Raw genomic sequence first — 57,671 nt, 5'->3', positions numbered from 1 at the left:
TAAAAGCTAAAAAAAGCAGAGATCGGTTTTTCCATTACTTTATTATTCAAAAAGAAGATTCTGTACTGATGTCTCAAAGAACAGAAGGGGATGTATGGGCCAATCTGTTTGAATTTCCAATGATTGAAACTACTACCGACTTGAATGTAGCAGAATTGGTACAAATGAAAGAGTACCAAGAAGCTTTTGGAAATATACAGCCTATTCAGATTAAAGGACAAATAAAACATATTTTGAGCCATCAGAATATTTTTGCCAAATTTTATACCTTAAATATCGATAATATGGAATTGGGCAAAAAAAGCCATTGGAATTATTGTTTATTAGAAAATTTAGATAAATTAGCTAAACATAAACTGATTAGTTCCTTTGTGGAACATTATTTTTAGTGCTCACTAAATCCTAAATTATTGTATGTCAGGAGTAAATAAAGTTATTTTAGTAGGTCATCTTGGAAAAGATCCAGAAATCCGCTATTTAGAAGGAAATGTAAGTGTTGCTAGTTTTCCATTGGCTACATCAGAGACTTTCAACAAGGATGGTAGACGTGTAGAACAAACAGAATGGCACAATATTGTGTTGTGGCGTGGTTTGGCAGATGTCGCAGTAAAGTACCTGAGCAAAGGAAAACTTGTATATATTGAAGGCAAACTTAGGACAAGATCGTACGAAGATAAAGAAGGTGTACGACGTTATACCACAGAAATAGTAGCCGAAAGCTTCAATCTGCTGGGGCGAAGATCTGATTTTGAACCGCAAAGCCCGCAACAAACTGGCAGTACTGGAGTGCCTTCAAGTACAGAAACCAAAGAGCAAACTGTAGATTTTACTGAAAACGACGAGGACAACGACGGTCTACCTTTTTAATCTGCCTAATTAAATAACGTAGCATTTCATTTATTTTTTAAAATTGCTGTATCTTTGACACATGTTGCAAGATAAGATAACGCAGTATACGGAAGAGATTAAGGCTTTCTCGCCAAACTCAGCCCAAGATGTTGAAAATTTCAGACTCAAATTCCTTGTATCCAAAGGAATCGTAAAGGAATTGTTCGAAGAATTTAAAACGGTAACCCCTGATGAAAAAAGGGTGTTGGGAAAAGTATTGAATGAATTCAAACAGCTGGCTGAAACATCTTTTAAAGAAGCTTCAGAAAAATTTGCTGGACAGGCAGATAGTAAGTCCACAAAAAGTGAAGATGATTTAACTTTGCCAGGACAAGGATTCTCAATTGGTTCGAGACATCCTCTATCCCTAGTGAGAAAAGAAATAGTAGAAATATTTAAAAAATTAGGGTTTATCGTCGCGGAAGGTAATGAAATAGAAGATGATTGGCACAATTTCTCTGCATTGAATTTTGCACCAGAACATCCTGCAAGAGACATGCAAGATACTTTCTTCATCAAAAAACAAGATGGAAATGACGTGGTATTAAGAACGCATACATCTTCCGTGCAAGTTAGATTGATGGAAGCTGGTCAACCTCCTTTCCGTGCAATTATGCCAGGAAGAGTCTACCGGAATGAAGCAATATCTGCAAGAGCACATTGTTTCTTCCATCAAATTGAAGGACTATATATTGACGAAAATGTGTCGTTCGCTGACCTAAAGCAAACATTATATCACTTCGTGAAAGAATTGTACGGTGAAGATACTAAAGTAAGGTTCCGTCCTTCATACTTCCCGTTCACCGAACCATCCGCAGAAATGGATATATCTTGTACAATATGTAAAGGTGCAGGTTGTCAGATGTGCAAATACTCAGGATGGGTAGAAATCTTAGGTTGCGGTATGGTCGATCCTAATGTCTTGGAAAACTGTGGTATCGATAGCAAGAAATACTCTGGATATGCATTCGGAATGGGAATCGAACGTATTACAAACCTGAAATACGAAATCAGAGACCTACGCCTATTCTCAGAAAATGACGCGAGATTCTTGTCGCAATTCGAAACAGAAATTATTTAAATAACCTGTAGGTTAAAAATTCACCCAAAAACAAAACTTGTTTTTGGGTGAATAATAAATTATAAACTGAATCCCCAATTCAATCATTTAAATGGAAGATAAAGTAGTTATAGCAATAAAGAAATCTGCAAGAGATCTATTTAGAAAATATGGCTATAATAAAACTAGCGTAAATGAGCTAGCAAAAAACGCTTCCATCGCCAAAGCAACTTTTTACAAGCATTTCGCCAGTAAAGAACTTATCCTCCATGCGGTACTAATGGACTATATCCAAGATAATGTCTATGATATCTTAAACAAGAATGTCAATGAAAAGGATATGGCTTTGTTTTTGGCAAATACTATTTTGAGAGTGAGTCGGGTAACTTACACGGTGTGTAATGAATTTGTAGGCTGGGAGTTTATCCGAGAATCAGTTAACGCGCAGGAATACCTCAAATTGCTGTCCGATGACCTTGAATTCCTCCTTTTGCGTTCTTTTATGCAAAATGAAACAATCGCTAACATCATCCCTGAAGTGCGTTTGACTTTCCTAATTAAAACTAGTAAAAACATAGTTTTCTCCTTCGCATTCACAGCAGTCTCTGAAGCAGACGTCCGAAAAAACTTTATCTCGTTCCAAAAAGAAATGTTACCTTATTTGGTAGAAGCGACATTGTTATAGTAGGTAGATTTTAAATGGTTTTCAGTAGAATAATCCATCTAATATCACAAATCTCAAATCTCGTATCTCATATCTAAAATTTCCGTATTTTTGCGGGAATATGGGAAGAAGAATACCTCAGGATAAGAAGTTTATTTCAAACGTTGAAATAATTGATATTGCCGAAGAAGGCAAAGGCGTAGCTAAGCACGATAATTTGGTGCTTTTCATAGAGCGTGCCGTGCCAGGTGATATAGTGGATGTGGAGCTCCAACGCAAAAAAAAGAATTTTGCCGAAGGCAAAATTGCTGAGGTCAAAAAACCTTCAGAATACAGAATAGATCCTTTCTGTTCTCATTTCGGAGTATGTGGTGGCTGTAAATGGCAACATATGACCTATGATTCCCAGTTGAAGTTCAAAGAACAGTATGTCGGAAATGCACTTTCAAGAATTGGAAAAGTTGATGTCTCCGCTATGGAACCCATCTTAGGATCGGAACAAACAGAATATTATAGAAATAAATTAGAATATACATTTTCAAATAAACGTTGGTTGACGAGTTTGGATGAAATCGAACCAACCGACTCAATGGATGCATTGGGTTTCCATGTTCCGGGTAGGTTTGACAAAATTCTTACCGTAGACCACTGCTACTTACAACAAGACCCTTCTAATGATATTAGAAACACCGTCTTTCAGTTCGCAAAAGATAATTTTATGTCTTTTTATGACCTGAGAGAACATCAAGGTGCACTAAGAAACCTGATAATTAGAACTTCTTCAACCGGCGAGCTCATGGTCATCGTTGTTTTCGCTTACCCAGAGGAAGGACAGATTGATATGCTGATGTCCTTTATAAAGGATGAATTCCCTCAAATTACCTCCTTATTATATATAGTCAATCAGAAAAGAAACGACACTATCTTTGATCAAGATATCCATGTGTATGCTGGTCGTGATTTTATTTATGAGGAAATGGAAGGTTTGAAATTCAAGGTGGGGCCTAAATCTTTCTATCAAACAAATTCTAGACAAGCTTACGAATTATATAAAATTACTAGAGAGTTTGCAGATTTAAAAGGTGATGAATTGGTTTATGATTTATATACCGGTGCAGGTACCATTGCAAATTTTGTTGCCAGATCAGCTAAGGAAGTGGTGGGTGTAGAATATGTGCCATCAGCAATCGAAGATGCTAAGATCAATTCTGAAACTAATGGTATTCAAAACACCAAATTTTATGCTGGCGATATGAAAGATGTTTTGACTTCAGATTTCATAGCAGAACATGGCAAGCCAGATGTTGTAATAACTGACCCTCCAAGAGCGGGAATGCACCCAGATGTTGTAAACCGAATTTTGGAAATGGAAAGTGAAAAAGTAGTCTATGTAAGTTGTAATGCAGCTACTCAGGCACGTGATTTGGAGAGTCTAACAACAAAGTATGAGATAGTTCGAATAAAACCTGTCGACATGTTCCCGCATACTCAGCATGTTGAAAACGTCGTATTATTAAAATTGAAGAAATAAAATGGATTTACAAGATCTATTAAATAAAGGACCGGAAGAGGAAGGAAACCCATCCAAACCTAAGAGCCCCTTGGTTAGCTTAAAAAGCGACATGGATTTTTACAAAGAATCAATCCAAGAGGTTTCTGCAGAAATGATGGCAGAAGGATATACACTCTACCCAATATTTGTTGCACATCAATTAAAGGTTGATCTAGGTGAAATGATATTAGACAGGGACGAACTCAACACCCAATGGACTATTCAAGCAAGTTCTTTGGAAGAGTTTGTCGACCGTGGAATTATCAAAGAGGACAAAAAAGAATACTTTATCAAGAATTTCAAACCTGCAAATGACTTCATGTGCTTGTTTGTGGTGGTTCCTGAAGGAGCAAACTTTGTTTTTTATCCCTATAATTCATAGTGATTTAAAACTTTTTAACATTTGCTAGTCAAAAGTATTATTACCTTTAAAATTGGATGTATAGTAAATTAAAATATATTGCCCTACTATGTTCTTTCTTTTTCTTAGCAATAGCTGCAAATGCTCAAGAACAAGATAACATGGTCTCTGGTTTAGTACTGGAGAAGGGGACTAGCACAAGGATTAGTGATGCAAATGTTGTGAATTTGCGAACGAAACAAAACGTAAGGACAAACTCATACGGTGTATTTACCGTTGAAGTAAACGTAGGTGATACGCTCTCCATTTCAAAAGTGGGGTACGGGCCTATTAAAACAAGAATCAACACCCTCGAAGATATTTTAGTAGATATTACTGCCGGAACTCAAATCGAAACTGTAGTCGTAACGCGGAGCACAAAAGAATCCGAAATGCGCCAGATGATGGAAGATTATGGAAGTAAAGGTGTTTATAATGGTGGTCATAATAAATTCGGAACTTATATATCAAGCCCCGCAACAGCATTGTATAACCTTTTTGGTAAAGAAGCTAAGAATGCAAAAAGGTTTGAACAATATATGAATGTCGAACTCGAACAAACCAAAGTCGACCGAATATTTAATAAAACCCTTGTTTCAAGTTTAACCAAACTCCATGGAGAAGAGTTACAAGCATTTATGGACCTTTATAGACCATCTTATTCAACAGCTCAAAAATGGGGTCAATATGACGTAATGAATTATATTAATTCTTCATTTAAGACTTGGAATGCTCAGGGACGCCCAAAACCACAAAAACTACCAAAGCTAGATATTCCAGTTCAAGAAAAATAAACTATTGATTATTAAGGTTTTGTCATTTGAAATTTTGTTAAAATTGCATTTTGGCATTGGCTTTGCAAATAGGAAATCTATTAGTTCAACAATAAATTAATTAGTACAAAAGATAAATTATTTGATTATGAAAATGAATAAAAGACTAGCGGTATACGGATTGACAGTAGCTACTTCAGCTATGTTGTTTGCTAGCTGTTCAACCATTCAAAATAGTAGTAACACAACTAAAGGTGCTGTCATAGGTACAGCTTCAGGTGGTGCAATTGGTGCACTTATAGGTGGTAAAGCAGGTAACACTGCAGTAGGTGCAATCGCTGGTGCCGTAATTGGTGGTGCTGCAGGTACTTTGATCGGTAAGAAAATGGATAAACAAGCTAAAGAAATCGAAAACACTGTAGCTGGCGCCGAAGTGGAGCAAGTAGGTGAAGGTATCTTGGTGAAGTTTGATTCAGGTATCTTATTTGATTTCAATAGCACAGCATTGAAACCTTCAGCAAAAGAAAATATTGCTAAATTAGTTGAAACATTGAACAAAGAACCAAATACTGATATCTTAGTATTAGGACATACAGACAATGTAGGTACTTTACAAGCAAACCAAAAAGTTTCTGACGGCCGTGCCGCATCTGTGAAATCATTTGCAGTATCTCAAGGTCTTGCTGGTAGCCGTATCAAAACTGAAGGTAAAAACTATTCGGAGCCAATCGCATCAAATGATACTGATGCTGGTAGAGCTGAAAACCGTCGCGTAGAAATCGTAATTGTTGCTAACAAAAAAATGCAACAAGAAGCTAAACAAGAAGCTGCTCAATAAGACAATTAAAAAAAATATATATAAGGTGCTAATTCACATTAGCGCCTTTTTTTTGTTAAAATTTAAGACAACTGCTGACAAACTGTCATTTGTTTAATAGATAATTACTAACTTTGTAGTCTTTGAAATTTGACTATGTTAGAGTTAACACATACAACAAAAACACATGATGAATCTCGCCAAGGTGAGGCTTTAGATATGGTACCTACAGGACAGTCAACCGGCCGTAAACTATATATTGAAAGTTATGGCTGCCAAATGAACTTTTCTGATAGCGAAATTGTAGCCTCCATCTTGATTGAGAAAGGTTTTGAGACAACGAAGGATTATAAAGATGCTGATGTTGTATTTATAAATACGTGTTCAATCCGTGAAAATGCTGAACAACGCGTAAGAAACAGATTAAAAGAATTTGAATCTGCAAAAGCAAAAAATCCAGGAATGGTGGTAGGTGTTTTGGGATGTATGGCCGAACGACTAAAAGCTAAATTCTTGGAAGAAGAAAAATTAGTGGACGTCGTGGTGGGACCCGATGCATACCGTGATCTTCCTAATTTAATTGATAAAGTAGATGAAGGCGGAAGAGCTGTCAATGTATTGCTGTCAAGAGAAGAAACTTATGCAGATATAAGCCCTGTACGCTTAAATTCAAATGGAATTTCTGCATTTATTTCTATCATGAGAGGATGTGACAATATGTGTTCATTCTGTGTGGTGCCATTTACCCGAGGAAGAGAAAGAAGCAGAGATGCTGAGTCAATCGTGAAAGAAGCGCAGGACCTTTTCAATGCAGGATATAAAGAAGTTACTCTGCTAGGACAAAATGTTGACTCCTATAAATATACTCCAACCGTAAAAGAAGGAGAAGAAACAAAACCTACCATTAATTTTGCACAATTGCTAGAGCTAGTGGCTCAAGTAAGCCCAGAATTAAGAATTAGATTCTCTACATCACACCCTAAAGATATTACTGATGAGGTATTGCATACAATGGCTCGTTATGAAAATATCTGTAAATATATCCACCTTCCTGTTCAGTCCGGTAACTCTAGAGTATTAGACTTGATGAATAGAACCTATGACAGAGAATGGTATATGGAAAGGGTAGATGCCATCAGACGTATTATCCCTGAATGTGGAATTTCAACAGATGTAATTACAGGATTCTGTACTGAAACTGAAGATGAACATCAAGAAACATTGTCTATGATGGACTATGTCAAATATGATTTTGCTTATATGTTTGCGTATTCTGAACGTCCAGGCACTTTGGCAGCAAAACGTTATGAAGATGATATTCCTGAAGAAGTCAAAAAACGTAGGTTAACGGAAGTAGTCGATAAACAGCGAGAACATAGCCTATATAGGATCGAAAAATTTGTAGGAAAAGTTCATAAAGTGCTGATTGAAGGTACTTCTAAAAGATCAGACAAAGATTTCTGTGGACGTAATGACCAAAATACAATGGTCGTATTTCCAGTAGATCAAAGATACAAGGTTGGAGATTATGTAAATGTACTTGGCGAAACCTGTACATCAGCTACCTTAATAGGTAGAATTGTTGATTAACACTAATCTAAACACTAAATATTAAGAATGGATCATCAAGATATTAAGAGCAGGTTTGGGATAATTGGAAACTCTCCATTGCTCAACCGGGCTATCGATATTGCACGTCAGGTAGCACCAACCGATATATCGGTTTTGATTCAAGGTGAGAGTGGATCAGGTAAAGAAGTTTTTTCACATATTATCCATCAATTGAGTGGTCGTAAACATGGACCTTTTATCGCTGTAAACTGTGGCGCAATCCCAGAAGGAACAATCGACTCAGAATTATTCGGACACGAAAAAGGTTCTTTTACCGGAGCACATGAAGCCAGAAAAGGATATTTCGAAGTGGTCGATGGCGGTACAATCTTCCTGGATGAAGTGGGTGAACTGCCATTAGGTACTCAAGCAAGATTGTTGAGGGTATTGGAATCAGGCGAATATATCCGCGTTGGTTCATCTAAAGTCCAAAAAACAAATGTTAGAGTGGTAGCTGCAACAAATGTCGATGTATATGAAGCAGTAAAGAAAGGTAAATTCCGTGAAGATCTTTATTATAGATTGAATACCGTACCATTGCGAATTCCATCACTCAGAGAAAGAAAAGAAGATATTGTACTATTGTTCAGAAAATTCGTAGTTGACTTTTCCGACAAATATCGTTCCCCAGGAATTCAATTGACTGAAGACGCGCAAGAATTATTGAAAAATTACTCTTGGCCAGGAAATGTCAGACAATTGAAAAATATTGCGGAACAGATTGCCGTTCTTGAAAAAGAAAGATTGGTAAATGCACACATCCTTAGCCATTACTTGCCGGTTGAAAATCAAAGTACATTGCCAATGGCTTTAAAAGATCAGTCTAAAGAGAATATCTCGGAACGCGATCTTTTATATAAAGTGCTTTTTGACATGAAAAAGGATATGGTTGATTTAAAAAAATTAGTCGTAGAATTAATGCAGAAAGGTTTCAATCAAGGAACAATGGACCAAAATTCTCCGTATATTAATCAATTATATCAAGAAATAAGGCCTACTTCACCATCATTAGCGGCTGAGGATTACGGATTGAATCCAAATCCAACAATTACGATCCATAACCCTAATCAGGCTAATGGAAATAATAATGATTATTTGTATGATACCCAAGATGTAGAAGAGGTTGAAGAATCATTATCTTTACTTGACAAGGAGTCTGACCTGATCAAGAAAGCCCTGAAAAAGCATAAAGGAAAACGGAAAGCAGCGGCTCAGGAACTAGGAATATCAGAACGAACTCTTTATAGAAAGATTAAAGATTTGAATTTAGATTAATATGTCCAAATTAATGAAAACTGGCAATCTGATAAAATTGATGATCATTGCCATGGTTATACTTACTGTTCAGGGTTGTGGCGTGAAATATAGTCTAAGCGGCGGAACTATTCCTGAGAACATGAAAACATACTCAGTTGAGATCTTTGAGAATATTTCTCCTTTCGTGTCTCCTACATTGAGCCAAACATTTACTGAAGGCCTGAAAGAACGAATCCGTACACAATCTAGGCTCAGCCAGATCAATCAAGACGGAGATGCCATGTTTTCAGGCGTTATTACAAATTATGCCATCACTCCAGCAGCAGTAGAAGCTGGAACCGATATGGCAGCATTAAATCGATTGTCAATCACAGTAAAAGTGAAGTATGTCAATAGAAAAGATGAAACAGGGGAAAGTGATTTTGAAGAAAACTTTACTCAGTTCAAAGAATTCCGTGGTGAAATCAGTTCCCAAGAAAATCAATTGAATACGGAAATCGTGAAAATGCTGACTGAGGATGTGTTTAACCGTGCATTTAATAACTGGTAAAATTAGAGCCTTTGAATAATATGGATCAAGTAAATGTATTTAGAAAAGCACTCGAGAACCCAATGGAAGTAAATGTTGCTGAATTTGAGCAACTTCTTTCAAAATACCCCTATTCTCAGCCTATTATTTATGCATTTGAACGCAAGAAATTTCTGGAAGGACATCCTGTAGATAAACAAAAGACTCTTATTTATTCAAATAACCCTTTTTGGCTAAGAGATTATCTCCAAAAACCCGTAGAAGAAATTCCTGAATTGGAAGTGGATTCAGACGATTACATAGCTTACGAAGATGTTGAAGAAGAAAAGGTAGTAGCTGATGAAACCGAAGTAGAAACCGAAGATTTAGAAAATGATAACCCTGAGCTGCTAGAAACTTTCGTAGAAGAGGATAAGCCACTCGGTAATATCGAGGATATTCCAGAAGAAAAAGATCAGCAGAACATCTTGGAAACAGAGCCTGTTTTTGACATCCCATCTGGTTACAATATTGAAAAAGAGTTCGCAGATGATGATGAAGATGTTGAAGAAGATGAAGACTTTGAAATTGAACATGAAAATCAAATAGATATCAATACCCCCGCAGTTCAAGAAAATCAAAGAACGGCAGAAGAAGACATCAGTTTATATAATGATGAGTTGATGCCTTATAGTTTCAGATGGTGGTTATATAAAACTAGATTAGAACATGCTGATACATATCAGCCGTTTTCTTCTCCTGTTCTTCCTAAACAACATAAAGGTCAATTTGACCCTAAGAAATTAGATGATGCAATTTTAGATCAGCAGATTCGAGAGAATATCTTTCACCTGCAGAATCCAGAGGATAAACTCAGCGATCAGCATAAAAAAGAAACGGTTGAATTTAAATCTACAGAACGCGTAGACGAGGTCATTGAAAAGTTTATACGTGAAGAACCACAAATACAACCTCCAAAAGCTGAATCGATAAATACAGAAAATAAAGCTAGAAGTAGCTCTGAAGATCAATTGCAAGTCGTAACAGAAACTTTGGCAAATATCTATGAGTCACAGGGCATGTATGAAAAAGCAATCTCGGTTTTTAGAAAATTAATTTCAGATAATCCAGAAAAAAAATCGTACTTTGCGACCCGAATTAAAGAGATTGAACAAAAGTTATAATTGAAATATAAAAATGGACATTTTATTTATTATCCTAATTATCCTAGCTAGTTTATTATTAGCATTTTTCGTATTGATTCAAAATCCTAAAGGAGGAGGTCTTTCTTCAGGCTTTTCAGGAGGTGCTAATTTAATTGGGGTACAACGTACAGGTGATATTTTGGAAAAAGGAACTTGGATTTTCGCAATCGCATTAATGGTTTTCTGTATTGCAATCAACATCATTGGTCCATCATCATCGAACAGAGGTGGCCTAGGTGATCAAATTGAAACCCCAGTGACGGCTCCAAACTTGAACCTTAATCCTACTGCAACCCCAGCAACTGGTAACCCTGCAGCTACTCAAACACCGGCAACACAAATTCCTGCCGCAACTGACACAACTAAATAAGTAGTCTAAGACTTTAAAAGATATAACCCCTCCTAGCAATAGGTGGGGTTTTTTGTTAAATGCATCACTGGAATGCCATCATGACATTAAGATGATGGATTGTTGACATGAAAAATGACAGTTAGTGCAAAAATGGCAAAATATTTTGCTTAATTTCAATTGGCATAGTTAGTGATGCTTTTGAGTTACGATAATCGAAAAAAACAAATTGATATACAATTATGGCATTAAGTATTAAACCTATCGGAGACAGAGTAGTTGTAGAACCTGCTCCAGCAGAAGAAAAAACAGCATCAGGAATCTATATCCCTGACACAGCGAAAGAAAAACCTTCCCAAGGAATTATTGTGGCTGTAGGTTCTGGAAAACCCGAAGAACCATTGACTGTAAAAGTTGGTGATAAAATAATTTACGGTAAATATTCAGGCACTGAACTTTCTTATGAAGGAAAAGAGTATTTAATTATGCGTGAGGCTGATATTTACGCAGTTTTATAAATTAATCTAAACTTTATTATTTTTTAATATGACCATTAAAGGCAAAAAGCTTTAATAAGGGTCTGATATTCAAATTTTAAACAATGGCAAAACAAGTAAAATATAATGTTGAGGCGCGTGACGCCCTTAAAAAAGGTGTTGACACTCTTGCGAATGCTGTAAAAGTTACTTTAGGACCTAAAGGACGTAATGTAATTATCGAGAAAAAATTTGGCTCCCCTGCAATTACTAAAGATGGTGTTTCGGTTGCTAAAGAAATCGAACTGAAAGATGCTTTGGAAAATATGGGGGCTCAAATGGTTAAAGAAGTTGCTTCTAAAACAGCAGATCAAGCTGGTGACGGGACAACAACTGCCACAGTATTGGCACAAGCAATCGTAGCGCCAGGTATCAAATCTGTTGCAGCTGGTGCGAACCCAATGGATTTGAAACGCGGTATTGACAAAGCCGTAGCCGCGGTAGTGGAAAACTTGAGATCCCAATCCCAAGTAGTAGGTGCAGATAACAATAAGATCAAACAGGTTGCTTCAATCTCTGCTAATAATGACGAGGTAATCGGTTCATTGATCGCTGAAGCTATGGAAAAGGTAGGCAACGACGGTGTAATAACCGTAGAAGAAGCTAAAGGCACTGAGACAGAAGTCAAAACTGTGGAAGGTATGCAATTCGATCGGGGCTATTTATCTCCATATTTCGTAACCAATTCAGATAAAATGGAAGCGGATTTAGAAAATCCTTACATTTTAATATATGACAAGAAAATCAGCAACATGAAAGAATTGCTGCCTATCTTGGAAAAACAAGTGCAAACTGGAAAACCTCTATTGATCATTGCTGAAGACCTTGATGGTGAAGCATTAGCTACATTAGTAGTTAACAAAATACGTGGTTCTCTGAAAGTGGCTGCTGTAAAAGCTCCAGGATTCGGTGACCGTCGTAAAGCAATGTTGGAAGATATCGCAATCTTAACAGGTGGAACTGTAATCTCCGAAGAAAGGGGTTTCAAACTTGAAAATGCAGAATTAGATTATTTAGGCCAAGCTGAGAAGGTAGTAGTTGACAAAGACAATACTACAATTATCAACGGTGCTGGTAACGTTGAAGATATCAAAGCCCGTGTTGCTCAAATTCGTTCCCAAATCGAAACAACAACTTCTGATTACGACCGCGAAAAATTACAAGAGCGTTTAGCAAAATTATCAGGTGGTGTTGCTGTACTTTACGTAGGTGCTGCTTCTGAAGTTGAAATGAAAGAGAAAAAAGACCGTGTTGATGATGCTCTTCATGCTACTCGCGCTGCGGTAGAAGAAGGAATCGTTGCTGGTGGTGGTGTTGCTTTCATTCGCTCTGTAGAGGCTTTAGTTAACCTTAAAGGTGAAAACGAAGATGAACAAATCGGTATCGATATCATCAAACGTGCTATCGAAGAACCATTGCGCCAAATCTGTGATAACGCAGGTATCGAAGGTGCAGTGATCGTTCAAAAAGTGAAAGAAGGAACTGCAGACTATGGTTACAATGCTCGTACTGACAAGTTTGAAAACTTGATCGCAGCAGGTGTTATCGACCCAACTAAGGTTTCACGTGTAGCATTGGAAAATGCCGCTTCAGTAGCTTCAATGTTGTTGACTACAGAATGTGTCCTTGCTGACGAACCAGAAGAAAATCAAGTAGGTGCTGGTGGCCCTCCAATGGGTGGCGGCATGGGCGGAATGATGTAATATCACCCCCCCACAGATATATAAAAGAGCTATCCTTTAGGATAGCTCTTTTTTTATTATCAACATGATACCAAACCCCGCTAGGGGTTTTCTCGCCGTGGCAGGTGTCCCCACCTGCCACTGAAAAAATGCCAATGGCCTTAACTTTTCTTAACTTAATGAGATTGCCCACTAGGGGTGTGACTATCATCCAAACAATTTTCTAAACCCAAATTTTGTATCTTAGAAAAGCTATTTTGTATTTATGGATGCTTACAATATCATTGTATTAATAATAATTTTTGTTGGAGGTATTACCCTGGGCCTTTTTGTTTGGAAAAAAGTCGGCAATAAAAAAATCATAAACCCAGAAATTCCAGATGTGGCACTAATTAAAAATGTTCTACATGAAAAAGTTTCATTCTTCAATAAACTAGACCTACAGCAACAAGAAACTTTTATAAATAGAGTTTCTTATTTTTTGCATACCACCAAGATTTCTCCAGAAAAAGGAGCAGTCGTAAATGATGAACATAAAATATTGATTGCTGCCAGCGCAACAATTCCACTGTTCCACTTTCAGAATTGGTCATATGAGAATCTGGATGAAGTACTAGTCTATCCAGGCACGTTCAATGAAAAATACAATACTGAAGAAGATAAAAGAAATATCTTGGGAATGGTAGGAGATGGTGCAATGCACAGGAAAATGATTATTTCGCTCCCTGCATTGATGTCTGGATTTAATCATGATGGCGATTACAACACCGCTATACATGAATTTGTACATCTAATCGATAAAGCCGATGGAGAAGTAGATGGAGTCCCAGAATATCTGATCCCCAAAGAGTTAATCCAACCCTGGCTCGAAGAAATGGAATCTACAATTGCCGCAATAAGAAGAGATAAATCCGATATCAGAGATTATGCCGCTACCAATCCAGCGGAATTTTTAGCAGTCGTCTCAGAATATTTCTTTCAAAAACCTAAAATGCTCAAGGAAGATCATCCCGAGCTTTATGATATGTTGAATGAAATCTATAACGGAAACAAAGATGAATTAAAATAAACCATATAGCTAATGGTCTGTTAATCATTATAAAAACTAATTGACATGGAATATAGAAATATTGGAGATAGCGAAATAAATGCTTCTGTCATAGCATTTGGTGCTTGGGCAGCAGGAGGTTGGATGTGGGGTTCAACTGACCGTAAAGATGCTGTTGAAGCAATAGTTGCCGCTTATGAAGTTGGTGTTACTACAATCGATACCGCACCTATTTATGGACAAGGAGCAAGTGAAGAAATCGTAGGTGAAGCATTAAAAGATATCCCAAGGGACAAAACCCAAATCCTAACAAAATATGGGATGCGCTGGGATTTGGAAAAAGGTGATTTCGCTTTCCATAGCAAGAAAAACAATGGCGAAGAAATTGAAATCTATAAGTATGCTGGGAAAGAAAGCATCATATACGAATGTGAACAGAGTTTAAAAAGATTGGGGACAGATTACATCGACCTTTATCAAATCCATTGGCCAGATTCGACAACACCATTAGACGAAACCTTTGAGGCTGTAGTCCAATTGATGGAGCAAGGTAAAGTAAGATATGCAGGTGTTTGTAATTACAATGCCCAACTAATGGCAGAAGCTGAAAAAACTGTACCGCTTGTTTCTAACCAGATCCCATTTAGTATGGTCAACAGGGGAGTAGAAGAAGAAACAATACCATACTGTATTAAACACAACAAGGCAGTACTTGCATATAGTCCTCTAGAACGTGGCTTGTTGACAGGAAAGATAAAACCGGGATATGAGTTCCAAGAAGGGGATCATAGGGCATCACATCCACACTTTCAACCTGACTTTATCGAAAGAACCAATGTGCTCCTTGAAAGAATCAAACCCTTAGCAGATGACAAAGCTGTAACCCTGGCTCAATTGGTGCTGAGATGGACAATTGAAAGACCCGGCATAACCATTGCCCTTGCAGGAGCAAGAAATGCTCACCAGTCAGTCCAAAACGCAAAAGCAATGGACTTCAACATCAGCCAAGAAGAAATAGATTTTATTAATGCCGTCGTAGACGCCTTTTAGAATCTTTAGATATGAGATGTGAGATATGAGACACCTTTCCAATGTCTTATGTCTTATGTCTTATGTCTATCGATTTATATCTAGCTTACATCCCTCAAAACCAAAATCTTGCCCTCAGGGCTGAATTCAAATATTGATTTCCCTTCCAATTTGATCTTATCCCCTGTTTTTAAACTCTCGGAGATATCAATTGCCAAAGTAGCTACATAGTCAATGGTCACTTCAGTGCTGTTCTCATGATGTGTAATGGAAGTAATTTTCTGTTGACGCTGTGAAAATAAGGATTTAGCCTGCTCCGCCTGATGAATAAAGTCAGGTTTGCCAATTAGGCTATCTGTTACATTGCCATTGGATATATTTTCAAACTTGATATTATCATCTAAATCTGCAGTCATTTTTTCTATGTCAAAGCTATTGTAGCCAGCAATATAATTTTCGATAATCTCTTCTCTACTTTTCATGAATATTCTCCTCAGATATGGTGGAAAAATAAAGATAAGGTAAATATCTTTTAATCTTTGACTTATACATTCTTTACGGAATTTTCAAGCCAAGGATGATTATTAAATAAATGTTAAGGTTAAAAATCCCGGAAAATCCCTATTATTTATGAGGCTTAAATTTGTAATTTGCTTAAAGATTTGTTCCGATAATGATTTCAGAATTGGTTGTTTAAAATAAGATAGATGAATTACGAAGAGTTAGAGCAGTTGTTTTATGCCGGAGAATTAGATTTATGTATTAAAGAAGGTGAAGAATATTTATTAGACCATCCAGAAGATACCGATGCCTTATTTCTTATGGCGGTGGCGCATCATGATAGTGCATATGAAGAAGGACATGAGGCAGCCTATGATGCCATTAAACAGTTTGTAATACCCTACTTGAAGAGGGTATTGAAATATGAACCTAATAATTCTCGAGTATTGTACAATATTTTGAATTATCCACTCGGTAATCAATACACACTTGAGCAGATAGCGAGACCTAGAAAACACCTAACTGAAACTAATAAAGAAGAATACCTCGATTATGCCCATCGATTAATGCAAGATCCATTGAATCGGGTGTATGGTCATGATTTTAAAATCAAGATTTATGAAATATTGGACAATAATGAAGATCTATTAAAGAGCTTAGACGAAGCTATGGCACTTTTTGAAATAGAATTCAAAGATAGTCGAGATCTAAGAGATCGAAATATTTCAATCTGTTGGATGAAAAAAATCTATTTATTGGATCGAACAAATATGCTGGATAAATCTGACTTAATTCATCTTATTGATTCAGGTATTTACAATTTCGTGAGCCCGCATGACATGGAATATCTAGATCTTGCCGAAATTGCTTTCGAAGGAAATGCTTGGGATGTTGCACTGAAAGTGCTGCTCAAATTGATCAAAGGTGATAATCATAGTCAGGAAGTAATCGATGCTTATGGAAAATGGCATAAAAGGTTTAATGAGCAAATCGAACTCGGATATCAAAACTCAGAAGTATTCTATTACCAATTAATAATCGAACGTAATTATCCTGAAGTACTGGGTGTGCCTGAAGATTTTTATTACCATCATGGGCTGGAGATCAAGGATAAGTTTCCAAATAATTTCGCCGCCAGCCATTTCGTAGGTACATACTTATATGAAATGGGAGATTTTGATGAGGCATATATAGTTTTAAAGAATGGAGTGTCGGTAAATCCAGATGTTACGACCTGGAGAAGAATGGTAGAGTCACAGTTTTTATCGACAGGGCTGGTAGAACAGGATGTACCACAGTTTTCAAGTTTGCCACGCGATATCTATAATGAAGGGGTGAACCTAGATGACTTTCTAAAGAACATGGCCGATGATTCGATTAAGGAAAGTCTGAGAACCTTGGATGCTAAAATCTATCAACAATCCCTTGATTCTTTCAGAAAGTATTTTGAAGAATTTAAATATGAAAGTGACTTCTATGGAGATGAACATTGTTGGGCTATGTGCTGTAACAATCTAAGCATCGTATATACTGCTCTGGGAAGATTTGATGAAGCAATTTCGGTAGCTCAAGAAGGATTGAACCATTCTGACTTCTCTGAACTCCACCATAGCTTAATTGATGCTTTACTGCAAAAAGAAGACTACCAGGAAGCTCAACATGCACTCGAAAATTATTTCAGTTTATATGATGAACAAACAGCATCATTTTATAGACACCTACAACACAGAGCGGATTGGGTAAATGTTAGCCATAAGCTGGGAAATGCGGAAGATGTAAATAAAGATGCTGAAGAATTATTGTTCCAGATTTATGAGCATTATCAAGAAAACCCAGATATATCGGATTATGACTTCAGAGATTTTGAAGCCGCCAAGAACACCGTGGAAGTAGTGTTGTATCAGGAAAATGAACATCGGTCAGCTCAGGAAAGGAGAGATTATTACTTAGGGCTCGCCGAAAAATATCCTGATGAAGCAAACCCTCAATTCAACTTAATGCAAGCTTTCAATGAATTGGAAGACTATCAAAATGTAAATAAATCTGCAAGGTTGTATCTCGAAAATAAACAGTCCTTTCTTTTAAATAGCTTCGATAAAGCAAAAACAATCTATATGATTGTGAAAAGTCATTTTCTAGTTACCCAACTTCGGGAAGGGGCTGCAATGTTTACTGAATATAATGAATTCTGTTTTGAAGCTCTTGAACCATCAGAATATGTACTTTGGTTAAGTTATGGTATTAAATTATATGACAAATTAGACAACCTATCACAAGTCAATGCGCTAGTTGATCGATTTCAAGGAATTTATGCAGAAAAAGAATGGGCATATGATAGTTTGTCGGAAGAGGTACTGTTGTCAAAGGCTCATTGCAATTATGTAAACGGAAATCTAAAAGAAGCTCATAAGATATTAAATTACGTTCTATCCTATGATGATCACAATCCGATTGCCGAAGATTTTAAACAAAATTGGAAAAAGCCAGGACTCTTCTCAAAATTCAGGTTTTAAGTTACATTTAATATTTTAAAATTAATAATTATTTAAATTAAATTAATAAAAATTTTATATTTATTTTTGCGAAATTAATGATGAATTTAAGTATATAAATCCTTGAGAGCCCCTTTAAATAAAGGAGCATATGACATGTTGTTAATATCTTAAATTTTTAGAATTAATTTTTAATTTAATAAATCAATTGTTAATGAATAATTCTGAACTATCAAAGGTGATCGACATTATGAGATTGCCTTTGATATTCTTTGTGATAATTGCTCATCTGGTTCCGTTCACATTACCGGTTGTACATTTTCCCAGCAATGCCAATGTACTCTATACATTGATCTCTGAAACTTTTTCCCATCACCTGGCGAAACTTTCCGTAAGGTGCTATTTCTTGGTTTCTGGCTATTATTTCTTCAATAGGTATAAAGATGACTTATTAGCATTCTTGAAAAGGCAGTTTAAGAGTAGGTTTAGAACTCTGCTGATTCCGTATGTTGTTTGGAATGTATTGACAGTAATTGCTGTGTTTTTCAAAAATTATACTTTCAATTATTTAGGGATGCCATTGGATGACCATGTTTCAATATTGGAAAAGGGAAATCTGTACAATATTTTTTGGGGTCTGCCCGCCAATTTTCCCCTTTGGTATATCAGGGACCTGCTCTGTATGATAGTCTTGTCACCATTGATTTATTTTTTTATAAAATATTTAAAACGATATGGAATAATCATTCTGGCTGTTTTGTACGTTGGAAGTTTTGATACCAATGTGCCAGGGTTGAGTTTAACGGCAATTTTCTTCTTTTCTTTAGGAGCTTACTTCTCAATCGAGAAAAAAGATATTTTATACGTATTCAATAAGATTAAAAGTCCTGCTTATCTTTTAATGATTTGCTTTCTTGTTTTATCATTAGCAAATAATGGTCAGCAATATCAAGAATATTTTTTACGAATATTTATTTTAACTGGAGTAGTGTCCATTTTCAACCTTTTTTCTTATCTGAGTGAGCGGTTCGCTGTAATGAATTTATTGCAAGGATTCAGTTCACTTTCTTTTTTTATATATGTTGTCCATGAAATATATATCATCAATTGGTTAAAGGGGTATTTCTATGGATTGACGATGTATGAAAATGGCGGAGGAAAGATCTTAATCTATTTTGCAATCCCATTCTTATGCCTGGCAATTTGCGCTGGGTTGTATTATTTATTGCTAAAAATAGCCCCAAAATTATTGGTGTTCTCCTTGGGAGGTAGGATGCCAAATTATAATAATAGGGAAAACGATCGTGAGAAAAGGATTGAAAGTCACCATTAGCTTTTCGTTCAATTGAAACTTCCGAAACCCTATTTCAAACATTCGCTAAAGAATAAACCTGGAAAAATTCGATAAGTTCTACAGATATCCTGTTTAGTATATCCGAATAAACTCTCCAATCCGGCACCAACGCCAGTTCCTGTCGAGCTTCATTTGACATGGACTAATTGGGTTTTCTCTAAAATAGGAGCCCATCTAATTGACTGTTGAGTGTCTGATTCAAAATTTATGAATATACCATAGGCTATTTGTAATCTGCAAAAAAGACTCCAAAGAGTACTCTGGCTTTGGTAATATGAAAAATGGAATGCTCAACCCAACATTTAACAAGTAGAGTTGTGAGGGGTTATTACAACTGAACTGAAATTAGTGCTTTCTCCTGAAAGCAACTCTCAGTTTTAATTACCAATACTTTAATCGAAAGTAAAAGGTGTGAGAAGACTTGGGCCGAGAAATGAATAAGTATGGTTGTAGAAATACCTGGTTTTAGGTAGTTTAAGATTAAAAATGTTCTTATATAATCAAAAGCAATGACAGTGGAATATTGAACCATAAATAAAACGTGAACGTGTTAAGGATGGTTTGAAAATAATATGGATTATGAATTTCTTTTAAATTTGTAGTGCTTATATATTGAACATTGTTTGGAGCTTAAATTGTGATTGATAAATGTCATTATTTACTCTGATGGCTGTCAATTGGATAATTAGGTAATCAGGTTACTTTTGTATGGGCAGAGCTCTTTAATAATTGTGTTTTGTTTATTGATTAATACCATAGGTTTAAATGAATATTTTAAATGTCATAACTGTAAGAAATTGGGTCATAATTTCACTGATCAACTTTTTTATAGTGGGCTGTTTGGGTTTGTTGATGCGTGTAAAATTTTTATATCCATTTTTTTGGATAGATCAAATGAACTTATTGCATTCTCACTCCCATTTTGCTTTTACGGGTTGGATAACAACCTCTTTGATTGTCTTCTTCTTTGCTGCAGCTCGTGAAATAAATCACAGAGGAACTTTTACTCACCATCAACAGCTATTGCTATTGGCAAATCTACTTATATCCTATGGAATGTTAATAAGTTTCGCGATTTCGGGATATTCTGTACCTTCTATTGTCCTTTCTTTTCTATCTGTTGTAATCTCTTATTGGGTTGTATATTACGCTTGGAAATTATTGTCAAAATCCCATTTTACTAAAGGAATAAGATTGATATTTAAGGCTGCATTTGCATTCAATTTGATTTCGAGCCTAGGGACTTTCGCTCTTATTTTTCTAAAGGCCAGCCATAACCCAGATGTGTTTTTTCAAACCTCATCCATTAATTTTTATTTGCATTTTCAATATAATGGATGGTTCTTGTTTTGCTGTTTAGGGTTGTTCTTAGATTTTCTGTACAGGGAATACGAAAAGGAATATATCTCTGTTTCTATGATTCGAGGCTATTTAATAACAGTCTTTCCAACCTATTTTCTATCTATTAATTGGTTAAGAGAATTTTCATCTCCGGTTTTGGTGCTCGTTTTTTTGGCTGTCATTGGACAGTTGGCAATATGGATAAAACTTATTTGGAAAATTTCCAGAGTAAATTCTTTTATTCACCATCAATACTTGAGTAAAATCTTGCAACTGGTTATTTCTTGTGTGGGTATGGGTTTAGTATTGAAGTTGACACTTCAAGGTATTTCATTATTACCTGGCATCAGTGAAATAGTATACGGATTTAGGCCTATTGTTGTAGCGTACCTTCATTTGGTTCTGCTAGTCGTGATTTCTATGTTTCTTGTTGTGTATTCTGTTTTAATCTTGGATAAAGTAGGGGTTGGTACTTTTAAATTAGGGATATGCGTGCTGTTGATAGGGGTTTGGCTGAATGAAGGAATCCTTGCAGTTCAAGGATTATCGGGTATCATGAAGTTAAATATCAATGGTTCACATCATGCCCTTTTAATCTTGTCGGCTTGTATGGTCTTTGGGATAGGAACAGTACTTTATAGCTGTTTTCAGAAAAAGGCAATGTCACTCCTCAATTAAAAAAGCGACAGTAATTTGTCGCTTCTAAATATTTAGTACAATCATAATTACCAATCGATATATCTTGTGCCATCATATTTTTTATCCATTGCTAATATTTTTACTGATATTTTTGGTGAAATTTTGCTTAACCTTATGCTGTTCCCATTTCAATTGTTTTATATTCACGCCAATTATAAGGGCTTTTAATTCTTTTTAATTTAATTTTTAAAACATTAGCATTGTTGATATCGAATTGAAAGATCGTTATTATATCATACATAATTAGGATCAAAAATTAGGTTATCCATCCTTTTTTCAATCTTGATTTTAATAGAGTCTTCACAGTTAATATCACGAAATCTTGTGGCAAGGCCAATAAAGCTCCTGATTTAGTCATTTTAATAAATTATATTTAATTATCTGAATTTTTGTAGTCCATTTTGATTTGTTATATCAATTAGTTTACATTTTATAAACAGAGTTTGCCTTCGACAAGGGAAAGAGAGATCTACGGTCCACATTTGGACTATTTAACTATCTTATAGGTCTCGGGGACCGTAAATGAAAAGGGTATATAAAATTATTTTCCCATATCCTGAGCAGACCAACTGGGCAAAAATCGCAAAAATGTCACGATATGCTCTTTGTAGACATCTTTATCAATAACAAAAAAAAATGCACCTTTTTTAGAATTTTCCCTGTCCTTTTCCTTGAGCTTGATTAATAGATTGGAAGATAAAAGCTTTCGATTGAAATTCCTTTTGTCTATGACAATTTCATAAACAGCTTCATAGAGATTGGAGATTTGAGGGAGTGTGAACTTCTCGGGCAACAATTCAAAAAGAATGGGGTACAATGCGGCTTTGCTTCTCAATAACCTCTTTGCGGTATTGATCATATCAACATGGTCAAAGATCAATTCAGGATATTCGTCAATCGGAAACCATTTAGCTTTGAATTCTTGGCTGTTTATATGTTGATATTCTCTAATGTCTATCAACGCAAAATAACTGATGCTTACAACTCTGTCCATTTTCTCACGATGAGGTTTACCGAAAACTGCAGACTGCTCCATGTAAACATCCTGAAGTCCCGTCAGTTTAAAAAGAATTCTCGATGCTGCCCCATCAGGACTTTCATCGGGCTGGACAAAACCTCCCATCAAACTCCATTTGTTGATTTCGGGCTCGAACCCCCTCTTAATAAGTAATATCTGTAATGATTCACCATTGAATCCAAAAATAATGCAATCAACAGCAAGCAGTGTTTTAGGTTCATCTTTATAATGTTCCATGTATAGATTTAAAATTTAATTGATGTCCTAAAGTCATTTTGTCAATTTGAAGTTTAGACAAGTCCTTAATTTAATAAAAAAATATAAAATTCAATTGGTAGAGGATGTAAAATTTTAATGACCAGGTTATTTATTTTTTTTTAAACTTAAAAATTTATTTTTAAAACAGTTCTATTTATTACTTTTAAACATGTCTGTAACAGGACAATTACATATATTAATTGTAAAACTTAATCGAATATGCTTTCTATTTTAAATATTAAATGTTAACTTGAATCTACAAGTTGTTGATTTAGAAATTGATTGCTTCTTTTATATCCAATCTCAGATATTACTTGAGACTTTCAATATAAATGAATTTATAATAACCATTTGTAAATAAAGAAAACCTTAAACCTAGAGCGTAAAGTGTTACTGCTCTAAAATAAATTAAAGTAACCGTATTGAGAATTTTTAATTACCGATTATAAAATAGTTTGTGTTTATAATGGGTAGGTTATTCGGATAATAAGGTGAATTTTAATCTTACTTGAGCTTAGTTATGATGTTCGGAAAACTGCATATTTCAAGAAATAAGCTGGTTGTAATAAGTTTACTTGTTGCAGGGTCCACATTTATTGCCATTCTATTTCCTCAATGTCAATCCAACGATTCCAATTCTGCGAGCAACTATAAATTGCCAAAATATGTGGATTATAATTATGATATAAAACCCATATTATCTGATAAATGCTATGCCTGCCATGGTCCTGACAACAATACTAGAGAGGCAGGACTCCGGCTGGATACCGAGGAGGGGGCATACAAGGCATTGGCCGAAAGTCCAGACAAGCACGCAATTGTTCCTGGCAAACCACATATTAGTGAGGCTTTCCTCAGGATTACATCAGAGGATGAATCTATTAAAATGCCACCTACTTCAGCAAATTTACCTTTGACAAATTATGAAATAGACCTCATTGGAAGATGGATTGAGCAAGGAGCAGTGTTTAAGCCGCATTGGGCATTTACCGCACCTGTAAAACCTGAAGTGCCAGTGAATGAGGATTCTGATTGGGGAAGTAACAGTATAGATAATTTTGTATTGGCAAAAATGGAGAATGCTGGTTTTGAACCGAATCCTCAAGCTGATAAAAACCGATTGCTAAGAAGAGTGAGCTTAGATTTAACTGGCCTCCCTCCTGATGAAAAATTAATGGACAAATTCCTGAATGATACTTCCGCAGCTGCTTACGAAAGATTGGTTGATGAATTGATTGCAAGCCCCGCATATGGAGAGCAAATGGCTCTACATTGGATGGATGTAGCAAGATATGCCGATTCCTACGGTTATCAAGACGATGATATCAGGACGCAATGGCCATGGAGGGATTGGGTTATCCATGCTTTCAATGAAAATATGCCATATGATCAATTTGTTACTTGGCAATTGGCTGGCGACTTGTTGCCAAACCCAAATAAAGAACAAATATTAGCCACCGCATTCAACAGAAACCATAAAATTACCGAAGAAGGTGGTGTGGTAGAAGAAGAATATCGGGTGGCATATGGCCTCGATAAAACAAATACCTATGCTAAAGGTATTCTAGGCATCACAATGGAATGTGCTCAATGCCATGACCACAAATATGATCCATTCACCCAAAAGAATTACTACGGCATGTATGCCTTTTTTAATAATTCAATGGAGAAAGGGTTGGAGGGCTTAGTAAATTCTGGTCCATCAAAAACTCCGCGAATGACCGTCACGCAAGAAGATCTGAAAGGCATTTTAAATTTCATCAATAAATGGGATGACCAAGAAGAGGTTTCGGTTTCGGTCATGGGTGAAAGAGATAGTATCCGACCAACATTTATTCTTGACAGGGGCCTTTACGATTCGCCTACTGAAAGGGTTTATCCACAAACCCCCGAGTCGGTTTTACCTTTTGACAGCACAAAATATGCATCCAATCGGCTCGGTCTAGCACAATGGACCTTCAGCAGTAAAAATCCACTGACAGCAAGAGTATTTGTGAATCAGATGTGGGCCATGGTTTTTGGTCGGGGGTTGGTGGCTTCAGTAGCTGATTTTGGGAATCAAGGGGATTTGCCAAGCCATCCTGAATTATTGGACTGGTTGGCCGTAGATTTCCAAGCGAGTGGCTGGGATATTAAACGCTTCATGAAGCAGCTCGTCATGACTGAGACGTACAAACAGTCTTCGGAAATTAATAAAAAACATTTAGAAAAAGATCCCGAGAACATTTATTTGGCAAGGTCAAAGCGTATAAGACTGCCGGCCCAAATGATTAGGGATCAAGTTTTGGCAACTAGTGGGCTGTTGAACAGGACCATTGGCGGACCAAGTATAAAACCGTATCAACCGGATGGAATTTGGGAGGTGAGCAGTTCTGGACGTGGTGCTCTGGCACAATATGTTCAAGATCATGGCAAGGATCTTTATCGGAGGGGATTGTATGTGTTTATAAAATTGACCTTGCCGCCTCCCAATATGCTGATTTTTGATGCTAGTAACCGTGATGTCTGTGAGGTGCAAAGACAAAGGACCAACACCCCTTTGCAAGCATTGGTGATGATGAACGATCCTGCCGTCTTGGAAGCCGCTCGTATCCATTCAGAAAACTTAATCTCCGATTCGCCCAATAAAGTCCAAAAAGACTATATACAGAAAGCATTCCGACAGGTGTTGTGCCGAAATGCATCCGAAAAAGAGCTTAATCTATTGGTAGAATATTATAACGAAGAATTGGATAGGTTCACTAAAAAAAGAGAGGATGCTTTAGCATTTCTGAAAGTCGGAGAAGCGCCAATAGATAACAATATTCCTCAGGAAAAATTGGCGGCATTAATGTCAGTAGTGCATGCCATCTATAATCTGGAGGAAACCTTGACGAAAGGATAAGATAAGTGTTGCTGTATTATTGATTGTTTGCAATGAGAAAGAAGATAGACTCAAATTTAGATAAAGAAGTAAAGGAAGCTCAGCTGTTCCAAAACAGAAGGCAATTTTTGTCGAGTCTGAGCATTGGGATTGGCAGTGTAGCTCTGGGTGCCTTATTGATTCCGGATTTGTTTTCAGGTAAAGCTGGGAGCCAAGAAGCATTTGAAAAAGCATTGCCGCATTTTGCTCCAAAAGCAAAAAGAGTGATTTATCTATTCCAATCAGGTGGGGTTTCTCAATTAGAATCCTTTGACTACAAACCAAAGTTAAGAGAGATGATGGGACAGGATCTGCCAGCGTCTATACGTGGGAATCAACGATTGACAGGGATGACTGCCGGACAGGCTACATTTCCATTGGTAGGTTCTTATTTTGACTTTGCTCAATATGGACAAAGTAGGGCATGGGTGAGTAGCTTATTTCCACATATGGCAAAAGTAGTAGACGACCTCTGTATTATAAAGTCAATGCATACCGATGCTATCAACCATGATCCCGCAATTACTTTTTTTCAAACAGGATCGCAACAAGGCAGTCGTGCAAGTATGGGAGCTTGGCTAAGCTATGGTCTAGGGAGTGAAAACCAAAATCTTCCTGGATTCTGCGTTCTTGTCTCTAAAGGAAAAGGCAATGGACAGGGAGTTTACTCTAAATTGTGGACGAATGGATTTTTGGACTCTGTTCATCAAGGAGTTCAATTTATGGGTGGGCCAGATCCCGTGCTTTATTTAAACAATCCAGAAGGTACGGATAAAATGAGCCGGAGGAAACTATTGGATAAATTGGCAGAGCTCAACAGTATGCAGTATGAAACATTTAAAGATCCTGAGATTACGGCGAAAGTCCAGCAATATGAGATGGCTTACAGGATGCAGACCTCAGTGCCTGAAGTAACAGACCTTTCAAAAGAGCCTGATCACATTATAAAAATGTATGGTCCAGAATGTCTGGTCCCAGGAACATATGCAGCAAACTGCCTGCTGGCGCGTAAATTGTCGGAGAATGGTGTTCGATTTGTTCAATTATATCACCAAGGGTGGGATCAGCATGGCGGATTGCCAGCAGAAATGGCCCTACAAGCCAAAGATGTCGACCAAGCATCTGCCGCTTTGATAACCGATCTAAAACAAAGAGGCCTTTTAGATGAAACATTGGTAATATGGGGCGGTGAGTTTGGAAGGACAAACTACTGCCAAGGTGGATTGACCTTCGATAATTATGGAAGAGACCACCATCCAAGGTGCTTCAGCATTTGGATGGCAGGCGGAGGAATTAAACCAGGGCTGGTATATGGAGAAACGGATGAAGTAGGCTATAACATCGTAAAGAATCCAGTTCATATTCATGATTTCCATGCTACTATTTTACATACATTGGGCTTGGACCACGAGAAATTGACTTATAAACATCTAGGGCGAAGATATCGTCTGACAGATGTTGCAGGTACTGTTGTGAAAGATATATTAGCCTAAAGGAAAAAGCTGAATGATCATCAAGAATTCTCATTTCAATGTGTTGATAGGCCTTAATAGCTTTATCCTGTTTTTCATTCTGTTCGAAAAAAGCATCCAAATTCCTGCTTTTCTTCAAGTGTTCGGAAGGATGCATCCCTTATTGCTACACTTTCCTATCGTACTATTGATTCTTTCTTGGCTGCTGTATCTATTTAGAAGACCATTAGAAAAAGAAATTCCAAATGTAAACAGATTTATCAATCTTATATTTTATGTAAGTGCATTAACAATTGCAATCACTGCAATTTTTGGCCTCCTTCTGTCGAAAGAAGGTGGATTTGAGGGAGAAGCATATTTATGGCATAAATACAGCGGTGTTGGCCTTTCGTTTCTAACACTTGGTCTTATAGCCTTTATCCGATTCAACATATCTTCGAAAAACCGTTTATTATTTACAGTGGGTATAAACCTATCCTTTATTTTGCTTTTGATTGTTGGACATTTCGGCGCCACTCTTACCCATGGAGAAGATTTTGTTTTTGCCCCAATGAGGGAAAAGAAATCTACTGAACTCAATTTAGAGAATGCAATGGTATTTGAAGATGCTGTATTGCCAATATTACAAGCGAAATGTGCAGGCTGTCACAATGCTGACAAAGCAAAAGGAGGATTAATATTAACAGATAGCAGTTCTATTTTAAAAGGGGGTGAAAATGGCAAAGTATTTACAGCTGGAAACGCGTTAACTAGCTTGATGATAGAGCGTATATTAATGGATATCGACAATGAACATCGAATGCCACCAAAGGGTAAACCACAATTAAGTATCGATGAGGTATCTTTGTTGAGATCATGGATCCAAAGTGGTGGAAAATTTGATGTGCCTCTCTCTGCTTTTAGAGAACAAGACACTTTATTTCAATCTGTAAAGGCAGTTTATGGTTTTGAAGGTGCGGAAAAATATGATTTCAGTCCTGCAAATGAAGAGAAAATTGCTGAGTTGAATACTCCATATCGGATTATCAATTCCTTGGACCAAGGATCCCCAGCATTGGATGTCAATTTTTATGGTAAAGATTTTTACACCAAGGAGTCACTTTCAGAATTGCTGCCAATTGCTGAACAGATTGTTTCCTTAAACTTGAGCTCAATGCCAGTTTCGAAGGAAGATTTACAAACTCTCAAAAAGTTCAAGAATTTAAGAATCCTAAATTTAAATAAGACCCAGCTATCGAATGACGATCTATCTCAGATCGATGATCTAAAAAATCTTAAAAGCCTTAGTCTGATTGGGACACAAATAAAATTAGATGGATTAAATAAAATTGTTGCTTTACCAAGCATACGGAAACTCTATGTCTGGAATACCGCTATTCAACCCAAGGAATTAGAGCAGATCAGGAAAGAGAACCCCAAAATAAATATTGATGCAGGTGTTCCTCAGGATAACAATCAGAAACTAGCTTTGACTGCTCCAAAGATAACTCCTAATCGTAGTTTCTTTCAGAACAAAACTTTAGTTTCCTTAAGTCATCCTATTCCAGGTGTTTCCTTGCGATATACCCTTGACGGTAGTGATCCTGACAGCTCTGGAGCACAGATTTATAAATCATCTATAACTATTGATAAAAATGCGTTGCTACGGGTTAAAGCAGATAAAGAAGGGTGGTTGAAAAGCCCAGAAGTAAGACAGAATTTTTATATTGCTATTTTCAAACCCGAGAGAATAAACCTCGAGACAAAGCCACATCAACAATATAAAGCCAGAAAAGGTGAAAGTTTCTTTGATCTTGAAAGTGGTAGTGATAACAATGCCGACGGTAGGTGGCTTGGGTTTCAGGGATCTGATATGTCTACTATATTGTCATTTGATAAGCCCGTTAAAATGGATACCATTGCTTTGAGCATTAAACAAGACTATAATCAGCATATATATCCTCCAGAATCCATTGAGATCTGGGCGGGACTAGATTCGTTGAACCTTAAATTATTGAAAAAAGTAAATCTCACCCTAGAAAAACCAGACAAGATTAAAAATAGACGGATAATCGCCTGCGATATTCCCCATCAAGAAGTTTCCTTTATCCGTTTGAAAACAAAACCTTATGCTAAGATACCTGAAGGATTTCCGGGTAACGGAAATCTTCCTTGGTTGTTCGTCGATGAGATTATATTGAAATAAAATCCCTAAACCCTCAAAATCTATATAATGAACAGAAAAGAATTCATTCAAAAATCCTCCTTATTGACAGGAAGTCTAGTTATTATGAAGGATTTGTTCGCAAAGCAAAAAGGTCCTGTTTATGGACACCATAATATGAAATACACCCTTGATACTGCATGGGCATCAAAACATAATCCAAAAGTAACTGTAAATGACTGTCATGAAATGGTTCAAGATAGTAAGGGCAGAATTTTCCTGCTAACAAATGATACGAAGAACAATATTATCATATTCAATAAAGATGGGGTTGTATTAGACAATTGGGGGCATGAATTTCCAGGTGGACATGGCTTGACATTGCACAATGAAAACGGAACCGAATATTTATATATCACCGACAATAATAAACATCAAGTATATAAAACAACGCTTGATGGAAAGATCCTATTGACCATTGACGCTCCATTGGATGTTTACAATAAAGCAGAAGAATTCATTCCTACTGAAACTGCCATCGATAGTAATGGTGATATTTTTATTGCAGATGGATATGGTGCACAACATATTTTGCATTATGATAACAAAGGAAAATTGCTGAATCGTTTCGGAGGAAAAGGAGAGAGCCATTCACATCTTGACAATGCACATGGAATCACTTTCGACAACAGAAACGGCAGAAAAACTCTACTGATTACAGATAGAACTAGGAACTGCTTTAAACGGTTCGATACTTCAGGCAAATTGTTGGAAATCATTTCTATGCCTGGAGCATGCGTGTGCAGACCAGTTGTAAAAGGTGAAAATATCTATGCTGCGGTATTGCGGTCTCCGAATATGGATTTAGCAAATTCAGGATTTGTAACTATCCTTGATAAGAAAAATAAGGTAATCAGCAATGTCGGAGGATCAAAGCCGGTATATTCAAAAGGGGTGCTAAACCAAGTCCAACAACAAGAAAAGATTTTTGCACACCCACATGATGTATGCGTTGATGATGACGAGAATATCTATGTGGCTCAATGGGCATCAGGAAAAGTATTCCCTTATAAATTAACTCGAGTCTAAGTAGCTTATTCTTCAGATTTCTTGGATCGATATTGTTCTCTGAATTTTATCTTTTCAGATTCTCTTTCTATAAGTAATCTTGCTAAGGTATGGCCAGGCGATATTTTGCCAGCTTCATCAGCCAAGGCTTTTCTGGCCTTATCCTCTGAAACATCAATTCGGTATAAAATACTTATTAATCTGTTGAAATCAGTTGCTGCCAGATGATCGAGATAATTCGCAAGTCCCTCAAATTGTTCTTGAAAGGTTTGCTCCCTGGAAATATTTTCAACCTGCAGCTTTTCAGCAATTAATAAGATTGGATAATTCATTTGGTAGATTTAATTAGTAACCTTAAGTTGTGTAAATTTAATAGATATAATCTTGATATTTATGAGTTTAATTTTAATGCTTTGTTCATTATAGTAGTCTGTTTTGGAGATTTTTTGGAATAAAAGTATTCTGAATAAATTTTAATGGAAATTGGTCCGACGGGATATTAGATAATACGAATCAGATGGTTCGTATTTTTTTTTAGTTTTCTTCTATTCTTTTGGTAAAGGATAGAAGAAAACTAAAAATTAGTTGTTTAACAAAAATAAAGTTTTATATTTGTATATATGTAGTACATAAATACTAATCAATATAAACTAATTTGTTATGAAAACCATGTTAATCAGATGCTTAAGCTGTTGTCTTATGCTTCTTATTGGCCATCCTATTTTTGCTCAAACGAAAATCACAGGTCAGATTTTCGATGACAAAGAGCAACCCTTAATGGGGGTTACAATTGGGGTTAGAGGAGGCCAAATCAAAGTCACATCAAATGAGAGTGGGATTTTTGAGATCGAATCAACCACTTTACCCACCACTTTAGTTTTCAGTAATGTTGGATTTGAAACTTTAGAATATTCTGTTTCTACCGGAGAAAATGATTTAAAAATCCATTTAAAGCCATCTGATACAAATATTGATGAGGTTGTGGTCGTTGGGTATGGTACACAAAGCAGGAAAAGTTTAACTACAGCTATTTCAAAAGTTGATGGGAAGTCTTTAGAAGATATTCCAATAAGCACAGTTGGGGAAGGATTAAGAGGAAAAATTGCAGGAGCAAGAGTTTACCAATCAAATAATAGTCCTGGAGCAGATGCTGTTTTTAGAATTCGAGGAGGGTCTTCAATAAATAAAACGAACGATCCTTTAGTTCTGGTAGACGGAGTTGAGCGGTCCTTCTCTGGGGTAAATCCAAATGATGTTGAATCAATTGAAGTATTGAAAGATGCGGCATCAACAGCTATATATGGATCTAGAGCTTCTAATGGAGTCGTTTTGATTACCACAAAAAAAGGCAAAGATATCGGAGGTTCAAGAATTACGTTTGATGCAAATTATGCATTCCAAACTCCAGAATCTTTGATGGATTTTATGAACTCAAAAGATTATATTTCTATAGTAAGACCAGCGGTAGCTTTAAGTCCAAATCCTCAATATAACTATAATTCAGGATACTCAGCAAGTTCAGGTAATGATGAGTCTTCTATTTATTCAACCCGATACTTAAAAGAAGGTGAATCTGTTCCTAGCGGTTATTTAAGCATGGCAGATCCATTAGATCCTACAAAAACAATTATTTTCCAAGACAATAATTATCAATCTTTATTATATAGGAATACTTCATGGCAAAATTATTATGTTGGTTTAGATGGGGGCAATCAAATTTTACGTTATGCTGGGAGTACAGGATATACAAAGGACGACGGTGTTGCCTTAGGTACTAATTATGGTAGATTTACGGCAAGAGGAAAGATTGATGTTAATATTGCTAAAAAATTAACTTTTAACACGATGTTTGATTATTCAAATACACTTTCTTCGGAGTTTGAAAATCAGATGAACGTGATTGCCAGAGGTTTAGCGACTCCTCCAACTCAAAAAATATACTATGATAATGGACGACCCACGCCAGGATATAATGCTACTTCACCTAATCCTGTTTGGTGGGATTTTACAAGAGATATTGAAAATAAAGATAAAAGATTTTCATTATCTGGAGGCTTAGATTATCAGGTTTTGGAATCGCTAAAAGCACAAGTCGTCATATCTAATTTTTCACACACGACAAACTATAGTTATTTTGAGAAAGCTCATGAATTTAGTGGATTAAGAACCACAAAACAAAGCAATGGACAATTGGATCGATTAAAATTTGACGGATTATTAAATTATTCAAAAACTTTTTCAGAAATCCATAACTTAAATGCAATGGTTGGTTATTCGTACCAGCAAACTGACAACTCAAATTTTTCAGCGGCGGTGAATGGGGCTAGTTCAGACAAGGTACCTTCTTTATCTGCTGGTCCAAACAAAACTAATGCAGATAGTGATAAGTGGAGCCAGGTATTAATAGGTTATTTTGGTCGTCTAAATTATAGTTATAAACAGCGATACCTTTTGATGGGTACATTTAGATATGATGGCTCATCCTTATTTGCTAGAGAAAATAGATGGGGATTTTTTCCAGGAATATCAGCTGGATGGATAATTTCTGAAGAAGAATTTTTTAAAGGACAAAATGTTATTAACTACCTGAAATTAAGAAGTAGTTTTGGACAAACTGGGAATAACAATATCGGACTTTATGATGCCTTAGGTAGGTATGTGGCTGATGTTAGATATGATGGGAATGCTGGTATAAGAGCTTCGATAATGCCCAATAGAGATTTGAAATGGGAAACCTCTACACAATTTGATTTGGGTTTGGATTTTAATGTTTGGGACAACAGATTAAGTTTTCAAGTAGACTATTTCAATAAAATTACTGATAATTTATTATTCAGTATGGATCTTCCGAACACATCTGGTTTTACGAATGTCCAAACTAATGTAGGTAAGGTTAAATTCCATGGATTTGATTTTGAAGTGAGTTCTCAGAATGTAAAAGGTGAGAACTTTACATGGGATTCAAAATTAACTTGGAGTTATGTTAAAAACAAAGTCCTTAAGTTACCTGATAACGGAAGGGATAAGAATAGAATTGGAGGTATTCAATTAGCGAATGGTTCAGCATTTGGCGGAACAGCTGAAGGTGAATCATTATATAGATATTATGGATATCAAGTAGATCACATACTCCAAACAAAAGAAGATGCCGCGAATGCATTATATGATGAATCAGCAAGGGGTTGGGATCCCGAAGATGGCAAAAGTATAAAAGGGAGAAAAATGCCTGGGGATTACGAGTGGGTTGACAAAGATGGAGACGGTGTGATCTCTAGTAAAGATCAATTTGAACTTGGGGTTACTGTACCACATACAACAGGAGGTTTGCAAAATACATTTACCTATAAAGCTTTTAGCTTGAATGTATTTGTAGATTGGGCATTAGGTCACAGCATAAATCACAATGCATATATGCGATATTTCATGAATACATTCGCAAACAATTATACACTAGTGGAGGAAGTAAAGAATACGTGGAAGCAACCTGGAGATAATTCGCAATATGCGAGATTTACTGCAAATGATCCAGATGTTGGGAATTCAAATTTTTCTAGAACATCCTCTGCATTCAATTACAAAGGAGACTACCTGGCCTTACGGGAGATTACATTTCTTTATAACCTGTCTGAAAATTTGGTAAAAAAAATAGGAGTTTCCAATCTTCAAGTAGCAGTATCTGGTCAAAACCTGATGTATTTTTGGGCGGGTTCAGGAAAAGGTATATCACCAGAAGTAGGAACTTCTTCTACATATAGTGGATCATATTTCAATTATCCAGCTATAAGGAGATATTCTTTAGGTTTAAAGCTAACCCTTTAATTCTTATAACATGAAAAAAATAATTTTTAATACGATTATATTCTTTGCTGCTAGTATACTAATTCCTAGCTGTTCAGATAAATTGGAAGTAGATTTAGAGAGTGCTATAACTGCTAATTCTATGTGGAAAGACGAAAGTGATGCGAAAGCAGCCATTTTTGGAGCATATACCCGAATGAGGTCTGCATTTTCGACTTCTTATATTTTTTGGGGTGAATACAGAACAGGTTTATGGGGGAAAGGATTGGAAACTAATGCAGGTTATAGTAATGCTTTTTCCAATCAACTAAATAGTACCCATAGTGAAGCAAATTGGAAGGATTTATACACTACTATAAATGATTGTAATTTAATCTTAAAATATGTCCCTTCAATTAGTTTCAGTTCTGATGTTGAAAAAAATGATTTATTAGGACAGGCACATTTTATACGTGCTTTCTGTTATTATTGGATAGGAAGAGTATGGGGAGATGCACCTGTGGTTTTAAGTGGATTTGAGTCTAGCACTCAAGAAGATTTATATCCCCATAGGGAACCGGCTAATATTGTTTTTGGACAGGTTGAAAAAGATTTAATTGAAGCTGAAAAGTTGGTTTCTAATTCAAGCAACAAGCCTCAAATAGGAACAAAAACTGCTATTCAAACATTACAGGCTGATTATTATTTATGGATGGCAAAAGTAAACGCGGGTGGCCAAGATGCTTTGAATAAAGCGAAAGAAGCAGTGAATAAAGTAATTTCTAGTAACAAACATTCTTTATTGCCAAATTTTTCAAATGTTTTTAAAACAGAATTAAACCCAGAAATCATCTTTTGTTGGAGAATGGTAGTAGATGAAGCAACCGGCGGCTATCCAAGTGATTATTTGGTTCCATTACAATATGTGTCTGCAGGAGTAATTGAGAATCCGATTAAAGTAGGCTCACATCAACAATGGATTTTTTTAACTGAAGCTTATAAAGACTTATTGGCTGGGGAATCCAATGATCAAAGGACTGCAGTTAGTTATGAAACTTTTTTTGATATAGGGAAACAATCGACCTTTCAATGGATTAATAAGTATGCTGGAACTTGGGAAAATGGCACAAGAATATTTGATTCTGACCTTATAGTTTATAGGTATGCAGATGTTTTATTATTGAGCGCAGAAATTGAGAATGCATTAAATAATACAACTGGTGCGTTAAACCAATTAAATCAGATTGCAAAAAGAGCATATTCTGAGGACCATAAATATGTTGACATGAATAAACAACAAATAGATCAAGCAATATTATTGGAAAGAAAACGTGAATTTGTGGCGGAAGGTAAATTATGGTGGGATTTTATTAGGATGGGAGTCGTATTTGAAGAGGTTGAATCTTTGAAGTCTCAAAAGGACAAACCAAATGTTCTTTTATGGCCTGTCCACGATAATTCTATCAATACAAATCCAAACATTAAACAAACAGAAGGTTATAATTAATGATTTATCTTATGAACATTCTTAAATATATAATTCTAGCTTTTATTTTATTTTTTAGTGTAGGTTGCTTGAGTGCTGCGGAAATAATTATAAAATATTATACTCTTCCAGTTTTATTAGGCAAGAGTAACAATCCTGTAGTTAGAATTCAAATAAATTCTGATGAAACGGAAATTGGGAAAATTGTTAATAGTTTGACAATTTCATTGCAACAAAGTGCAAAATTAACTAGCATATCCTCAGTTAGTCTGTTTTCTATGAGAACAGACTCAAGTATAAATCCAAATTTAGATAATTTGATGCCGATTTCAAAAATAAGTGTTGGCAATGGTGAATTTGAGATTCCGCTTAATATTAAAATAGAAAAAGAAGGTCCCCAATATTTTTGGTTAGCACTAGGTGCAAATGAAAAGGCGGATCTTCTTGAAAAAGTTAAACTTAAAATAGTATCAGGAAAAATTGAAAATAAAAGGATTTATGATATAAAAAACCAAAGTAAAGATTATAGGTTAGCATTTCCTTTAAGAACTCATATGCAAGATCAAGTCCATACTTCAAGGATTCCTGGCTTGACAACCTCTAATAGGGGTACATTATTGGCTATTTATGATGCTCGATATGAAAGTGCTAGAGATTTACAAGGGCATATGGATATCGGTGTTCAAAGGAGTTTAGATAAAGGTCAAACATGGCAACCGATGCAAATTGCATTAGATATGAAGACATGGGGAAACCTACCTGAAAAATTCAATGGCGTATCAGATGCGTGTGTTTTAGTAGATAAAAATACAGACGCGATTTATATTGCAGGATTATGGTCTTATGGGGTGATTAATGATGAGGGCAAATGGGTGGAAGGATTGACCGATACTAGTACAAACTGGAACCATCAATGGCGTACAAAAGGGTCACAACCTGGGTTTGATGTTAAACAGACTTCTCAATTTTTGATTACTAAAAGTCTAGACGATGGTAAAACTTGGTCTGAGCCAATAAATATTACCAAACAAGGGAAAAAGGAAGAATGGTGGCTATGGGCACCTGCCCCAGGACAAGGTATAACAATGAAAGATGGAACATTAGTTTTTCCCACTCAAGGTAGAGACAAAAATGGTGACCCGTTTTCAAATGTTACATATAGTAAAGATGGTGGAATTACATGGCAAAGTTCAGAACCTGCTTTAATAATAGATAAGGGTACAACAGAATGTGCCGTTGTAGAATTAGAGCCTGGAGTTTTAATGTTAAACATGCGTGCGAATCGGAATAGAGGAACTCCTAAGCCAAGTAACGGACGAGCCATTGCCACGACAAAAGATTTAGGTAAAACATGGACAGAGCATACTACTTCATTAAATACCCTAATTGAACCTACTTGCATGGCTAGCTTGCACAAGCATGAAATTAATAATAGTGGTAAAATTCAAGAAATTTTATTCTTTTGTAATCCACATTCAACTAAAAATAGAGATCATATTACCCTTCAAGCAAGTTTTGATCATGGTCAAACTTGGCCATCCGAAAAAAACATACTTTTAGACGAATGGAATGGCAGGGGATATTCGTGTATAACCTCAGTAGATGAAAATTCAATTGGAGTTTTGTATGAGGGTAGCCAAGCAGATATGATTTTTCAGAGGATACCTTTGAAGGAAATCCTTAAACTTAATTAGAAAAAAAATAATTGACATACAAATGAGCGCGAAAATATCTAGCATGGGCTTTAAACCAATTGAAACCACTTCATTGACTGATTTGGTTGAAGTAAAGCTAAGAGATTATCTACAAGAGAAAAAATTAATTGCTGGTGATAGTTTACCTACCGAAATGGAAATAGCAGAAGCACTCGGGGTAAGTAGAAATATTCTAAGGGAGGCATTAAGTAGATTAAGAATGCTCGGTATTATTACATCAAAGAAAAAAAGAGGAATGATTCTTACTCATCCAGATGTTTTGGGAAGTTTAGAAAAAGTTTTGCAACCTCAATTGGTCGATAAGAATACTTTGCATGATATTTTCGAGTTAAGATTAGTTCTTGAACTGGGAATGGCTGATTTGTTGTTTTTAAGAATTGAAGAGAAACACCTTGAGGAACTAGATAAGATAGTTAAAAACGATGATCCTACGAATGTTAATTTTAGGATAAAAAATGAAATTGCCTTTCATGGAAAATTATATGAAATTACTGGTAACGAAACCTTGAAACGATTTCAATCTATGTTGATGCCACTATTTGATTATGTCCTTAAAACAGAAAAAAGAGTGGTTACTCCAGAGGTAAGTCATGCTGATCTAGTAGAACTAATCCGAAAAGGAAACAAAAGTGATTTTAAGAAAGGAATGGAAGAACATCTACGTCCTCACCTTGAAACATTGTCCAAGTTAAAATAATTAAGATATGAGATTTCAATCTGCTGAAAAAATTAACGGTCTGTTTGCCGCTGCTTTTACTGCCTACAATTCTGACGGCAGTATAAATTATGAATATATTTCTGAATTAGCTGAAAAGTTAATAGCTGAGGGGATTTCTGGAATATTTGTTTGTGGAACAAATGGAGAAGGACTTAGTTTAACCATAGAAGAGCGTAAAAAGATTGTGGAAGAATATGTTCGAATTGTAAAAGGCAGGATAAAGGTCATTGTTCATGTTGGACACAGTTCCTTGGAAGAAGCAAAAAAATTGTCTAAACATGCTGCAAAAATCGGAGCTGACGGTTTTTCGTCTGTATGTGCATTTTATTTCAAGCCTTCCAATGAAAATGTATTAATTGATAGTCTTGTTGAAATTGCGAATTCAGCACCAAATTTACCATTTTATTATTATCATATTCCTCATATTACAGGAGTAAATATAAATCTCGATACATTTATTCCACAAATTGCAAAAAAAGCAATGAATTTTTCTGGTATTAAATTTACATCATCAGCGATTCATGAATACCAAGATGGTATCCATCTTTGCAATGATAATTTTGATATGTTGTTCGGATTTGATGAACTATTATTGCCAGCCTTAGCCGTCGGTGCTAAAGGAGCAATTGGCAGTACATATAATTACGCATCTCCAATTTATCTACAAGTTATAAAACTCTTCAAAGAAGGCAGAATAAAGGAAGCAGAAAATTTGCAATATGAAGCCGTAAAAATGATTAAGTTAATAATTAAATATGGCCCAATTCCTTCTCAAAGGGCAATAATGGAAATGGTAGGTTTTAAAATGGGTCCTTCCAGATTGCCATTACAGACCTTATCTGAAAAGCAAAAAAACGAGTTAGAATCTGAATTACATGGCATTGGCTTCTTTAAGGTATTAGAATTATGTACAAAATCATTGAGAGAATAAATAAATTTATATTCCTACCAATAATATTTATGATTCAAATGAATGGTAATGCCCAAGAAAGAGTTTGGAATGTACTTGATACTCTACCCGATCCATATGGTTTTGCAGGTTCATTTGCAGGAAAAATAAATGACGGAATTATATATATGGGGGGAGCTCAATTTGAAAATGGGGTTCCACCATGGGATTCAGGTGTTAAGATTTGGAGTGACAAAATATTTTATCTTTCTAATGAAAGTGGAAAGTGGCAAGAAATTGGAGTTATGCCTTATAAATGCGGATATGGAGCTTCAGCAAGCTACAATGGGAAATTTTATATAGCTGGTGGGAGTAATAAATCAAAACATTTTAATGAAGTCCTAGAAATTTCATTAGTTAAAGGTGAACTTAAAATTAGTCAATTGCCTAAATTACCGGTTCCAACAGCGAATTGTTCTTTTGCACAGTACGGAGATTCATGGTATGTTGTTGGTGGGCAAGAAAACCCAAATTCAAAAATAGCATCAAATAAGTGTTTTGAATTTAATTTTAACCTTCCAGAAAATGGGTGGGTAGAGCTTCCAAGTATACCAGGTCCTGGAAGAATTTTAGCTGTGGCAGCAGCAAACGAAAAGGGTTTGTTTGTGTTTTCAGGAGCTTCATTGAAAGATGGGATGAGAACATATTTAAATGATGGTTTTAAGTTTGATGGTAATACTTGGAAACCAACCGCTGAATTACCTCAGTCCATTACAGCTTCACCAAATCCAGGGATTGAATTAGAGAAAGATGTATTTACTTTCATATCAGGAGATGATGGTAGATTAGTGGATTTCGATCTAAAAGAAATGCATCCAGGCTTTTCTAAGAATGTATATTCATATAATATTAAAGCAGACAAGTGGGAATTCTCCGATGTAATACCTAATGAATTACAAAATAAAGATGGTGTTACTATTGCTTTAGTTGCGCCTGTAACTTCAACAGCCATTTATTGGAAAGGAAAAATTGTTATTCCAGGCGGAGAATCGAGACCAGCTGTTAGAACAAGACAAGTTCTCCAATATTTTAATGAAAGACCAAACCAAAACCTATGAATTCTTATCACAATAAATCTTTTTATCCATGGTTAGTTGTTGGATTGCTATGGATAGTTGCATTTTTAAATTATTTCGATCGGTTGTTGATAACATCTATGCGAGATCCAATAGTTGCAGATTTTAAAATCAATGATGCCCAATTTGGCTTGCTAACTTCAGTTTTTTTATGGTCTTACGGAATTGTAAGTCCATTTGGAGGTTACCTCGCTGATAAGTATTCTAGAAAAATGGTTATTATTTTATCTGTAGGAATTTGGTCTGCTGTAACATTATGGACAGGATATACGAATTCATTTTCAGAAATGTTAATTACTAGAGTGTTGATGGGGATAAGTGAAGCATGTTATATACCAGCAGCATTGGCATTAATTACAGATTACCATTCTGGAAGAACCCGTTCATTAGCCACAGGGCTACATATGTGCGGACTGTACACTGGATTAGCCTTAGGGGGATTAGGAGGTTATATAGCTGAATTTTGGGGATGGAGGTATGGATTCCATGTCTTTGGAGCCTTCGGGGTTTTGTATTCCTTTATGCTTTTATACTTTTTGAAAGATAAAGAACAAAGTGTAGAAAAAAAGTTGTTAACCGAATATAAAGAGTATTCGATAAAAGAAGCATTCAAGTCATTATTTAAAATACCTTCATATTATATTATACTAATCTTTTTTTCAGTACTTGGCATGGCAAATTGGTTGATTAATGGATGGTTACCAACATTTATTAAAGAACAATTCGATTTAGGTCTAGGTAATGCAGGTATTTCCGCTACCGGATATATGCAAGTAGGGTCGTTTATTGGGGTAATTTTAGGAGGAATTTTAGCGGACAGATGGGTACAAAGAAATCCGAAAGGTCGGCTAAATGTTATATTACTTGGCTTCAGTATTGGAACACCATTTTTATTTTTACTATCGAATGCTTCGTTGTTTATAATGGCTGTATTTTGCATGGTGGTTTTTGGATTAGCCAGAGGTTTTAATGATGCGAATTTAATGCCTTTGCTAAGACAAGTAATTAATCCGAGATATATAGCAACAGGGTATGGGTTTTTAAATTTTTTAAGTACCATTGTTGGAGGGATTATGGTTTATGTAGGTGGTGCATTAAAGGATGCTAACGTTGGTCTATCTATTACTTTTCAAATTGTAGCAATACTTCTATTGATAGCTACACTTGGGTTAAATTTTGTGAAAATCAAAAGTCAGGAGTAAAAATACCTTTGATTATTTCCTGTTTTGAATGTTATCAAAATTACTATATTAGTGCAGTTTTTTATTCAGCTAAAAACTTGTGTTGAGCTATAGTTGAATAAATGATTATGAAATTATAAACTCTAATATGGCCAAAATTGATATTGTTCAGATTGCAAAAGTGTTGAATATTTCCAAATCAACAGTTTCACGTGCATTCCGTGACAGCGCTGATATCAATCCCAAGACCAAAGAGAGAATACTTAAGTTAGCAAAGGAATTAAACTATCAGCCCAACTATTACGCAAGTAATTTGAAAGAGCAAAAGAGTAAGACCATAGCTATTGTTTTACCTGAACTTGCCAACAATTATTTTACGCAGATCATTCAAGGAGCTGAACGGGAAGCAAAGAAACAAGGTTATCATATCTTGATTTTTGTGACCGATGATGATATTAGCAAAGAAAGAGATTTCATTCGCAGCTTGGCCAGTGGAAGGGTAGATGGAGTGATTATGTCGGTGTCAGGAGAATCAACGGACCATAGTTACCTAGAGTCAATAAACTATGACCATTTGCCTATCGTTCTTTTTGATAGGATTTATGATGATATAAATCTCCCGAAGATTGTGACGGATGATTATGAGAGTAGTTTTATGGCAACAGAACATCTTATCCAAAGTGGTTGCCAACGGATTGCCTATTTCGTTATCAATAAAGAGTTATCTATTGGTAAGACTCGTTTGCAGGGTTATGAAGATGCATTGAAAAAATATAAGATCCCTTTAAGAAAAAGATTGATAGTGGATTGTTCAAACTCTTATGAGGAAAACAATGAAATTATCGAAACAGCAATTCTAAAGCAAAAACCAGATGGAATTTTGGCATCGGTAGAGCGTTTGGCATTTTCTACCTATTATGTATGTCAGCGTATTGGTGTTAAAATCCCCGAGGATATTAAAATTATTGCATTTTCAAGTTTGGAAATTGCAGGTTTGCTGAACCCACCTCTTTCAGTTGTTCGCCAGCCAGCTATTCAAATAGGGGAAAGAGCTGCTGCCACATTATTGAAGCAATTGACGGGTGAAACTCTTCAAGAAAATGAAAAGTTTGTCACCATGAACTCTGATCTTGTCATCAAAGCATCATCCAGAGGCTAAGGATATCATAAAACCTTTTATTCTGCTTTAACTGCCAAGGTTGAAATGGCACCAAACAACATAAATACTCCAGCCATTGTAAGGCAATAAACCGCTTGCTGCTGGAAGACATGTTTCACCAAAACAGAACCGATCACTCCATTGACTAATTGTGGGAGGGTGATAAAGAAATTGAACAAGCCCATGTATAAACCCATTTTCTTCACAGGTACAACGCCAGACAATATGGAATAAGGTGTTGCCAATATACTCGCCCAAGCAATACCAACAGCTATCATAGGTAAATACAAAAGGTTAGGGTCTTGAATAAATAAGATAGATATTAATCCAATTCCTGAAATACCCAAAGCCAACATATGTGTTTTCTTTTTGCCAATAGCATGATATAGTTTTGGAAGAATCAACGCGAAAATAGTGGCTACTAAATTATATACTCCAAAAAGAACTCCAGTTAGGTTTCCAGCATCGGCGTAAGATGCAGATGAGGTATCACTTGGAGACAGGTGGTAAATATGCTGTGCTATTGCTGGTGTCGTAAAAACCCACATGGAAAATAAGGCAAACCAAGAGAAAAATTGGACCAAACCCAATTGTTTCATGGCTTTTGGCATATTTTTAAAATCCTTAAAAATAGAGCCTAAACTATGGCTATGGGATTCGATTTCCTCTTCATTTTCATCAAAAGACTTGAGTTCATCCGTCGTATACTCTTTGGTCGTGATGACGGTCCATAAAAGAGACAATACCAATACGATTGCACCTGCGTAAAATGACCAGATTACATTGTCAGGGACATGTCCTTGTTCTGCCACCTTACTTACACCAAAATATTCAGAAAGTACAAAAGGGAGGAAAGAGCCAATAATCGCACCTGCTCCAATTAAAAATGTTTGTACGGCATATCCATAACCATGTTGTTCTTTTGGAAGGTTGTCAGCAACAAGGGCTCTGAACGGTTCCATCGACACATTGAATGCGACATCCATAATCATCAGCATACCGGCACCAATCAGCAAAGGTGGAAGTAGAAGCGTCAGAACAGAAGCATTGGGCATCAGCGCCAATGCAGCAGCAGCGACCAAAGCTCCACCCAAGAAAAAAGGCCTCCTTCTACCCAGACGTGTCCATGTTTTATCCGAAAAATAACCGACAATGGGTTGGATCAACATCCCTGAAAGCGGAGCAACAAGCCAAAAAAGAGATAAATGCTCTACATCGGCCCCAAAAGTTTGTAGGATTCTCGAAGCATTGCCCGTTTGCAATGCAAAGCCAAATTGAATTCCAAAAAAGCCAAAGCTCATGTTGAAAATCTGCGCACGAGTAAGCCGAGGCTTTGATCTTTTAGATGTCTGTTTCATGATTTGTAGATGTTATAAATTGGTATTGGTATGTAAATTAAAAAATAATATTGTTTTCATGATATTATTTTTCCAATAATCCCAACTATGCCCGCCTTCAAATTCCTCATAAATATGGTCAATTCCTGCTTCTAGCAGCTGTGTATGCAATTTCCTGTTGTAGTCTATCAGGAGATCTTCTTTTCCGCAATCAAATCGAAATGGAACTAAAGTGTGTTTGTTGGCAACTAAACTATCTATTAAGGCTAATTCTATATCTATTTCATACAGCTTTAAATCTTCTTCCACAAAAAATGAGAATTCAGGAATGGAGGTGATACTTGACAGACCAGAAAATGCTGAAAAAATTTTAGGATGTCTACTTCCCAAGCGAATAGCTCCATAGCCACCCATGGAAAGGCCAGCGATAAAGAATTGAGAATTATCGGAGATGAACTCTGGACAGAACTGTCGTGCAGCTTGGATAACATCTTCTATAATCCATTTCTCAAAATCTATCTCACCTTGGTTGAGGTATCCCGATCCATCTCCCCACATTCCATCTGAAGGCATCAGTAGGATCATTGGTTGTATCTCGCCTGCAGCTATTGCTCTATCAACTTGCTCATGAACTCCTGAACTCAGTGCCCAGCTCCATGCACTTCCATAAACACCATGCAATAAAATGGTAACTGAAACATTATCGGGACAATTCTCAGGAATATATATACAAATGTCACCCCTTCCTCTCAGATTATTCGACTTTACCGTTATAAAACTTAAATTCTTCGTTCCAAATTCTGGATTAGAATGTTCAAATGATCTAAATTTATTTTCCATAGCCTAAAAAATAATTACTCCTTTTGCATTCTTACCTTTTAGCATGTCTTCAAATGCTTGCGGAAGTTGATCCAAAGAATATCGAGCGGTAATCATTTCTTCCAATAATAATTCACCTTCTTGATAGTGTTTCATTATGCGGTCAAAATCTTTGTTGGGATTGCACTTTCCGTACAATGGATTTAAATAGAGCTTATCCCATTCAAATAAGTTCATATCAAACTTTATCTCCTGTTCTATCCCACTAACCTGGATCGCTGTTCCTGCATTTCTGATCATGGCTAATGGAGCGGCTCCTAATTCTGGTCTTGCTGTACATTCGAAAGCATAATCTGCACCTTTGCCTTCACAAAGTTCCTTTACCTCTTCCGATATTTTTAATAACCCTTCATCTTTAGGATCTGCCAATAAGCAATGTGTGGCGCCAAATTTTTTGGCCATTTCTAAACGATTCGGATTGATATCGATCGCAATGATTTTTGCAGCCTTGCTAATCTTTGCCCCTTGGATTACACTTAACCCGACCCCACCGGTTCCCAAAACAACAACCGAACTGCCAGATTCTACCTTTCCAGCATTGACAACCGAACCATATCCTGTCATTACTCCGCAACCAATGATTGCCCCACATTCAAATGGTAAATTCTCAATGCTGATCTTTGTGACCGCAGCAGCTTTTACCAATGTATATTCTGAAATAGTTCCAATATTAAATGACCGTTCTATCTCTTGGCCTTTCCAAAGTGAACCCGAAGGATGTGCATGACCTAAATTCGTGCTATGTCCTTGTCCCGTGACAGGGGAAGATTTCTCACAGATATGATAGTTTCCTATATTACATTGAAAACAATTCATGCATGGGATCGCCCAATTCAGCAAGACCGAATCTCCAACTTTCACATGCGTTACTGCAGAACCCACTCTTTCAACAATTCCGGCACCTTCATGACCCAAAATTAATGGCTTGCCCCAATTCAAGGAATCATAGTCAGTATGACAAATACCCGCTGCTTTAATCTTTATCAGGACCTCATCCCTCGCTGGATCAGCAACTTCAATTTCATCAACAAAAAATTTGCCCTTACCATCGGTAATCGCTGCTTTACATGTTATCATCATTTTTTCGGAAATAAAAACTTAAAGGGAATATCCAACCTGCTGGACCATGCAACCTCATTGTGTGGATCCTCAGGAAATTCCTCGTATAAAACACTTATTTGCTTGTCATTATTTAGCAATTCCTTGACCATTCGATTGGTTGGAAGAAAATCGTAATCCAATTCTTTACCTCCGCAATCAAGGTAGATCTTGCTGTTGTGAATCGGACTTAAATCAGATTTGATCTTCGACATAATATCCCCATCATCAAAGAAAAAACCACTTGAAAGGCAAGCTGCCTTAGAAAAGATATCAGGATAATCATATAGCGCATAGAAGGAAATTAATCCACCCATAGAAGATCCAATGATCGCAGTATTGGACTTGTCTGTTTTGGTCCGATAGGTTTTGTCAATAAAAGGTTTGAGTTCCGTCACGATGAACTTCAGGTAATTCTCTCCCTCAGGAGTTCCGTTGTATTCAATCCAGCGATCTTTGGTATTGGCGATTCCAACGATGATAAACTCTTCAATTTCGCCTTTTCTCATCAGACTATCTGCAATTTCATCCATTCGCCATTCGCTCCCACTTAAGTTTGTATGGTCGAATAAATTTTGTCCATCATTAGCATACAATACGGGATAGCTCTTTTTGGGATTTTCCTCATAACTTGGTGGGAGCCAAACCACCACATTTCTCGTATTCCTCAAGTATGTGCTTGAAAAATTATGATGATAGCGTACAGTTCCAACTATGCTCCTTTGATAAATATCATTCCAATTGCTGGGATTGAGAACCACCGTAGTATCTTTTGTAATTTTTAGTTTGATCGGTTGAGCACTGTGACCATTTCCATTATAGAGCGCCTCCTTGAAATAAGAACCTCTTGTGATTTTAAACTCCAAATCTGTGTTCTTCGGAAAGGAATAAACCCCTTCCCATATATTGTTGTCAACCTTATTAAGGACTTTGCTTTTTGGATAGATCCAAAATCCCCAAATCCCTTGGTTGCCGATTGGGAGGATAGAATCTTGAGGGGGAGTATTTGCTGGCGCATTTACACGAATGGTCAAGTTTACATCTTGTGCATAAACCTGTATGGTAAGCACAAGCATGATTATCACTAATATTTTGTTCATCTGTTTATAAATTGGTTGTACTAAGTTATTGTTTTTCAATTGTCCATAAGCGTAAAATATTAATCTATTTATGGCTTATTTTGAAAAAATTGCTTTACATTGAAGAATATAAAAGCCATTATATGCAAAAAGCAAAACCTGAGATTTTACAGAATGGATTGCAAGAATCATTTTTGATCAGAACCTTTGGTCATGAGGCTTTTCTTGCACCTTACCATTACCATCCAGAATATGAATTGACCTATATAATCCATGGCAGAGGAAAACGGTATATTGGAAATAGGCTTGATGATTTCAGCGATGGTGACTTTGTATTGATAGGTCCCAATCAACCTCATTGCTGGAAGTTGGACCAAGATGACCCCAAGGCAAGTGCCGTTGTTATTCAGTTTACACATGAGTTCCTTGGTCAAGACTTCTTTGAGAAGCCAGAATTCTCCAACATCAATTCTCTTTTGAAGGAGAGTCAGGCCGGCCTTGGATTTCGAAACCATAAAAAATTAACCAAATACATCCTTAGGCTTCGTAAATCCCAGGGGGTAGAGCGGATCATGAATTTTCTCGAACTGCTAAACCAATTGACCAAACAACAATATGATCCCATTAACATCGGAGCATTGGAAAATGGCAACAATAGTAGCACCGATACGAATAGGATCAATGTTATCATGGCTTATATCGTTGAAAACTTCAAAAATGATATAAGCCTGGATGATGTTGCGAATGTTGCCAATTTAACACCTAATGCATTCTGCAAATATTTCAAAAAACTAACACGCAAAACATTTGTCGATATGGTTGTTCAGTATAGAATGAATTACGCTGTTCAGCAATTGTTGCATACTGATGATCCTATCAGTTCCATCGCTCTCGCATCTGGATTCAATGATATGTCTTACTTTTATAAAACTTTCAAGACAAAAATGGGCATGAGCCCCCTGGCTTATCGAAAGAAATTTATGGAGTAGTTTACTTCATCTGCCACACCTGTGTCGCTGATCCCGAAATGACTACCTCTAATTTTCCATCCTTGAAACCACCCTTATTTTCTCCATATACTAAATTTGGATTTCCTTTTTCTAGGGGAAGTTCAATTTTCTCCTCGTTTGCTGAAAGGTTTATTACAACTAAAGCTTTAGTATTATCATTGATTCTGTAAAAACTAACAACATCTTTACTGCTGTTATTTAATGACTGATAGCTGCCATTGATCAGCACAGGATGTTCTTTTCTTAACTTTATCAAAGATTTATAGGTGCTTAAGAGCGAATTGGGGTCATTTTGTTGTTCTTCTACAGAAATGCCATCATCGCTTTTCACGGTACTTGTTTCCCACCAAGGGCCAGAATTACGATACCAGTAGGCCATACCCGGAGTGTCCTTGTTCTTAGTCCATTCAAATGCCTCTCGATATGGTATTTCATTGGAATCCGTAATGCCGCCATATTTCCCAAAAAAGCTGTCTCCTAACATGCCTATTTCCTGACCGTAATAAATCGAGGGGATGCCGCCAATCAGCAAATTCAAAGCTGCTCCAACTTTTTCCTTGCCTTTGTCCTGTTTTACTGCGGTAGAAAAACGAGGGATGTCATGGTTCTCGATAAATAAAATCTGGTTTTTCCCTTGGGGAGTTTCTTTGAAGGTTGTGTCTGCATAAGCCATAATCTTGGCTTTATCCATCGTGCGAATCGCCTGTTGAATTCGGAAGGCAAACACCCAATCCACCTTGGCATCCGTTAAGTAATCAATGCCATACGAGCCCCAATCGGCTTGTTCAGCCATAATGTGGATTTTAGGATTTATTGATTTTAATGAGTCTATCAATGGCACCCAAAAATCCCTGAACAAATTCGTCAATCGACCTTTATTGTCAAGGTCATCCATCATATGGTCCAACCGGAAACCATCAACTCCATCGTCAAAATTTCCGTCTTGGTTGGGATCCAACCAGTACGCAAATAAATCTTTGTTATATTTGATCACCTCTTTATTGAGCAAATTAACAGTTGTGATTTTTCTTCTTTGTCCATCATAACCCAATAAATCGTAGATGTCAAAAACAATGGATGATGGTTTCAATTGTTCCTTGTCATCATATAGAATGTAGTCTGAAAATTTTGATTCTGGCTTGCCCAATGTTTCTTTATACCAGGGATGGTCTTCAGTAACATATTGTGTTTCCATGTCCATATAAAGTTTCATTCCTCTTCTATGCATTTCCCTTATAAGTGCCAAGTATTCTTCCTTGCTGCCATAAGTAGAGTCAATTTTTTCAAAATCACTGGAATAGTAATTATGATAATAAACGGATTCATATAGTGGCGTTAACAAAATGGAGGTCACTCCTAAATCTTGCAAATAGTCCAATTTTTGCTGAATACCAGCTAGGTCTCCATGTTCATCACCATTGCTGTCAAAAAAACTTCGTTGGAATACATGATAAATAATTTCATCCTTGATGTCATTATTAGTCTTTGTTTAACTTGACATGCGGAGAAACCAACAATAAAGGTGGTTGCCGTAAGAAAAACAAAGAGGGTCAATTTTATGGCCCTGGTCATAATGAAATAAAGGTTACAGTACAGGATTAATTTCAGAATCTGCAAGAGACCCTGCTTCTTTTCCCATTAACCATTGTTGACGGTCGTTTTCTTGCCATCTGTGTTTGGGCTCAGTTACCTTTGCACCATCTGCATAGTAAATGATCGTCATCACTGCTCTTAATTTATCAGAAGAGTTACCTGGAGCATTATGTATGGTATATCCATAGTGGAAAGTTGCATCCCCTGCATTCATATATTCAGGCTGGCTAATCTTGAATTTTCTTTCCTTTACATATTCAGAAAAGGTTTTTTCAGACTCATCTGAAATAATAATATCAGATACATTATTGTCTTTATGAGAACCAGAAGCAAAGGTTAACATGCCCATTTCGGAATTAGGAATATCAACCAAGGGCATCCACATCGTAATGGTGTTGGTGGTATCCAATGGCCAATAATTTTGGTCTTGATGCCATGGAGTAGGACCGCCGCCAGCTTCTTTGAACAATGCCTGGTCGTGATATAATCTTACTTTTTCCACTCCTAAGAGACCTGCTGCAATCTTTGCAAATCTTTTTGCCATCACAAAACGTTTCACTTCCTCATCCACACGCCATAAGTTCATGATCTGTAGAAATGCCTTGCCATAGGTATCTCGGTCTTCAAGCTTTCTTTTTTCTTCGTTATGTTTTTCGGCAGCTTCACCAATAACTTCTCGAAAATGGTCAACTGTTTCTTTATCCAGTATGTCTCGAATTAAAATATGGCCATTATTTTGGAAATCGCTTATTTCAGCTGCTGAAATAGGTTTAATCTCATCAAGTATCTGATTTTGGGTATTGCTCATGATTTATAAATTTGGTCTTTACACAAAGTTAAGTAGGAAGATCTCAATCGTTTCGGGGGAATTTACGCATCTATATGGTTTATATTATCCATTGAATATTTCATTACCTTAATTTTGATAATATTATCTCCATTAAATTAATGTAGACTTTTATCAAAGAATTAGGTTAAAGTATAGATTTTAAGAAGAAAACTGCCTTTCTTTTCGGGAACGGTTTCGGAAATTGGTCAGGGTTTTAATTTTTTTAGTTGTAATATTATGTTTTTAAAATACTAGTAAACAAATAATTAAATAAAAAATAAGATGATTTTTTGCTAAAAATAAAAAAAAGTGAAAAACTATTTTTTTTCTAACAATTCTATAATAATTTAGTAACAAACCAATAGGGGGCAAATGTATGCCTGCCGATTATAAACAAAAAAATAAAATATGATTAGGGATTTTTACTCTTGGCACTTTCGGCTAATAATTATCTTCATCTTCAGTTTTCAGTTTGTATCTGCACAACAGAATCTACAACTATCGGGTAAGGTTGTTGACGATTCCGGGAACGTTCTTGCTGGAGCAACGGTAAGTATTAAAGGTCAAAACAAACAGGTTTCTTCCGACCCGTCGGGAAACTATGTGTTACAAGGACTATCTGCCGGAACTATTATAGTTGAGGCTTCCTATGTAGGTCATTCGACATCAGAACAGACCGTAAATCTATCATCTTCACAGACTTTGGACTTTACATTGTCCTCGAATGCCGCGGAAATTGGAGAAGTGGTGGTAATCGGGTACGGTTCCGTTGAAAAGAAACAAGTCACAGGGGCTGTATCAAATGTGCAATCCAAAGACTTTCAAAAAGGGGCAATTACCTCACCGGATCAATTAATCCAAGGTAAAGTGTCCGGGGTTTCAATTACCTCAAATGGTGGTTCGCCAGGTGCTGGAAGTACTATTAGAGTACGGGGAGGAGCATCCCTGTCAGCAAGTAACAATCCGCTGATAGTGGTTGATGGAAACCCTTTGAGCGGAGATAATGTGCCAGGATCCGCAAGTCCACTTTCATTGATCAACCCGAACGATATCGAATCGATGACCATTCTAAAAGATGCAAATGCAACCGCTATCTATGGTTCAAGAGCTTCGAATGGTGTTATTTTGATTACAACCAAATCAGGTAAGATTGGAAGACCTAAGTTTACACTTTCTTCCGTAAACTCACTATCTACTATAGCTAGTCAAGTAAATGTATTGACTGCAGAACAAATCAGATCTTTTGTTAATGAAAAAGGTACTGATGCGCAAAAAGGTCTATTGGGATCTGCCAATACGGATTGGCAAGACCTCATCTATCAAAATGCTTTGACAACAGACAATAATGTTACTATGTCAGGCGGTTTGAAAAATATGCCTTATCGTGTTTCTATAGGTTATCTGGAACAGGCGGGGATTTTAAAGACCGACTTGATGAGAAGAGGAACCATGGGTGTTAACCTTTCTCCTCGTTTCTTAGACAATCACTTGAAATTAGATATCAACTTCAAAGGAACTATGACCAATCAAGAGTTCGCAAATTCAGGAGCTATTGGTTCTGCGATTGTATTTGATCCGACTCAAGAAGTTTATGACCCTACAAGTCCATATGGTGGATTTTTTGAATGGCAAGAGGGGGCGGTGCCTAACTCATTGTCTCCGAGGAACCCAGTTTCATTGTTAGAGAATTACAGAAATAGAGGTGCTGCCAAAAGAAGTATTGGTAACGCCCAATTGGACTATTCTTTTCACTTTTTGCCTGAATTGCATGCAAATGTAAACGTAGGATATGATATCGCCGCTGGAAATGGAGCAACAACAATCCCGTTCTATGCAGCATCAAATTTTGCCAATAAAGGGTTCTTCCAACGATATAAAGGAAAATCAAACAATACCTTTATCGAAGGTTATTTGAGCTATGTGAAAGATATTGAAAGCATCAACAGCAATGTTAACGTAACTGCTGGTTATGGTTACTATGATAACAAAGAAACTAAATACAACTTTCAGTCTTTTAACTCCTTTGATGAAGTGATCACTACACCAACATTTCCTGATGATGTGCAGCAAAACAGACTATTATCTTATTATGGAAGGTTGATTTATTCCTTTGCAGATCGTTATATTCTTTCGGGAACGATCCGTGCGGATGGGTCATCCAAATTCAATCCTGATGGTCGTTGGGGTATCTTCCCTTCAGCTGCTTTTACTTGGCGCATTAAAGGTGAAAACTTCTTGAAAGACAACAACAGTATCTCTGATTTGAAACTTCGCTTAAGTTATGGTGAAACAGGTAATAAAGATGGAATTGCAAACTATGGTTTTATTCCAAGTTATTACTATAGCTCAAATGAAGCCCAATATCAAGTTGGAAACCAATTTTACCATGTTTATTCTCCAATTGCGTATGATGCGACATTACGTTGGGAATCTACAGCTACCACAAATATTGGTTTGGACTACGGTTTTTGGGGCGGTCGTATCTCAGGTAGTATCGACGCCTATCACAAAAAGACCAAAGACTTGCTAGCGACTATAGAAATCCCTGTTGGTACTAACTACAGTAACCAATTGTTGACCAACGTAGGTAATATGGAAAACCGTGGCGTTGAAGGTAGCATCAATATTCAAGCTATAAAATCTGATAATTTTAACTGGGACATCGGTTTCAATATGACTGTCAATGAAAGTAAGGTAACCAATCTTACTTTAAATGAAAACCCAGATTATCAATTAGCAGCAGGTTGGATCACAGGTGGTACAGGAAACGTTATCCAATACCATACTGTAGGATTGGCTCCCTATCAATATTTTGTTTACAAGCAAGTTTATGATCAACAAGGTCAATCTATGGAAGGTGTCTATGAAGATCTAAATGGCGATGGTGCTGTTACTCCAGCTGACCGTTACTATTATAAAAAACCAGCTCCAGATTATTTTATGGGTCTGACTACTTCAATTAACTATAAAAGGTTGACGCTAAATACGGTGCTGAGAGCGAATTTCGGAAATTATGTTTATGACAATATTTCCTCAAATTTTGGAGTAGCGCGCAATATCCTCAATCCTTCACGTTTTGTTAATAACGCAACAACAGATATTTATAATACCAATTTTAACAACAACCAATATTACAGCGATTACTATATCAATAATGCTTCATTCTTAAGAATGGACAACTTAGGATTGATCTATAACGTCGGTAATCTGGACAAGGCAGGAACAGTAACAATGACTGTTAATGCAAATGTTCAGAATGTATTCACGATATCGAAATACAAAGGTATTGATCCCGAACTTTTCAATGGTATTGACTACACGATGTATCCAAGACCAAGGGTTTATTCATTAGGGTTGAACTTTGGTTTTTAATTTAATATAAGAATTTCATGAAAAGATATATAAAAAACACAATTTGGGGCAGCATGCTGATCTTGTCTATAACTTCATGTAGTGAAGACTTATTAGATTTAACTCCAAAGAATGATATAACAGCCGATCAGGTCTATAGTTCAGAACAAGGATATAAAGAAGCTTTCTTAAAAGTATATGGAAGTTTGTCCATGACTTCAGGAGGTGGAGAAGGTGCAAGTGACCTTGCTGGTATTGACGCAGGACAGTCCGATTTCTTCCGTCTTTACTGGAACATTCAGCAATTGACTTCTGATGAAACTTTATGTGGTTGGAATGACCCAGGAGTTCCGGATATGGTATATGGAATGCCAGACGCAGACAACACCATGGTCAAAGGACTCTATACACGTACGCTATATACCATTACCGTTGTCAATGAATTCTTGAGAGAAAGTACTCCTGAAAAACTATCTGCTCGAGGAATTAGCAATACCGCAGAGATTGAAGATTACAGAGCTGAAGCAAGATTTGTAAGGGCTTATCAATACTGGGTGTTGTTGGATCTGTTTGGGAACCCTCCGTTTATAACAGAAGATAATCTAATTGGTAAAGTGTCACCTGAGCAAATCAAAAGACCTGATTTGTTCAAATATATTGAGACTGAATTATTGGCCATTGAACCTTTGATCAAAGGTCCAAAACAGAACGAATATGGAAGGGCAGATCAAGGTGCGGTTTGGACATTGTTGGCTCGTCTTTATTTAAATGCGCAAGTTTATACCGGTCAGCCAAAATATACCGAAGCTATTGCTTATGCAAATAAAGTGATCAATGGAGGCTATGCCTTGGCTTCAAACTATGCTAATCTGTTTTTAGAAGATAACCACGTGACCAGTAAAGATGAGATTATCTTCTGCATTAACTATGATGGTGTTAAAACTAGAAATTATGGTGGTACAACTTTCCTGATCAACTCATTGATCAACGGCGAAATGAACCCCGCAACATATGGAGTTCCGACCGGTGGATGGGGTGGTAACCGCTCAACCAGAGCATTGCCATTATCTTTCACCGATTATAGTGGAGCAACGGATAAGCGCGCCATGTTCTTCGGAGATAAAATAGAAAATGATGAATTGGGAGAATTCAAGGACGGCTTAAGAGTTACCAAGTTTAAAAATATGTCTTCAACAGGAGTTGCTGGGCCGTCACAAGGTGGAACATTCAGTTCACTTGATTTTCCATTGTTCCGATTGGCAGATGTTTATTTGATGTATTCAGAAGCTGTTTTGCGAGGTGGTACAGGTGGTTCTACTGCACAAGCCCTAAATTATTTCAACCAGATCAGAAGAAGGGCGTATGGAAATACAAGTGGCAATGCTTCAGCAATTACCTTAGACGATATCCTCAAAGAAAGAGCTAGAGAACTGTATTTTGAAGGCTATCGCAGGACAGATCTTATCCGTTTTGGAAGATTTACAGGAAGCAATTATATCTGGCCTTGGAAGGGTGGAGTAAAAGATGGTCGTTCAATCGAAGATTTTAGAAGCCTGCTGCCATTGCCATCGTCTGATGTGATTGCAAATACCAATTTGACTCAAAACGAAGGCTATTAATATTAATAAGTAGAAATTATGAACCTAATAAATAAACTTCTGATTTTATTTTGTCTGAGCACTGTGATGCTGACTTCATGCGAAAAGGATGAGGTAAGGACAATTGCTGAGGAAGGCCAGTCGGGAAGCTTGACTAGTTCTGCTAGCACCATCAATTTAACTAAAGAAAAACTGGACGAAAAAGTCCTTGAATTTAATTATACAGAATCTAGTTTTGGATATAATGCCGGAATTACTTACTCACTCCAATTTGCGAAAAAAGGAACCAATTTTTCCCCTGCCCGTGAAGTGGTGTTTGCAAATGGTGTAACCTCTAGGTCATATACTGGTATGGAATTAAACAATCTTTTATCAGCCATGAATTTGCCTTTCGAATCCAATTCTGATATTGAGGTCCGGTTAAAATCAAGCATTTCTCCAAATATTGCAGTCTACAGTAATGTAGTCAACATTAATTCAAAACCTATTCCATTAACATCTTGGATTTACATTCCTGGAGACTATCAAGCATGGAATCCTGCAACCGCTGATAGTTTGATCTCTTTGACTGGTAACGGTATTTACACAGGGATCATAAATTTCCCAGCTAAGGATTCTGGATTTAAGATCACTACTGGAAAGAACTGGAATGTCAATTTTGGGGATGGTGGCAATGGGACAATCAGCCCAACTGGAGGTAATTTTATGTCTCCTTCTGCCGGCACATTATTGCTGACCATGGACATGAACAGTAATACATTTACCATAGAGGCTACAGGAATTTGGGGTATGATCGGTAATGCAGTTCCTAATTCAAATTGGAGCGTTGATGCAGACATGAAATTTATTAACGATGGTAAAGGGAATTGGGTGTTAACCACCAATCTTATTCCAGGTGAGTTTAAATTCCGTAAGGGGCATGATTGGGGTACCGATCTCGGAGGAAGCAACGGAACTCTTACTCTAGGAGGAGGAAATATCCAGGTAACGGAGGCAGGAAACTATACTGTGACAATGAATCCGACCGATCTTACTTTCACAATGGTTAAAAACTAAACAACAACAAATATGAGAATCATTATTGCCACAATCTTTATTTGCCTGCAATTATCATCTTATGCACAAGTGGACCGAATAGAGCCATTGAATTGGTGGGTAGGAATGAACAATCCAAATGTACAATTATTGTTCTATGGCAATAATATCTCCAATAAATCTGTTTCGGTAGACTATCCGGGAGTAGAAATCCTCGAACAGCATAGAGTAGAAAATCCAAATTATATTTTCTTGGATTTAAAAATAGCATCGGATGCCAAGCCTGGAAAAGTATCCCTAGTATTTAAAGAACAAGGAAAAAAAGACTTCGTCAGGCCTTATGAGCTGAAAGCTCGTGATGAATCCAAGAGAAAACTTCAGGGAGTAGATGCTTCAGATTTTATTTACCTGATTATGCCAGATCGTTTTGCAAATGGAGACCCTTCAAATGATAGAATAAAGGGAATGGCAGATCAGACATTTGATCGTGACAGCATGTATTACCGTCATGGTGGTGATCTTCAAGGAATCATTAACCATCTAGATTATTTGGAAGAATTGGGAGTTACAGCACTTTGGTTAAACCCAGTGTTGACCAATGACCAACCTAAGACATCCTATCATGGCTATGCAAATACGGAGAGCTATTTTGTTGACCCTAGATTTGGAGGGAATGAAGCTTACAGGAAACTGATCGACGAATGCCATAAAAGAGGCATCAAAATGGTTCAGGACCTTGTACACAATCATTTTGGCACCGAGCATTATACGGTAAAAGATATGCCAATGAAGGACTGGGTCCATCAATGGGATAGCTTTACAAAAACAAACTACCGTGAACAGGTTCATATGGATCCTTATGCTGCAAAAGCAGACAAGGATATCATGGTGAACGGTTGGTTTGACCGACATATGCCTGATATGAATCAACACAATCCTTTTGTAAAAAATTACATCACCCAAAGCCATATATGGTGGATTGAGGAAATGGGCATTGATGGTTTCCGCCTTGACACTTATGCATACAATGATTTGGATTTTATGGCAGAGTGGGGGAAAGCAATAGATGCTGAATATCCTAAGATGACCTATTTTGGTGAAACTTGGGTACATGGGATCCCGAATCAAGCCTATTTTACAAAGGCCGATAAGATTAATCAGGGTATAGATACCA

The 57,671-nt window shown here is 36.6% G+C and carries 46 protein-coding genes (2 of these 46 running past the window's edge); 37 read left to right on the top strand and 9 right to left on the bottom strand.

The features are described 5' to 3' along the window. The 17 genes from mutY to CRT24_RS07940 all read left to right on the top strand — a co-directional run. Positions 1 to 389, top strand: the end of a protein-coding gene (mutY, locus tag CRT24_RS08020) for an A/G-specific adenine glycosylase (protein WP_099370721.1). 655 nt of this gene lie to the left of the window's left edge; 389 of the gene's 1,044 nt are visible here — the last part of the coding sequence; its start codon lies off the left edge, out of view; its stop codon occupies positions 387 to 389. Positions 390 to 414: 25 nt separating this feature from the next. Then, on the top strand, positions 415 to 867 hold the full coding sequence (locus CRT24_RS08015) for a single-stranded DNA-binding protein (RefSeq protein WP_099370720.1): 453 nt from the start codon (positions 415 to 417) through the stop codon (positions 865 to 867). Between the two features lie 61 nt (positions 868 to 928). After that, complete coding sequence (gene pheS, locus CRT24_RS08010) at positions 929 to 1,969, top strand: phenylalanine--tRNA ligase subunit alpha (RefSeq protein ID WP_099370719.1); 1,041 nt, start codon at positions 929 to 931, stop codon at positions 1,967 to 1,969. A 91-nt stretch (positions 1,970 to 2,060) separates the two neighbouring features. Beyond that, a complete protein-coding gene (locus CRT24_RS08005) occupies positions 2,061 to 2,633 on the top strand; it encodes a TetR/AcrR family transcriptional regulator (RefSeq protein ID WP_099370718.1) in 573 nt (190 codons plus the stop codon). Between the two features lie 100 nt (positions 2,634 to 2,733). Further along, complete coding sequence (rlmD, locus tag CRT24_RS08000; protein WP_099370717.1) at positions 2,734 to 4,143, top strand: 23S rRNA (uracil(1939)-C(5))-methyltransferase RlmD; 1,410 nt, start codon at positions 2,734 to 2,736, stop codon at positions 4,141 to 4,143. Position 4,144: 1 nt separating this feature from the next. Further along, on the top strand, positions 4,145 to 4,546 hold the full coding sequence (locus CRT24_RS07995) for a hypothetical protein (RefSeq protein ID WP_099370716.1): 402 nt from the start codon (positions 4,145 to 4,147) through the stop codon (positions 4,544 to 4,546). A gap of 56 nt (positions 4,547 to 4,602) precedes the next feature. Next, positions 4,603 to 5,358 carry a hypothetical protein gene (locus CRT24_RS07990; RefSeq protein WP_099370715.1) on the top strand — a complete coding sequence of 252 codons (756 nt, stop codon included), beginning with the start codon at positions 4,603 to 4,605 and terminating at the stop codon, positions 5,356 to 5,358. Between the two features lie 127 nt (positions 5,359 to 5,485). Further along, complete coding sequence (locus CRT24_RS07985; RefSeq protein WP_373604701.1) at positions 5,486 to 6,175, top strand: OmpA family protein; 690 nt, start codon at positions 5,486 to 5,488, stop codon at positions 6,173 to 6,175. A 135-nt stretch (positions 6,176 to 6,310) separates the two neighbouring features. Beyond that, positions 6,311 to 7,744 (top strand): tRNA (N6-isopentenyl adenosine(37)-C2)-methylthiotransferase MiaB, encoded by a 1,434-nt coding sequence (gene miaB / locus CRT24_RS07980; protein ID WP_099370713.1) that lies wholly within the window; start codon positions 6,311 to 6,313, stop codon positions 7,742 to 7,744. A 27-nt stretch (positions 7,745 to 7,771) separates the two neighbouring features. After that, the gene (locus CRT24_RS07975) at positions 7,772 to 9,040 is read left to right on the top strand and encodes a sigma 54-interacting transcriptional regulator (protein ID WP_099370712.1); all 1,269 of its coding nucleotides are present in this window, start codon (positions 7,772 to 7,774) and stop codon (positions 9,038 to 9,040) included. Between the two features lies 1 nt (position 9,041). Next, the gene (locus tag CRT24_RS07970; protein WP_099370711.1) at positions 9,042 to 9,572 is read left to right on the top strand and encodes an LptE family protein; all 531 of its coding nucleotides are present in this window, start codon (positions 9,042 to 9,044) and stop codon (positions 9,570 to 9,572) included. 20 nt (positions 9,573 to 9,592) lie between these two features. Continuing rightward, on the top strand, positions 9,593 to 10,714 hold the full coding sequence (locus tag CRT24_RS07965; protein ID WP_099370710.1) for a tetratricopeptide repeat protein: 1,122 nt from the start codon (positions 9,593 to 9,595) through the stop codon (positions 10,712 to 10,714). Between the two features lie 13 nt (positions 10,715 to 10,727). Continuing rightward, a complete protein-coding gene (secG, locus tag CRT24_RS07960) occupies positions 10,728 to 11,105 on the top strand; it encodes a preprotein translocase subunit SecG (protein WP_099370709.1) in 378 nt (125 codons plus the stop codon). A gap of 221 nt (positions 11,106 to 11,326) precedes the next feature. After that, the gene (gene groES / locus CRT24_RS07955; protein WP_099370708.1) at positions 11,327 to 11,602 is read left to right on the top strand and encodes a co-chaperone GroES; all 276 of its coding nucleotides are present in this window, start codon (positions 11,327 to 11,329) and stop codon (positions 11,600 to 11,602) included. A gap of 83 nt (positions 11,603 to 11,685) precedes the next feature. Further along, positions 11,686 to 13,323, top strand: coding sequence for a chaperonin GroEL (gene groL, locus CRT24_RS07950; RefSeq protein ID WP_099370707.1), 1,638 nt, complete (start codon positions 11,686 to 11,688; stop codon positions 13,321 to 13,323). 244 nt (positions 13,324 to 13,567) lie between these two features. Then, complete coding sequence (locus tag CRT24_RS07945) at positions 13,568 to 14,371, top strand: zinc-dependent peptidase (protein WP_099370706.1); 804 nt, start codon at positions 13,568 to 13,570, stop codon at positions 14,369 to 14,371. 45 nt (positions 14,372 to 14,416) lie between these two features. Next, positions 14,417 to 15,400, top strand: a complete 984-nt coding sequence (locus tag CRT24_RS07940; protein WP_099370705.1) for an aldo/keto reductase — start codon at positions 14,417 to 14,419, stop codon at positions 15,398 to 15,400. Positions 15,401 to 15,480: 80 nt separating this feature from the next. Here the strand turns inward: CRT24_RS07940 and CRT24_RS07935 are convergent, their stop codons facing one another. After that, positions 15,481 to 15,861 carry a nuclear transport factor 2 family protein gene (locus CRT24_RS07935; protein WP_099370704.1) on the bottom strand — a complete coding sequence of 127 codons (381 nt, stop codon included), beginning with the start codon at positions 15,859 to 15,861 and terminating at the stop codon, positions 15,481 to 15,483. A gap of 225 nt (positions 15,862 to 16,086) precedes the next feature. On the opposite strand from CRT24_RS07935, the gene CRT24_RS07930 reads away from it, so the two are divergent. The 3 genes from CRT24_RS07930 to CRT24_RS07920 all read left to right on the top strand — a co-directional run bounded on the left by CRT24_RS07930 (position 16,087) and on the right by CRT24_RS07920 (position 21,745). Continuing rightward, positions 16,087 to 18,393: a lipopolysaccharide assembly protein LapB gene (locus CRT24_RS07930; RefSeq protein ID WP_099370703.1), complete on the top strand. Its 2,307-nt coding sequence runs from the start codon at positions 16,087 to 16,089 to the stop codon at positions 18,391 to 18,393. Positions 18,394 to 18,586: 193 nt separating this feature from the next. Continuing rightward, positions 18,587 to 19,705 carry an acyltransferase gene (locus CRT24_RS07925; protein WP_099370702.1) on the top strand — a complete coding sequence of 373 codons (1,119 nt, stop codon included), beginning with the start codon at positions 18,587 to 18,589 and terminating at the stop codon, positions 19,703 to 19,705. 786 nt (positions 19,706 to 20,491) lie between these two features. Next, positions 20,492 to 21,745 (top strand): hypothetical protein, encoded by a 1,254-nt coding sequence (locus CRT24_RS07920; RefSeq protein WP_099370701.1) that lies wholly within the window; start codon positions 20,492 to 20,494, stop codon positions 21,743 to 21,745. A 562-nt stretch (positions 21,746 to 22,307) separates the two neighbouring features. On the opposite strand, the gene CRT24_RS07915 is transcribed toward CRT24_RS07920, so the two are convergent. Further along, positions 22,308 to 23,021, bottom strand: a complete 714-nt coding sequence (locus tag CRT24_RS07915; RefSeq protein ID WP_099370700.1) for an NUDIX domain-containing protein — start codon at positions 23,019 to 23,021, stop codon at positions 22,308 to 22,310. 541 nt (positions 23,022 to 23,562) lie between these two features. Between CRT24_RS07915 and CRT24_RS07910 the strand changes: the two genes are divergently transcribed. Genes CRT24_RS07910 through CRT24_RS07895 form a run of 4 tightly spaced genes read left to right on the top strand, consistent with a single transcriptional unit; the run spans position 23,563 to position 30,648 of the window. Next, positions 23,563 to 25,926 carry a PSD1 and planctomycete cytochrome C domain-containing protein gene (locus CRT24_RS07910; protein WP_218962592.1) on the top strand — a complete coding sequence of 788 codons (2,364 nt, stop codon included), beginning with the start codon at positions 23,563 to 23,565 and terminating at the stop codon, positions 25,924 to 25,926. Between the two features lie 32 nt (positions 25,927 to 25,958). Beyond that, positions 25,959 to 27,437, top strand: coding sequence for a DUF1501 domain-containing protein (locus CRT24_RS07905; protein ID WP_099370698.1), 1,479 nt, complete (start codon positions 25,959 to 25,961; stop codon positions 27,435 to 27,437). Between the two features lie 13 nt (positions 27,438 to 27,450). Continuing rightward, positions 27,451 to 29,601 (top strand): c-type cytochrome domain-containing protein, encoded by a 2,151-nt coding sequence (locus tag CRT24_RS07900; protein ID WP_099370697.1) that lies wholly within the window; start codon positions 27,451 to 27,453, stop codon positions 29,599 to 29,601. 27 nt (positions 29,602 to 29,628) lie between these two features. Continuing rightward, positions 29,629 to 30,648 carry a 6-bladed beta-propeller gene (locus tag CRT24_RS07895; RefSeq protein WP_099370696.1) on the top strand — a complete coding sequence of 340 codons (1,020 nt, stop codon included), beginning with the start codon at positions 29,629 to 29,631 and terminating at the stop codon, positions 30,646 to 30,648. Positions 30,649 to 30,653: 5 nt separating this feature from the next. Here CRT24_RS07895 and CRT24_RS07890 read toward each other — a convergent pair whose 3' ends face one another. After that, a complete protein-coding gene (locus tag CRT24_RS07890) occupies positions 30,654 to 30,959 on the bottom strand; it encodes a hypothetical protein (RefSeq protein ID WP_099370695.1) in 306 nt (101 codons plus the stop codon). A 367-nt stretch (positions 30,960 to 31,326) separates the two neighbouring features. Between CRT24_RS07890 and CRT24_RS07885 the strand changes: the two genes are divergently transcribed. The 8 genes from CRT24_RS07885 (at position 31,327) to CRT24_RS07850 (ending at position 42,688) form a co-directional block, all read left to right on the top strand. Next, positions 31,327 to 34,446: a TonB-dependent receptor gene (locus tag CRT24_RS07885; protein WP_257213997.1), complete on the top strand. Its 3,120-nt coding sequence runs from the start codon at positions 31,327 to 31,329 to the stop codon at positions 34,444 to 34,446. A 10-nt stretch (positions 34,447 to 34,456) separates the two neighbouring features. Next, positions 34,457 to 35,911 carry a RagB/SusD family nutrient uptake outer membrane protein gene (locus tag CRT24_RS07880; protein WP_099370693.1) on the top strand — a complete coding sequence of 485 codons (1,455 nt, stop codon included), beginning with the start codon at positions 34,457 to 34,459 and terminating at the stop codon, positions 35,909 to 35,911. 11 nt (positions 35,912 to 35,922) lie between these two features. Further along, positions 35,923 to 37,584, top strand: a complete 1,662-nt coding sequence (locus CRT24_RS07875; RefSeq protein ID WP_218962591.1) for a sialidase family protein — start codon at positions 35,923 to 35,925, stop codon at positions 37,582 to 37,584. 22 nt (positions 37,585 to 37,606) lie between these two features. Continuing rightward, positions 37,607 to 38,302: a FadR/GntR family transcriptional regulator gene (locus CRT24_RS07870; protein ID WP_099370691.1), complete on the top strand. Its 696-nt coding sequence runs from the start codon at positions 37,607 to 37,609 to the stop codon at positions 38,300 to 38,302. Between the two features lie 7 nt (positions 38,303 to 38,309). Next, on the top strand, positions 38,310 to 39,254 hold the full coding sequence (locus CRT24_RS07865) for a dihydrodipicolinate synthase family protein (RefSeq protein ID WP_099370690.1): 945 nt from the start codon (positions 38,310 to 38,312) through the stop codon (positions 39,252 to 39,254). After that, positions 39,230 to 40,330 (top strand): galactose oxidase, encoded by a 1,101-nt coding sequence (locus CRT24_RS07860; RefSeq protein ID WP_099370689.1) that lies wholly within the window; start codon positions 39,230 to 39,232, stop codon positions 40,328 to 40,330. The genes CRT24_RS07865 and CRT24_RS07860 overlap by 25 nt, the downstream gene beginning before the upstream one ends. Further along, positions 40,327 to 41,550, top strand: a complete 1,224-nt coding sequence (locus tag CRT24_RS07855; protein WP_099370688.1) for an MFS transporter — start codon at positions 40,327 to 40,329, stop codon at positions 41,548 to 41,550. The genes CRT24_RS07860 and CRT24_RS07855 overlap by 4 nt, the downstream gene beginning before the upstream one ends. Positions 41,551 to 41,677: 127 nt before the next feature. After that, the gene (locus tag CRT24_RS07850) at positions 41,678 to 42,688 is read left to right on the top strand and encodes a LacI family DNA-binding transcriptional regulator (RefSeq protein ID WP_099370687.1); all 1,011 of its coding nucleotides are present in this window, start codon (positions 41,678 to 41,680) and stop codon (positions 42,686 to 42,688) included. A 17-nt stretch (positions 42,689 to 42,705) separates the two neighbouring features. Here CRT24_RS07850 and CRT24_RS07845 read toward each other — a convergent pair whose 3' ends face one another. The 4 genes from CRT24_RS07845 to CRT24_RS07830 are packed head-to-tail and all read right to left on the bottom strand — an operon-like array spanning position 42,706 to position 47,102. Next, positions 42,706 to 44,046: an MFS transporter gene (locus tag CRT24_RS07845; protein ID WP_099370686.1), complete on the bottom strand. Its 1,341-nt coding sequence runs from the start codon at positions 44,044 to 44,046 to the stop codon at positions 42,706 to 42,708. Positions 44,047 to 44,058: 12 nt separating this feature from the next. Then, a complete protein-coding gene (locus CRT24_RS07840) occupies positions 44,059 to 44,865 on the bottom strand; it encodes an alpha/beta hydrolase family protein (RefSeq protein ID WP_099370685.1) in 807 nt (268 codons plus the stop codon). A 3-nt stretch (positions 44,866 to 44,868) separates the two neighbouring features. Beyond that, entirely contained in the window at positions 44,869 to 45,984 is a 1,116-nt protein-coding gene (locus tag CRT24_RS07835) for an alcohol dehydrogenase catalytic domain-containing protein (protein WP_099370684.1), read from the bottom strand. Then, complete coding sequence (locus tag CRT24_RS07830; protein WP_099370683.1) at positions 45,981 to 47,102, bottom strand: alpha/beta hydrolase; 1,122 nt, start codon at positions 47,100 to 47,102, stop codon at positions 45,981 to 45,983. The genes CRT24_RS07835 and CRT24_RS07830 overlap by 4 nt, the downstream gene beginning before the upstream one ends. 122 nt (positions 47,103 to 47,224) lie before the next feature. On the opposite strand from CRT24_RS07830, the gene CRT24_RS07825 reads away from it, so the two are divergent. Then, positions 47,225 to 48,070, top strand: a complete 846-nt coding sequence (locus CRT24_RS07825) for an AraC family transcriptional regulator (RefSeq protein ID WP_099370682.1) — start codon at positions 47,225 to 47,227, stop codon at positions 48,068 to 48,070. 1 nt (position 48,071) lies between these two features. Here CRT24_RS07825 and CRT24_RS07820 read toward each other — a convergent pair whose 3' ends face one another. Together CRT24_RS07820 and CRT24_RS07815 are read right to left on the bottom strand one after the other, a co-directional pair. After that, on the bottom strand, positions 48,072 to 49,547 hold the full coding sequence (locus CRT24_RS07820; RefSeq protein ID WP_257214003.1) for an alpha-amylase family glycosyl hydrolase: 1,476 nt from the start codon (positions 49,545 to 49,547) through the stop codon (positions 48,072 to 48,074). Between the two features lie 129 nt (positions 49,548 to 49,676). Next, complete coding sequence (locus CRT24_RS07815) at positions 49,677 to 50,492, bottom strand: phytanoyl-CoA dioxygenase family protein (protein WP_099370680.1); 816 nt, start codon at positions 50,490 to 50,492, stop codon at positions 49,677 to 49,679. A gap of 429 nt (positions 50,493 to 50,921) precedes the next feature. Between CRT24_RS07815 and CRT24_RS07810 the strand changes: the two genes are divergently transcribed. The 4 genes in view from CRT24_RS07810 to CRT24_RS07795 are tightly spaced (at most 18 nt apart) and all read left to right on the top strand, a layout consistent with a single transcriptional unit that may run on beyond the window. Beyond that, entirely contained in the window at positions 50,922 to 53,885 is a 2,964-nt protein-coding gene (locus CRT24_RS07810) for a SusC/RagA family TonB-linked outer membrane protein (protein ID WP_099370679.1), read from the top strand. A 17-nt stretch (positions 53,886 to 53,902) separates the two neighbouring features. Next, complete coding sequence (locus CRT24_RS07805; RefSeq protein ID WP_099370678.1) at positions 53,903 to 55,483, top strand: RagB/SusD family nutrient uptake outer membrane protein; 1,581 nt, start codon at positions 53,903 to 53,905, stop codon at positions 55,481 to 55,483. A gap of 18 nt (positions 55,484 to 55,501) precedes the next feature. Then, positions 55,502 to 56,518: a SusE domain-containing protein gene (locus CRT24_RS07800; protein ID WP_099370677.1), complete on the top strand. Its 1,017-nt coding sequence runs from the start codon at positions 55,502 to 55,504 to the stop codon at positions 56,516 to 56,518. Between the two features lie 12 nt (positions 56,519 to 56,530). After that, a protein-coding gene (locus CRT24_RS07795; protein WP_099370676.1) for a glycoside hydrolase family 13 protein crosses the window boundary here: on the top strand, positions 56,531 to 57,671 show its 5' portion. The gene runs 695 nt beyond the window's last position; only the first 1,141 of its 1,836 coding nucleotides appear in the window; its start codon is at positions 56,531 to 56,533; the stop codon falls past the right edge of the window.

Source organism: Sphingobacterium sp. 1.A.5 (assembly GCF_002734235.1).
In the GTDB taxonomy this organism is placed as follows: Bacteria; Bacteroidota; Bacteroidia; order Sphingobacteriales; family Sphingobacteriaceae; genus Sphingobacterium; species Sphingobacterium daejeonense.
Note: the sequence above shows the minus strand (reverse complement) of the source record. Positions and strands in the feature narration are given on the sequence as shown.

What these genes read in the sequence shown, in the direction of transcription:
- CRT24_RS07800 (WP_099370677.1), top strand. Translation starts at nt 55,502, where the DNA reads ATGAACCTAATAAATAAACTTCTGATTTTATTTTGTCTGAGCACTGTG.
- CRT24_RS07985 (WP_373604701.1), top strand. Translation starts at nt 5,486, where the DNA reads ATGAAAATGAATAAAAGACTAGCGGTATACGGATTGACAGTAGCTACT.
- CRT24_RS07835 (WP_099370684.1), bottom strand. Translation starts at nt 45,984, where the DNA reads ATGATGATAACATGTAAAGCAGCGATTACCGATGGTAAGGGCAAATTT.
- CRT24_RS07865 (WP_099370690.1), top strand. Translation starts at nt 38,310, where the DNA reads ATGAGATTTCAATCTGCTGAAAAAATTAACGGTCTGTTTGCCGCTGCT.
- CRT24_RS07905 (WP_099370698.1), top strand. Translation starts at nt 25,959, where the DNA reads ATGAGAAAGAAGATAGACTCAAATTTAGATAAAGAAGTAAAGGAAGCT.
- CRT24_RS07825 (WP_099370682.1), top strand. Translation starts at nt 47,225, where the DNA reads ATGCAAAAAGCAAAACCTGAGATTTTACAGAATGGATTGCAAGAATCA.
- CRT24_RS07860 (WP_099370689.1), top strand. Translation starts at nt 39,230, where the DNA reads ATGTACAAAATCATTGAGAGAATAAATAAATTTATATTCCTACCAATA.
- CRT24_RS07930 (WP_099370703.1), top strand. Translation starts at nt 16,087, where the DNA reads ATGAATTACGAAGAGTTAGAGCAGTTGTTTTATGCCGGAGAATTAGAT.
- pheS (WP_099370719.1), top strand. Translation starts at nt 929, where the DNA reads ATGTTGCAAGATAAGATAACGCAGTATACGGAAGAGATTAAGGCTTTC.
- CRT24_RS07850 (WP_099370687.1), top strand. Translation starts at nt 41,678, where the DNA reads ATGGCCAAAATTGATATTGTTCAGATTGCAAAAGTGTTGAATATTTCC.
- CRT24_RS08005 (WP_099370718.1), top strand. Translation starts at nt 2,061, where the DNA reads ATGGAAGATAAAGTAGTTATAGCAATAAAGAAATCTGCAAGAGATCTA.
- CRT24_RS07970 (WP_099370711.1), top strand. Translation starts at nt 9,042, where the DNA reads ATGTCCAAATTAATGAAAACTGGCAATCTGATAAAATTGATGATCATT.
- CRT24_RS07890 (WP_099370695.1), bottom strand. Translation starts at nt 30,959, where the DNA reads ATGAATTATCCAATCTTATTAATTGCTGAAAAGCTGCAGGTTGAAAAT.
- CRT24_RS07990 (WP_099370715.1), top strand. Translation starts at nt 4,603, where the DNA reads ATGTATAGTAAATTAAAATATATTGCCCTACTATGTTCTTTCTTTTTC.
- CRT24_RS07900 (WP_099370697.1), top strand. Translation starts at nt 27,451, where the DNA reads ATGATCATCAAGAATTCTCATTTCAATGTGTTGATAGGCCTTAATAGC.
- CRT24_RS07920 (WP_099370701.1), top strand. Translation starts at nt 20,492, where the DNA reads ATGAATATTTTAAATGTCATAACTGTAAGAAATTGGGTCATAATTTCA.
- CRT24_RS07945 (WP_099370706.1), top strand. Translation starts at nt 13,568, where the DNA reads ATGGATGCTTACAATATCATTGTATTAATAATAATTTTTGTTGGAGGT.
- CRT24_RS07805 (WP_099370678.1), top strand. Translation starts at nt 53,903, where the DNA reads ATGAAAAGATATATAAAAAACACAATTTGGGGCAGCATGCTGATCTTG.
- CRT24_RS07815 (WP_099370680.1), bottom strand. Translation starts at nt 50,492, where the DNA reads ATGAGCAATACCCAAAATCAGATACTTGATGAGATTAAACCTATTTCA.
- CRT24_RS07875 (WP_218962591.1), top strand. Translation starts at nt 35,923, where the DNA reads ATGAACATTCTTAAATATATAATTCTAGCTTTTATTTTATTTTTTAGT.
- groES (WP_099370708.1), top strand. Translation starts at nt 11,327, where the DNA reads ATGGCATTAAGTATTAAACCTATCGGAGACAGAGTAGTTGTAGAACCT.
- groL (WP_099370707.1), top strand. Translation starts at nt 11,686, where the DNA reads ATGGCAAAACAAGTAAAATATAATGTTGAGGCGCGTGACGCCCTTAAA.
- CRT24_RS07830 (WP_099370683.1), bottom strand. Translation starts at nt 47,102, where the DNA reads ATGAACAAAATATTAGTGATAATCATGCTTGTGCTTACCATACAGGTT.
- CRT24_RS07915 (WP_099370700.1), bottom strand. Translation starts at nt 23,021, where the DNA reads ATGGAACATTATAAAGATGAACCTAAAACACTGCTTGCTGTTGATTGC.
- CRT24_RS07845 (WP_099370686.1), bottom strand. Translation starts at nt 44,046, where the DNA reads ATGAAACAGACATCTAAAAGATCAAAGCCTCGGCTTACTCGTGCGCAG.
- secG (WP_099370709.1), top strand. Translation starts at nt 10,728, where the DNA reads ATGGACATTTTATTTATTATCCTAATTATCCTAGCTAGTTTATTATTA.
- CRT24_RS07810 (WP_099370679.1), top strand. Translation starts at nt 50,922, where the DNA reads ATGATTAGGGATTTTTACTCTTGGCACTTTCGGCTAATAATTATCTTC.
- CRT24_RS07940 (WP_099370705.1), top strand. Translation starts at nt 14,417, where the DNA reads ATGGAATATAGAAATATTGGAGATAGCGAAATAAATGCTTCTGTCATA.
- CRT24_RS07885 (WP_257213997.1), top strand. Translation starts at nt 31,327, where the DNA reads ATGCTTCTTATTGGCCATCCTATTTTTGCTCAAACGAAAATCACAGGT.
- CRT24_RS07840 (WP_099370685.1), bottom strand. Translation starts at nt 44,865, where the DNA reads ATGGAAAATAAATTTAGATCATTTGAACATTCTAATCCAGAATTTGGA.
- CRT24_RS08015 (WP_099370720.1), top strand. Translation starts at nt 415, where the DNA reads ATGTCAGGAGTAAATAAAGTTATTTTAGTAGGTCATCTTGGAAAAGAT.
- CRT24_RS07855 (WP_099370688.1), top strand. Translation starts at nt 40,327, where the DNA reads ATGAATTCTTATCACAATAAATCTTTTTATCCATGGTTAGTTGTTGGA.
- CRT24_RS07935 (WP_099370704.1), bottom strand. Translation starts at nt 15,861, where the DNA reads ATGAAAAGTAGAGAAGAGATTATCGAAAATTATATTGCTGGCTACAAT.
- CRT24_RS07925 (WP_099370702.1), top strand. Translation starts at nt 18,587, where the DNA reads ATGAATAATTCTGAACTATCAAAGGTGATCGACATTATGAGATTGCCT.
- CRT24_RS07895 (WP_099370696.1), top strand. Translation starts at nt 29,629, where the DNA reads ATGAACAGAAAAGAATTCATTCAAAAATCCTCCTTATTGACAGGAAGT.
- rlmD (WP_099370717.1), top strand. Translation starts at nt 2,734, where the DNA reads ATGGGAAGAAGAATACCTCAGGATAAGAAGTTTATTTCAAACGTTGAA.
- CRT24_RS07870 (WP_099370691.1), top strand. Translation starts at nt 37,607, where the DNA reads ATGAGCGCGAAAATATCTAGCATGGGCTTTAAACCAATTGAAACCACT.
- CRT24_RS07965 (WP_099370710.1), top strand. Translation starts at nt 9,593, where the DNA reads ATGGATCAAGTAAATGTATTTAGAAAAGCACTCGAGAACCCAATGGAA.
- CRT24_RS07880 (WP_099370693.1), top strand. Translation starts at nt 34,457, where the DNA reads ATGAAAAAAATAATTTTTAATACGATTATATTCTTTGCTGCTAGTATA.
- CRT24_RS07910 (WP_218962592.1), top strand. Translation starts at nt 23,563, where the DNA reads ATGATGTTCGGAAAACTGCATATTTCAAGAAATAAGCTGGTTGTAATA.
- CRT24_RS07995 (WP_099370716.1), top strand. Translation starts at nt 4,145, where the DNA reads ATGGATTTACAAGATCTATTAAATAAAGGACCGGAAGAGGAAGGAAAC.
- miaB (WP_099370713.1), top strand. Translation starts at nt 6,311, where the DNA reads ATGTTAGAGTTAACACATACAACAAAAACACATGATGAATCTCGCCAA.
- CRT24_RS07975 (WP_099370712.1), top strand. Translation starts at nt 7,772, where the DNA reads ATGGATCATCAAGATATTAAGAGCAGGTTTGGGATAATTGGAAACTCT.